The organism is Kitasatospora sp. NPDC003701 (assembly GCF_053587085.1).
The window spans coordinates 1-54,782 of sequence record NZ_JBSFNM010000041.1 but is presented as its reverse complement, the minus strand read 5'-3'; the positions used below and the strand labels follow the sequence as shown (position 1 = coordinate 54,782).

The 54,782-nt window shown below is 74.0% G+C and carries 54 protein-coding genes and 1 tRNA gene (1 of these 55 running past the window's edge); 34 read left to right on the top strand and 21 right to left on the bottom strand.

The window, feature by feature from the left end:
• A protein-coding gene (locus ACWDRR_RS30225) for a TetR family transcriptional regulator (RefSeq protein ID WP_449775417.1) crosses the window boundary here: on the bottom strand, window positions 1-378 show its 5' portion. Its footprint begins 459 nt before the window's first position; 378 of the gene's 837 nt are visible here — the first part of the coding sequence; the start codon lies at window positions 376-378; the stop codon falls past the left edge of the window.
• A 183-nt stretch (window positions 379-561) separates the two neighbouring features.
• Here ACWDRR_RS30225 and ACWDRR_RS30220 point away from each other — a divergent pair, with 183 nt between their 5' ends.
• Entirely contained in the window at window positions 562-1,104 is a 543-nt protein-coding gene (locus ACWDRR_RS30220; protein WP_449775416.1) for an N-acetyltransferase family protein, read from the top strand.
• Between the two features lie 28 nt (window positions 1,105-1,132).
• On the opposite strand, the gene ACWDRR_RS30215 is transcribed toward ACWDRR_RS30220, so the two are convergent.
• Together ACWDRR_RS30215 and ACWDRR_RS30210 are read right to left on the bottom strand one after the other, a co-directional pair.
• A complete protein-coding gene (locus ACWDRR_RS30215; protein WP_449775415.1) occupies window positions 1,133-1,618 on the bottom strand; it encodes an Appr-1-p processing protein in 486 nt (161 codons plus the stop codon).
• Between the two features lie 10 nt (window positions 1,619-1,628).
• The gene (locus ACWDRR_RS30210; protein ID WP_449775414.1) at window positions 1,629-2,924 is read right to left on the bottom strand and encodes an MFS transporter; all 1,296 of its coding nucleotides are present in this window, start codon (window positions 2,922-2,924) and stop codon (window positions 1,629-1,631) included.
• A gap of 113 nt (window positions 2,925-3,037) precedes the next feature.
• Here ACWDRR_RS30210 and ACWDRR_RS30205 point away from each other — a divergent pair, with 113 nt between their 5' ends.
• Complete coding sequence (locus ACWDRR_RS30205; RefSeq protein ID WP_449775413.1) at window positions 3,038-4,003, top strand: LysR family transcriptional regulator; 966 nt, start codon at window positions 3,038-3,040, stop codon at window positions 4,001-4,003.
• Between the two features lie 88 nt (window positions 4,004-4,091).
• On the opposite strand, the gene ACWDRR_RS30200 is transcribed toward ACWDRR_RS30205, so the two are convergent.
• Complete coding sequence (locus tag ACWDRR_RS30200) at window positions 4,092-4,709, bottom strand: YceI family protein (RefSeq protein WP_449775412.1); 618 nt, start codon at window positions 4,707-4,709, stop codon at window positions 4,092-4,094.
• Between the two features lie 341 nt (window positions 4,710-5,050).
• On the opposite strand from ACWDRR_RS30200, the gene ACWDRR_RS30195 reads away from it, so the two are divergent.
• From ACWDRR_RS30195 to ACWDRR_RS30185, 3 genes are all read left to right on the top strand, one after another.
• Window positions 5,051-6,175, top strand: coding sequence for a DNA polymerase III subunit beta family protein (locus ACWDRR_RS30195; RefSeq protein ID WP_449775411.1), 1,125 nt, complete (start codon window positions 5,051-5,053; stop codon window positions 6,173-6,175).
• A 44-nt stretch (window positions 6,176-6,219) separates the two neighbouring features.
• Complete coding sequence (locus ACWDRR_RS30190) at window positions 6,220-6,879, top strand: nucleoside deaminase (RefSeq protein WP_449775410.1); 660 nt, start codon at window positions 6,220-6,222, stop codon at window positions 6,877-6,879.
• 119 nt (window positions 6,880-6,998) lie between these two features.
• Window positions 6,999-7,190, top strand: coding sequence for a hypothetical protein (locus tag ACWDRR_RS30185; RefSeq protein WP_449775409.1), 192 nt, complete (start codon window positions 6,999-7,001; stop codon window positions 7,188-7,190).
• Between the two features lie 167 nt (window positions 7,191-7,357).
• Here ACWDRR_RS30185 and ACWDRR_RS30180 read toward each other — a convergent pair whose 3' ends face one another.
• The 4 genes from ACWDRR_RS30180 to ACWDRR_RS30165 all read right to left on the bottom strand — a co-directional run bounded on the left by ACWDRR_RS30180 (window position 7,358) and on the right by ACWDRR_RS30165 (window position 10,658).
• A complete protein-coding gene (locus tag ACWDRR_RS30180; RefSeq protein ID WP_449775408.1) occupies window positions 7,358-8,149 on the bottom strand; it encodes an ABC transporter permease in 792 nt (263 codons plus the stop codon).
• Complete coding sequence (locus ACWDRR_RS30175) at window positions 8,146-9,132, bottom strand: ATP-binding cassette domain-containing protein (RefSeq protein ID WP_449775407.1); 987 nt, start codon at window positions 9,130-9,132, stop codon at window positions 8,146-8,148. Before ACWDRR_RS30175 ends, ACWDRR_RS30180 begins: the two co-directional genes overlap by 4 nt.
• A gap of 77 nt (window positions 9,133-9,209) precedes the next feature.
• Window positions 9,210-10,055 (bottom strand): DUF4097 family beta strand repeat-containing protein, encoded by an 846-nt coding sequence (locus ACWDRR_RS30170; protein ID WP_449775406.1) that lies wholly within the window; start codon window positions 10,053-10,055, stop codon window positions 9,210-9,212.
• An 84-nt stretch (window positions 10,056-10,139) separates the two neighbouring features.
• Entirely contained in the window at window positions 10,140-10,658 is a 519-nt protein-coding gene (locus ACWDRR_RS30165; RefSeq protein ID WP_449775405.1) for a hypothetical protein, read from the bottom strand.
• 304 nt (window positions 10,659-10,962) lie between these two features.
• Here ACWDRR_RS30165 and ACWDRR_RS30160 point away from each other — a divergent pair, with 304 nt between their 5' ends.
• The 3 genes from ACWDRR_RS30160 to ACWDRR_RS30150 all read left to right on the top strand — a co-directional run bounded on the left by ACWDRR_RS30160 (window position 10,963) and on the right by ACWDRR_RS30150 (window position 12,426).
• Window positions 10,963-11,379, top strand: coding sequence for a helix-turn-helix domain-containing protein (locus ACWDRR_RS30160; RefSeq protein WP_360634307.1), 417 nt, complete (start codon window positions 10,963-10,965; stop codon window positions 11,377-11,379).
• Between the two features lie 17 nt (window positions 11,380-11,396).
• Entirely contained in the window at window positions 11,397-11,927 is a 531-nt protein-coding gene (locus ACWDRR_RS30155; RefSeq protein WP_449775404.1) for a hypothetical protein, read from the top strand.
• A 145-nt stretch (window positions 11,928-12,072) separates the two neighbouring features.
• On the top strand, window positions 12,073-12,426 hold the full coding sequence (locus ACWDRR_RS30150; RefSeq protein ID WP_449775403.1) for a DUF2516 family protein: 354 nt from the start codon (window positions 12,073-12,075) through the stop codon (window positions 12,424-12,426).
• Window positions 12,427-12,547: 121 nt separating this feature from the next.
• Here the strand turns inward: ACWDRR_RS30150 and ACWDRR_RS30145 are convergent, their stop codons facing one another.
• Entirely contained in the window at window positions 12,548-14,023 is a 1,476-nt protein-coding gene (locus ACWDRR_RS30145; RefSeq protein ID WP_449775402.1) for a PP2C family protein-serine/threonine phosphatase, read from the bottom strand.
• Window positions 14,024-14,266: 243 nt separating this feature from the next.
• On the opposite strand from ACWDRR_RS30145, the gene ACWDRR_RS30140 reads away from it, so the two are divergent.
• Complete coding sequence (locus tag ACWDRR_RS30140; protein WP_449775401.1) at window positions 14,267-14,839, top strand: O-acetyl-ADP-ribose deacetylase; 573 nt, start codon at window positions 14,267-14,269, stop codon at window positions 14,837-14,839.
• A 276-nt stretch (window positions 14,840-15,115) separates the two neighbouring features.
• Here the strand turns inward: ACWDRR_RS30140 and ACWDRR_RS30135 are convergent, their stop codons facing one another.
• Window positions 15,116-15,946 carry a class I SAM-dependent methyltransferase gene (locus ACWDRR_RS30135; RefSeq protein WP_449775400.1) on the bottom strand — a complete coding sequence of 277 codons (831 nt, stop codon included), beginning with the start codon at window positions 15,944-15,946 and terminating at the stop codon, window positions 15,116-15,118.
• A 466-nt stretch (window positions 15,947-16,412) separates the two neighbouring features.
• On the opposite strand from ACWDRR_RS30135, the gene mshA reads away from it, so the two are divergent.
• Both mshA and ACWDRR_RS30125 read left to right on the top strand, forming a co-directional pair.
• Window positions 16,413-17,789 (top strand): D-inositol-3-phosphate glycosyltransferase, encoded by a 1,377-nt coding sequence (gene mshA / locus ACWDRR_RS30130; RefSeq protein WP_449775399.1) that lies wholly within the window; start codon window positions 16,413-16,415, stop codon window positions 17,787-17,789.
• Between the two features lie 74 nt (window positions 17,790-17,863).
• Entirely contained in the window at window positions 17,864-18,391 is a 528-nt protein-coding gene (locus ACWDRR_RS30125) for a YbjN domain-containing protein (RefSeq protein ID WP_449775398.1), read from the top strand.
• 42 nt (window positions 18,392-18,433) lie between these two features.
• Here ACWDRR_RS30125 and ACWDRR_RS30120 read toward each other — a convergent pair whose 3' ends face one another.
• The gene (locus tag ACWDRR_RS30120) at window positions 18,434-19,843 is read right to left on the bottom strand and encodes an MDR family MFS transporter (RefSeq protein WP_449775397.1); all 1,410 of its coding nucleotides are present in this window, start codon (window positions 19,841-19,843) and stop codon (window positions 18,434-18,436) included.
• Between the two features lie 147 nt (window positions 19,844-19,990).
• Here ACWDRR_RS30120 and ACWDRR_RS30115 point away from each other — a divergent pair, with 147 nt between their 5' ends.
• Window positions 19,991-20,749: a phosphoglyceromutase gene (locus tag ACWDRR_RS30115; protein WP_449775396.1), complete on the top strand. Its 759-nt coding sequence runs from the start codon at window positions 19,991-19,993 to the stop codon at window positions 20,747-20,749.
• Between the two features lie 266 nt (window positions 20,750-21,015).
• Window positions 21,016-21,603 carry a lytic polysaccharide monooxygenase gene (locus tag ACWDRR_RS30110; RefSeq protein WP_449775395.1) on the top strand — a complete coding sequence of 196 codons (588 nt, stop codon included), beginning with the start codon at window positions 21,016-21,018 and terminating at the stop codon, window positions 21,601-21,603.
• A gap of 117 nt (window positions 21,604-21,720) precedes the next feature.
• On the opposite strand, the gene ACWDRR_RS30105 is transcribed toward ACWDRR_RS30110, so the two are convergent.
• Together ACWDRR_RS30105 and phoU are read right to left on the bottom strand one after the other, a co-directional pair.
• A complete protein-coding gene (locus ACWDRR_RS30105; protein WP_449775394.1) occupies window positions 21,721-21,897 on the bottom strand; it encodes a hypothetical protein in 177 nt (58 codons plus the stop codon).
• Between the two features lie 335 nt (window positions 21,898-22,232).
• Window positions 22,233-22,913, bottom strand: coding sequence for a phosphate signaling complex protein PhoU (gene phoU / locus ACWDRR_RS30100; RefSeq protein WP_449775393.1), 681 nt, complete (start codon window positions 22,911-22,913; stop codon window positions 22,233-22,235).
• A gap of 307 nt (window positions 22,914-23,220) precedes the next feature.
• Between phoU and ACWDRR_RS30095 the strand changes: the two genes are divergently transcribed.
• On the top strand, window positions 23,221-24,507 hold the full coding sequence (locus tag ACWDRR_RS30095) for a sensor histidine kinase (protein ID WP_449775392.1): 1,287 nt from the start codon (window positions 23,221-23,223) through the stop codon (window positions 24,505-24,507).
• 2 nt (window positions 24,508-24,509) lie between these two features.
• Window positions 24,510-25,202, top strand: coding sequence for a response regulator transcription factor (locus ACWDRR_RS30090; protein ID WP_360634367.1), 693 nt, complete (start codon window positions 24,510-24,512; stop codon window positions 25,200-25,202).
• 196 nt (window positions 25,203-25,398) lie between these two features.
• Here the strand turns inward: ACWDRR_RS30090 and ACWDRR_RS30085 are convergent, their stop codons facing one another.
• A complete protein-coding gene (locus ACWDRR_RS30085; RefSeq protein ID WP_449775391.1) occupies window positions 25,399-26,064 on the bottom strand; it encodes a DUF461 domain-containing protein in 666 nt (221 codons plus the stop codon).
• Between the two features lie 438 nt (window positions 26,065-26,502).
• Here ACWDRR_RS30085 and ACWDRR_RS30080 point away from each other — a divergent pair, with 438 nt between their 5' ends.
• From ACWDRR_RS30080 to ACWDRR_RS30050, 7 genes are all read left to right on the top strand, one after another.
• On the top strand, window positions 26,503-26,985 hold the full coding sequence (locus ACWDRR_RS30080) for a CarD family transcriptional regulator (protein WP_030244332.1): 483 nt from the start codon (window positions 26,503-26,505) through the stop codon (window positions 26,983-26,985).
• A gap of 306 nt (window positions 26,986-27,291) precedes the next feature.
• Entirely contained in the window at window positions 27,292-28,050 is a 759-nt protein-coding gene (gene ispD, locus ACWDRR_RS30075; protein ID WP_449775445.1) for a 2-C-methyl-D-erythritol 4-phosphate cytidylyltransferase, read from the top strand.
• Window positions 28,040-28,609 carry a 2-C-methyl-D-erythritol 2,4-cyclodiphosphate synthase gene (gene ispF, locus ACWDRR_RS30070; protein WP_449775390.1) on the top strand — a complete coding sequence of 190 codons (570 nt, stop codon included), beginning with the start codon at window positions 28,040-28,042 and terminating at the stop codon, window positions 28,607-28,609. Before ispD ends, ispF begins: the two co-directional genes overlap by 11 nt.
• A 218-nt stretch (window positions 28,610-28,827) precedes the next feature.
• Window positions 28,828-29,223 (top strand): PPOX class F420-dependent oxidoreductase, encoded by a 396-nt coding sequence (locus ACWDRR_RS30065; RefSeq protein ID WP_449775389.1) that lies wholly within the window; start codon window positions 28,828-28,830, stop codon window positions 29,221-29,223.
• Window positions 29,224-29,339: 116 nt separating this feature from the next.
• The gene (gene cysS / locus ACWDRR_RS30060) at window positions 29,340-30,734 is read left to right on the top strand and encodes a cysteine--tRNA ligase (RefSeq protein WP_449775388.1); all 1,395 of its coding nucleotides are present in this window, start codon (window positions 29,340-29,342) and stop codon (window positions 30,732-30,734) included.
• A 135-nt stretch (window positions 30,735-30,869) separates the two neighbouring features.
• Entirely contained in the window at window positions 30,870-31,865 is a 996-nt protein-coding gene (rlmB, locus tag ACWDRR_RS30055) for a 23S rRNA (guanosine(2251)-2'-O)-methyltransferase RlmB (protein ID WP_449775387.1), read from the top strand.
• A gap of 412 nt (window positions 31,866-32,277) precedes the next feature.
• The gene (locus tag ACWDRR_RS30050) at window positions 32,278-33,912 is read left to right on the top strand and encodes a DoxX family membrane protein (protein WP_449775386.1); all 1,635 of its coding nucleotides are present in this window, start codon (window positions 32,278-32,280) and stop codon (window positions 33,910-33,912) included.
• Between the two features lie 175 nt (window positions 33,913-34,087).
• Here ACWDRR_RS30050 and ACWDRR_RS30045 read toward each other — a convergent pair whose 3' ends face one another.
• The 3 genes from ACWDRR_RS30045 to ACWDRR_RS30035 form a co-directional block, all read right to left on the bottom strand.
• Entirely contained in the window at window positions 34,088-34,891 is an 804-nt protein-coding gene (locus ACWDRR_RS30045; protein ID WP_449775385.1) for a nucleotidyltransferase family protein, read from the bottom strand.
• Window positions 34,892-34,926: 35 nt separating this feature from the next.
• Entirely contained in the window at window positions 34,927-35,367 is a 441-nt protein-coding gene (locus tag ACWDRR_RS30040) for a hypothetical protein (protein ID WP_449775384.1), read from the bottom strand.
• A gap of 184 nt (window positions 35,368-35,551) precedes the next feature.
• The gene (locus ACWDRR_RS30035) at window positions 35,552-36,643 is read right to left on the bottom strand and encodes an ABC transporter ATP-binding protein (RefSeq protein ID WP_449775383.1); all 1,092 of its coding nucleotides are present in this window, start codon (window positions 36,641-36,643) and stop codon (window positions 35,552-35,554) included.
• 280 nt (window positions 36,644-36,923) lie between these two features.
• Here ACWDRR_RS30035 and ACWDRR_RS30030 point away from each other — a divergent pair.
• Window positions 36,924-36,997: transfer RNA gene (locus ACWDRR_RS30030), tRNA-Thr, on the top strand.
• On the opposite strand, the gene ACWDRR_RS30025 is transcribed toward ACWDRR_RS30030, so the two are convergent.
• Window positions 36,997-37,848 (bottom strand): hypothetical protein, encoded by an 852-nt coding sequence (locus tag ACWDRR_RS30025; protein ID WP_449775382.1) that lies wholly within the window; start codon window positions 37,846-37,848, stop codon window positions 36,997-36,999. The genes ACWDRR_RS30030 and ACWDRR_RS30025 overlap by 1 nt on opposite strands.
• A gap of 203 nt (window positions 37,849-38,051) precedes the next feature.
• Here ACWDRR_RS30025 and ACWDRR_RS30020 point away from each other — a divergent pair, with 203 nt between their 5' ends.
• From ACWDRR_RS30020 to ACWDRR_RS30010, 3 genes are all read left to right on the top strand, one after another.
• Window positions 38,052-39,314, top strand: a complete 1,263-nt coding sequence (locus tag ACWDRR_RS30020) for an MFS transporter (protein WP_449775381.1) — start codon at window positions 38,052-38,054, stop codon at window positions 39,312-39,314.
• Window positions 39,315-39,508: 194 nt separating this feature from the next.
• Window positions 39,509-39,742: a hypothetical protein gene (locus tag ACWDRR_RS30015; protein WP_449775380.1), complete on the top strand. Its 234-nt coding sequence runs from the start codon at window positions 39,509-39,511 to the stop codon at window positions 39,740-39,742.
• A 141-nt stretch (window positions 39,743-39,883) separates the two neighbouring features.
• On the top strand, window positions 39,884-40,441 hold the full coding sequence (locus tag ACWDRR_RS30010; RefSeq protein WP_449775379.1) for a methylated-DNA--[protein]-cysteine S-methyltransferase: 558 nt from the start codon (window positions 39,884-39,886) through the stop codon (window positions 40,439-40,441).
• A 96-nt stretch (window positions 40,442-40,537) separates the two neighbouring features.
• On the opposite strand, the gene ACWDRR_RS30005 is transcribed toward ACWDRR_RS30010, so the two are convergent.
• Window positions 40,538-41,602, bottom strand: coding sequence for an ATP-grasp domain-containing protein (locus ACWDRR_RS30005; RefSeq protein ID WP_449775378.1), 1,065 nt, complete (start codon window positions 41,600-41,602; stop codon window positions 40,538-40,540).
• Window positions 41,603-41,963: 361 nt separating this feature from the next.
• Between ACWDRR_RS30005 and ACWDRR_RS30000 the strand changes: the two genes are divergently transcribed.
• Window positions 41,964-43,391, top strand: coding sequence for a family 2B encapsulin nanocompartment shell protein (locus ACWDRR_RS30000; protein ID WP_449775377.1), 1,428 nt, complete (start codon window positions 41,964-41,966; stop codon window positions 43,389-43,391).
• 82 nt (window positions 43,392-43,473) lie between these two features.
• Window positions 43,474-44,523 (top strand): family 2 encapsulin nanocompartment cargo protein polyprenyl transferase, encoded by a 1,050-nt coding sequence (locus ACWDRR_RS29995; RefSeq protein WP_449775376.1) that lies wholly within the window; start codon window positions 43,474-43,476, stop codon window positions 44,521-44,523.
• Window positions 44,524-44,723: 200 nt separating this feature from the next.
• Here the strand turns inward: ACWDRR_RS29995 and ACWDRR_RS29990 are convergent, their stop codons facing one another.
• Window positions 44,724-45,500 (bottom strand): NAD-dependent epimerase, encoded by a 777-nt coding sequence (locus ACWDRR_RS29990; RefSeq protein WP_449775375.1) that lies wholly within the window; start codon window positions 45,498-45,500, stop codon window positions 44,724-44,726.
• Between the two features lie 18 nt (window positions 45,501-45,518).
• On the opposite strand from ACWDRR_RS29990, the gene ACWDRR_RS29985 reads away from it, so the two are divergent.
• The 4 genes from ACWDRR_RS29985 (at window position 45,519) to ACWDRR_RS29970 (ending at window position 49,579) form a co-directional block, all read left to right on the top strand.
• A complete protein-coding gene (locus ACWDRR_RS29985; protein WP_449775374.1) occupies window positions 45,519-45,701 on the top strand; it encodes a hypothetical protein in 183 nt (60 codons plus the stop codon).
• A gap of 337 nt (window positions 45,702-46,038) precedes the next feature.
• Window positions 46,039-47,364 (top strand): DUF1254 domain-containing protein, encoded by a 1,326-nt coding sequence (locus ACWDRR_RS29980; protein ID WP_449775373.1) that lies wholly within the window; start codon window positions 46,039-46,041, stop codon window positions 47,362-47,364.
• 171 nt (window positions 47,365-47,535) lie between these two features.
• Complete coding sequence (locus ACWDRR_RS29975; RefSeq protein WP_449775372.1) at window positions 47,536-48,870, top strand: DUF1254 domain-containing protein; 1,335 nt, start codon at window positions 47,536-47,538, stop codon at window positions 48,868-48,870.
• 37 nt (window positions 48,871-48,907) lie between these two features.
• Window positions 48,908-49,579 carry a GAP family protein gene (locus ACWDRR_RS29970; protein WP_449775371.1) on the top strand — a complete coding sequence of 224 codons (672 nt, stop codon included), beginning with the start codon at window positions 48,908-48,910 and terminating at the stop codon, window positions 49,577-49,579.
• Between the two features lie 42 nt (window positions 49,580-49,621).
• Here the strand turns inward: ACWDRR_RS29970 and ACWDRR_RS29965 are convergent, their stop codons facing one another.
• Entirely contained in the window at window positions 49,622-51,613 is a 1,992-nt protein-coding gene (locus ACWDRR_RS29965; RefSeq protein ID WP_449775370.1) for a BACON domain-containing protein, read from the bottom strand.
• Window positions 51,614-51,850: 237 nt separating this feature from the next.
• Here ACWDRR_RS29965 and radA point away from each other — a divergent pair, with 237 nt between their 5' ends.
• Entirely contained in the window at window positions 51,851-53,362 is a 1,512-nt protein-coding gene (gene radA, locus ACWDRR_RS29960) for a DNA repair protein RadA (RefSeq protein ID WP_449775369.1), read from the top strand.
• A gap of 188 nt (window positions 53,363-53,550) precedes the next feature.
• Window positions 53,551-54,609, top strand: a complete 1,059-nt coding sequence (disA, locus tag ACWDRR_RS29955) for a DNA integrity scanning diadenylate cyclase DisA (protein WP_148644934.1) — start codon at window positions 53,551-53,553, stop codon at window positions 54,607-54,609.
• Window positions 54,610-54,782 lie beyond the last annotated feature (173 nt).

Here is a 54,782-nt window from a genome sequence, read left to right as displayed (position 1 = left end):
GGTGCCGGCCAGTCGGCGGCGGGCGTCGGCGGCGTGCTCGTACGTCATCCGGTCGTAGAACCCCTGGATGAGGAATTCCTTCGACGAGAAGTAGTAGTAGGCGTTGCCGACCGAGACCCCGGCCTCGGCGGCGATGGCGCGCATGGTGGTCTTGTCGTAGCCGCGTTCCTGGAAGAGCCGCATGGCGGTCTCCAGGATCAGTGCCCGGGTCTGCTCGCTCTTGTCCGTCTTCGGCTGGGCGCGGCTGCCGCGCACCTCGGCGGGCGGCGCCGCCGGAGCACCCTTGGTTTCCGCGGGGCCGTTCGCGCCGTTCGCGCTGTCCGTGCCGTTCACGCTGCCCGTACCGCTCGTGCCGTTCGTCGCTGCCAGGTCGTCCACGGCCCCGAGCCTAGCCGGATCGGTCAGCTCCAGCCGGTGTCGGTGCGTGCGGCACCGGATGCCCCCTCCGCATCCGGTACCGCCGCTCCGCCCCCCTGCATTTCGAACGCGTTCAAAAGCATGGGATGACTGTAGGGGTAAGGCTTGAACATGTTCAAGTTCAGGGTGTGGGAGGCTCGTCCCATGGACGTCACCATCCGCCGCGGCACCGCGGCCGACAGCGAGACCGTTGCCGAGCTGCACGCCCTCAGCTGGCGGACCGCCTACACCGGTATCGTGCCGGAGCGGGCGCTCGGTGACGGACTGGCCGGCGAGCGGCGCGAGGTGTGGGAGCTGCGGCTGGCCGCCGACTACGGCGAACCGGCCAACACCCCCGAGCTGCTGATCGCCGAACAGGCCGGGAGCGCCGTCGGATTCGCCTACGCGGTGCCGCAGCCCGACGGCCGGGTGCTGCTCGACAACCTGCACGTCCGGCCCGGCCGCACCGGCGGCGGCATCGGCCGCGCGCTGCTCGACGCGGTACGCGACCACGCCGCGACACATCACCCCGGCGCCGACCTCTACCTGGAGGTGCTGCGGGACAACACCCGGGCGGTCGCCTTCTACGAGCGCGAGGGCGGCCACCGGACGGCGGAGCAGGAGGGCGTCTTCCCGGGCGGCTACGTGCTGCCCGAGTACGAGTACACCTGGCCCTCCGCCGACCCCCGGGAGGGATCGCCGAGCTAGGGCCCGTCCGACCTGGGCCTGCTCGGACCTAGTCGTGGTCGTAGACCGTCACCGGCACCCCCCGATCCACCAGGCGGGCCGTCACCAGCGGCTCGACCAGCTCCCAGCGCCCGCCCGCCAGCCCGCAGCCGATCCGGGGCATGTGGACGGAGGCGCCGAGCGCCAGCGCCTGCTCGGCGAGTGCCGCCAGGGCGGTGTCGATCGCCTCGTACCGCACCGGGGCGCCCGTCGAACGGCCCGTCCGGATGCCGCGCTGGCCGATCATGTTGGCCACCCGGACGTACGGCTCGACCTGGACCACCTGGACGGCGCCCAGGCCGAAGTCGTTCCGCGCGCGCTCCCGGTGCCACCGCCGGAACGCGGCCTCCGGCTCCGGCCAGCGCCGCGAGAGCGCCAGGACGAAGCCCTTGCCCCAGCCGCCGAGGTCGTTGCAGACATGGGCGATCACCTTCACGCCCTTGCCCCGGGGCGCGGTGGCATCGCCACGGACGTATCGGATGGTCGCCGCTTCCATGTCGGACAAGCTAGCGGGCGGCACTGACAACCCGTCCGGAATTCCGGGGTGCCGGGGGAGCCCCCGGCACCCGCAGGTGGCGGCGGCCGGCCAGGGCGATCAGCAGGGCGAGCGAGGCGGCGCCGGCCGGCAGCCAGTAGCCGGTCCCGGGGGCGGTGTGCTCGGCGACCGCGCCGGCGAGCGCCGCCCCGGTCGAGATGCCGACCACGATGCCGGAGACCGCCACCGCCATGCCCTCGTTCAACTGTCGCTGCGGCAGCAGCTCCTGGACGAGCGTCATGCCGGTGACCATGGTCGGCGCGGTGCCCGTCCCGGCCGCGAACAGCACCACCCCGAGCAGGGCGAGCCCGGCGCCGCCCAGTCCGGCGGCCAGCGGCAGGAGCAGCAGCACGGCCATCGCCGCGACGCCGAACAGGAACCGGACGCCCGGCGCCCGGCGCGGCCGGAGCAGCCCGAAGACCAGCCCGGCCGCACAGGATCCGGCCGCGACCAGCGCCAACAGCCCGCCCGCCAGCGGCTTGTGGCCGAGCGCATCGGCGTACGCGACGGTGGTGAGCTCCATCGAGCCGAAGACCACGCCGGTGGCGAGGAAGGTCAGCAGCAGCACCCGCAGTCCGGGCACCCGCAGCGGCGAGCCGTGCTCGCGGGGGTGCTCGCCCTGCCCCGGTCGGCCGCCCGTCGAGCCGGGGTGCCCGCCCGGTGCCCGGTCCGCGAGCGGGGGTTCGGTCCGGCGCTGGGCGGCGAACAGCAGGGCGCCGGCGCCGCCGAACGCCCCGGCGGCGAGCAGACCGGCCTCCGGCGCCACCGCCGTGCAGAGCACCATCGCGAGGACCGGCCCGGCCATGAAGCAGAGCTCGTCCAGCGACTGTTCGAAGGAGTTGGCCAGGTGGCGGGAGGCCGCGTCGTCCCGGTACAGGTGTGCCCAGCGGGCCCGCGCCATGCCGCCCAGGTTCGGCGCCGCCGCGCAGGCCGCCCAGCAGGCGTACAGCGTCCAGTCGGGCGCGCCGAGCCGGACGCAGAGCAGCAGGCCGGCCAGCGGGACGGCGTTGTACAGGGTCGCCGGGACGGTGACGCGGGCCTGCCCGTACCGGTCGACCAGCCGGCCGATCAGCGGCATGCCGATCGCCCCGGTGACCAGACCGGCCGCCGAGACGGTGCCCGCCAGCGCGTACGAGCCGCGCCGCTCCGAGAGCAGCACCACCAGGGCGACACCGGTCATCGACATCGTGACCCGGCCGAGCAGCCCGGCCAGGGTGAAGGCGACGGTGCCGGGCAGCGCGAACAGCCGTCGGTAGGAGACGAGCACGGAACTCCTCAGGGAGGGGGAGGGGGGGAGGGCTCCAGCCTCGGTCAGCCGTCCGTCCCCGGTCCAACACCTGTTTCGCCGTACTCACATCATGGTGTTGTTAATCTTCCGCCATGCCCCGTGACCTGCACCCCCGGCTGCTCCGCGGCTTCGTCGCCACCGCCGAGACCTTGCACTTCGGCCGGGCCGCCCAGCGGCTGCACGTCGCCCAGCAGGCGCTCAGCCGGGACATCCGCTCGCTGGAGAAGCTGCTCGGCGACGCGCTCTTCACCCGGACCACGCGCAGCGTCGACCTCACCCCGGCCGGGCAGCAGCTGCTGCCGCAGGCCCGCCGGCTGCTGGCCCTGCACGACGAGATCGTCGCCGGCGCCGGGCGGCGCCCGCTGCTGCTGGACCTCAACAGCGATGTCACCGGGCCCGACCTGACCACCGATCGGGTGCTCGAACGGGCCCGGGCCGCCTGGCCGGAGGGCGAGATCCTGGCCCGCTTCCTCGGCGGACTCGCGGCGGCCGCCGAGGAGTTGGCGGCGCACCGGCTGGACGCCGCGTTCGGCCGCTTCGCCGGCCTGCCGGCCGGGCTGCGGGCCCAACTGTCCCAGACGCCGGTCCGGTTGGAGCGCGTCTCGGTGATGATGGCGGCCGGTCACCCGCTCGCCGACCGGCCGGCGCTGCGGCTCGCCGACCTGGCCGGGCACCCGGTGGACGTCTGTGCGGGCAATCCGGCCACCACCGAGTGGGCCGACCTCGGCACCCGCCTGCTGCGCGCGCACGGTCTCACGCCCGCCGCGCCGTACGTCCCGCCGGTCGGGGTGGACGAGACCGCCCGCTACCTCACCCGGCACGGGGATCCGATGCTGACCACCACCGGGGGGCCGCTGATCCCCGGTGTGGTCAACGTGCCGCTGGTCGACCCGGTGCCGCTGACCCTGGTCAGCCTGGTGCACCGCCCGGACCTGCGGCACCCGGGCCTGACCGCGCTGAGCGCGGCGGCAGCCGAACTCGGCGCGCGCGAGGGGTGGTTGAGCCGCCCGGCGGGCAGCTGGCTGGCGGCGGCCGACGCCGCGCTGCTCGCGGCGTAGCGGCCTCCGCGGGGGCGACGCGGTCGGCCCCTGCCGCTCGGGGGTCGGCAGGGGCCGGCGCGGGGCCGTGGGTGATGTCGCGGCCCGGTCAGGCCGCCTTGACGGCCGAGATGTCGAAGCTGAGCTTGACCTTCTCGCCGATCAGCACGCCACCGGTCTCCAGTGCGGCGTTGTAGCTGAGGCCCCAGTCGGTGCGGTCCAGCACGGCCGCGCCCTCGAAGCCGACCCGCTCGGCGCCGTAGGCGTCGGTGGCGCTGCCGGTGTAGTCGAGGTCCAGCACGATCGGCCGGGTGGTGTCCTTGATGGTGAGCTCGCCCGTCAGCCGGTAGGAGTCGCCGCGCAGGCGCTCGGCGGAGGTGCTGCGGAAGCGGATCTCCGGGTAGGTCTCGGCGGCGAAGAAGTCGCCGGTGCGCAGGTGCTCGTCGCGCTGGGCCTGGTTGGTGTCGATGCTCGACACCTGGATCACCAGCTCGGCGCTGGAGTTGTGCGGGGCGGTGCCGTCCAGGTGCAGCTTGCCGACGTACTCGGTGAAGCGGCCCTTGACGTTGGTGACCATGGCGTGGCGCACCGAGAAGCCGACCTCGCTGTGGGTGGTGTCGATGGCCCAGTCGCCGGTGAGGTGGCCCAGGTCCGGGCCGGCCGGGGCCTCGGCGACGGCGGTGGTGGTCGCGGCGGTGGTGGTCTTGGTGCGGTTGAAAAGGCCCATGGCTCCTCCTCGGGTCCGAAGCCATTTGTTTAGGCTTCAACTTGTTGGCTCCACCATAGGGCGGTTTCGTTCAAAGTTCAACCATGGCGGTGGGGCGGCTCGCAGAACCACCCGGACGGCGTAGTGCCGCCGCCCTCCCGCAGGCGTCCTCCCGCCGGCGCCTTCCGCCGCCGCCCTCCCGCCGGCGCCTTCCGCCGCCGCCCTCCCGCCGGCGCCTTCCGCCGCCGCCCTCCCGCCGGCGTCCGCATGCCGTGGGGGTGTCGGCCACGGTGGGTATCGTCGCCCCCGGTCCGGCCGTGCGGCTTGACCCTCGACCTGGTCGAGGCCCCAGAGTCCCGGACATGGAGAGCGACCTGCGCAGCATCGGCGAACTGGCCCGCGACAGCGGCCTCGGCGTCAGCGCGCTGCGGTTCTACGACGGCGCCGACGTGCTCACCCCCGCCTGGGTCGACCCGCTGACCGGCTACCGCTGGTACGCACCCGGCCAGCTCGCCGACGCCCGGCTGCTCTGCCGCCTCCGGCGGGTGGGCCTGCCGCTGGCCGACATCCGGGCCGTACTCGGCGCGGAGCCCGGCTCCGGCGCGGCCCGGCGGGTGGTCGACGCGCACCTGCGCCGGCTGGAGGCCGGCCTCGCCGACGCGCGCCGGGAGCTCTCCCTGATCCGCACGCTGATCGACCAGAGGGAGAACCCCGTGACCGCCGCCCCCGTCTCGCGCACCTTCACCGTCCCCGCCCGCGAGCTGGCCGAGGCCCTCGGCGCGGTTCGCTTCGCGGTCGGCATCGACCCCGAACTGCCGGTGCTGTCCGGCGTGTTGTTCGATCTGGACGGCGGGCTGCTGCGGCTGGTCGCCACCGACCGGTACCGGATGGCGCTCGCCGAGGTCCCGCTGGTCGACGTACCCGCGCCGGAGGGGCCGTCGGCGGACGCGCCGGACGCGATCGCCGCCATCGTCCCGACCGCCCTGGTCGACGGCATGCGCGCACTGCTGGGCTCCGGCGCCGCACGGGCCGAACTGACCCTCGGCGCCGGACCGGTCCGGGTCGAGACCGGCGGCCACCGCATCGAGGGCGCCGCCCTCGACCACGACTACCCCGACTACCGGTCGCTGGTCCGGCTGGACCCGGTCCACCGGGTCGGTCTGCCCGCCGCCGAGCTGCGCGGCGCCGTCGAGTCCGGCGCCACCCGCAGCCTGCCCTCGGGCCCGCAGGGCGAGGCCTGCGAGGTCACCGTGCTCACCCTCGGCGGGGACGGGCGGCTCACCGTCGCCGCCGACGGCGATCCGGCCCCCGGGGACATCCGGGTGGCCGTCAACCGCGACTTCCTCCTCGACGCCCTTCCGGCCGCCGGCCCCGAGCAACTCGTCCTCGAACTCACCGGCCCCATCGGCCCCCTGGCCATCCGCACCGCCGGTCGTGACGGCACTTTCTCCATCCTGATGCCGATCCGGGTGCCGGACGCCGTCTGATCCGACGGTGCCGGCCAGGGTTGCCGGTCGCCAGCCTCGGCCGGATGGGGAGCACCGGCGGTTTCGACGCATCCTGGGCAGCCCTCGCACCCGCCGCACGGCGCTGCCTGGAACCGGCCCACCGCTCCTGGCTCGACGGAGGGCTGCCGGTGGGCGCGGTGCTCGCCGACGCCGACGGGGTGATCGTCACCGAGGGCCGCAATCGCGCCCACGACCCACCGGGCGGCGCGGACCCCCTCCAGGGCGCCCCGCTCGCGCACGCCGAGCTGAACGCGCTCGCCCGGGCCCGCACGCCTTGGGACCTCGCCGTCCACACCCTGTGGAGCAGCCACCAGCCGTGCGGGATGTGCGCGGCGGCCCTCGCCTTCACCGGTGTCGGCACCGTCCGGTACCTCGCCCCGGATCCGTGGGCCGTGGGCGCCGGGCGGGGTGCCGAGGTCGCCACCGCCGGTCCGGGCTGGGCGGAGGTGGTGGCCAACCTGCTCTTCCTCGCCGACGCCGTCCGTGTCGGCGGCCCGGACCACCGCACCGTTCGCACCGCCCTGACCGGCGATCCCCGGACGGCCCGCACCGCCCGCCTCGCCGTCGAGGTCGCGGCGCGGTCGGGCGGCGACCCTGCCGACTCGCGCGCCGACTCGCCCGAAGACTCCCTGGCGGGCTTCCTCGCCCCGCTCTGGCTCCGCATCACCCGAGCCGCCGCCTGAACCGGTGCCAGGTGCCCGGCGCCCGGCGCCCGGTGCCGGGCCACCGTCGGGCCTGACGTCCCGCCCGCCGGCCTGAGAGGATGACCGGAGCCCGTACGAACGACTACAGGGGTGGGATCATGACCGTTCTGCTGCTCGGGGCACTGGTGCTCGCCGTCGGCGGGTGCGTCTGCGTGGTGTGGGCGGAGCGCGGTGGCCCCCACTGGGTCCGCGTGGTGGCGACCGTGACGCTCGCCGCGGGTGAGCTGCTGCACCTCGCGCGAAGGAGCCGCCGCCGGAGCATCAACCGGTCCAGCGGGGGCGGCGACTAGGAAGCACGTCGGCAGGCCCCCGCCGGCGGCGGCTTGCCCGACCGCCTCGCACGGCCGCCGCGCCCGACCGCCTCGCACGGCCGACGGGGCGGCGCACGCCGACGCGGTGTCGGTGTGCGCCGCCCCGGAGCGGGACGACCTGCGGGTGGCGCCCGGGTCCTGCTCCGCTACTTCGGGTCGCGGGTGAAGAGCGACTTGGACCAGAAGTAGCCGAGGACGGCGAGGCCGAGGCACCAGCCGACGGCGAGCCAGCCGTTGTGGCCGATCCCGGTGCCGAGCAGCAGGCCGCGCAGCGTCTCGATGGCCGGGGTGAACGGCTGGTACTCGGCGACCGGCTGGAACCAGCCCGGCATGGCGTCGACCGGCACGAAGGCGCTGGAGAGCAGCGGCAGGATCATCAGCGGCATCGCGTTGTTGCTGGCCGCCTCGGCGTTCGGGCTGGACAGGCCCATCCCGACCGCGATCCAGGTGAGCGCCAGGGCGACGAGCGTCAGCAGTCCGAACGCCGCCAGCCACTCCAGGGCGCTGGCGTCCGTCGACCGGAACCCGATGGCCACCGCGACGGCCCCGACCAGGGCCACGCTCATCATGCACTGCAGCACGCTGCCGACGACGTGCCCGATGAGCACCGACCCGCGGTGGATCGCCATGGTGCGGAAGCGGGCGATGATGCCCTCGGTCATGTCGTTGGAGACGGACACCGCGCTGCCGATCGTGGTGCCGCCGATGGTCAGCAGCAGGATCCCCGGGACGAGGTACGCGAGGTACTCGGACCGGTCCGCCCCGCCGGCCCCGATGCCGGCGCTCATCACATCGCCGAAGATGTAGACGAAGAGCAGCAGCAGCATCACCGGCGTGAGCAGCAGGTTCAGGGTGAGGGAGGGGTAGCGGCGGGCGTGCAGCAGATTGCGCCGCAGCATCGTGGACGAGTCGCGCACGGCGAGGCTGATTGCGCTCATCGGACTGCCTCCTTGGTCTGGCCGGGGATGGTGCCGGCGTCGGTGAGGGCGAAGAACACGTCGTCGAGGTCGGGGGTGTGGACGGTGAGTTCGTCGGCCTCGATGCCGGCGGCGTCGAGCCGGTCGAGGACGGTGCGCAGGTCGCGCTGGCTGCCGTCGCTGGGGATCTGCAGGGCCAGGGCCTCGTCGTCGCGGGTGGCGTCGTGCAGCGCGGCGCCGGCCGACCGGTAGGCGGCCGGGTCGGTGAAGCGCAGGCGTACGTGTCCGCCGGGGACGAGGCGCTTCAGTTCCTCGGCGGTGCCCTGGGCGGCGATCCGGCCGTTGTTGAGTACGGCGATGCGGTCGGCGAGTTCGTCGGCCTCGTCCAGGTACTGGGTGGTGAGGAAGACGGTGACGCCGTCGGCGACCAGTTCGCGGATGATTCCCCACATGTTGTGGCGGGAGCGGGGGTCGAGGCCGGTGGTCGGCTCGTCGAGGAAGATGATCCGCGGGCTGCCGACCAGGGTCATGGCGATGTCGAGTCGGCGCTTCATGCCGCCGGAGTAGGTGGAGGCGGGCTTCTTCGCGGCCTCGACGAGGTCGAAGCGCTCCAGCAGCTCGGCGGTGACCCGCCGCCCCTCGCGCCGGGACAGGTGGTGCAGGTCCGCCATGAGGAGCATGTTCTCCTCGCCGGTGATCAGCCCGTCGACGGCGGAGAACTGGCCGGTGACGCCGATCGCGGCGCGCACCCCGTCCGGTGACGTGGCGACGTTGTGGCCCGCGACCTGGGCCTGCCCGCCGTCGGCGGTGATCAGGGTGGAGAGGATCTTCACGGCGGTGGTCTTGCCGGCGCCGTTCGGCCCGAGCAGCGCGAACACGGACCCGGCCGGGATGTGCAGATCGATGCCGTCGAGGACGGTCTTGTCGCCGTAGGACTTGCGCAGACCGATCGCGGAGACGGCGGCGGGAGCCTGCGGACCGCCGCTCCGCCTGGACGTGGGCATGACAGACGAAGGCATGGAGCCCTCCCGTTCGAAGGCTGACGTGGGTGGAGGAGTCGGTGGGTTCTGGAGTCCGCGGCTCAGGACTTGGCGCGGAGGATGTCGATGTTGCCGTGCTTGGTCCGGGCGCGGACCTCGACGGTGTCCTCGGCGTTCTCCGGGGCCTCGGCGGCGGAGAGCGTGTTGCGCACCTGCCCGGAGCCCGAGGTGACGTCGAGCCAGGCGGCCGTGCCCTCGCGGATGCCGACCTCGATGGCCCCGTAGGAGGTCTCCAACTGGACCTTGCCGCGCGCCACGTCGCCGACCCGCAGGGTGCCGTGGGCGGTGGTCGCGGTGACCGAGCCCTCGGCGCGCCGGATCTCGATGTCCCCGTTGGCGCCACTCACCCGCAGGTCGCCGATCGCCGCGCCGACGGTCGTCGTGCCGTGCGAGTTCTTCAGGACGGCGGCGCCGTCGACGACACCGACCCGCATGCTGCCGGAGCTGGTGGTGATCTCGGTGGCGCCCTCGATCCGGTCCACGGTGATCGAGCCGTGCGACGCGATCAGGTGGAGCGGCCCGGTCGTGTCGAGGCGGACGTCGCCGGAGGTGGTCTTCACCCGGACCTCGCCGAGCCGGCCCTCGCCGAGCACCTGGGTCCAGGCGCCGGTCATGTCGATGCGCGAGCCCGTGGGCAGCTCGACCGTCACGTCGACGATGCCGGGGCGGCGGAGCGAGTTGCGCTGCTTGGGCGTCCTGACGGTCAGGGTGCCGTTCGCGCAGGTGACCTCGGTCTGCTCGGAGGCCCGCACGTCCTGGTCCTTCTTCGGGTCGCGCGGCCGCACCTCGACGACGGTGTCGAGGCGGTCCGCCGCGGCGAAGCGGATGGAACCGGCCTCCACGTGGGCGGTGACGGAGATCGGCTCGGGAGTGTCGAAAGAAGGCATGGCTGTACCGTCCTCTTGGGTCTCAAAGGCGTCCCCGCTGGTGGGACGTGGTGGGTGAGTGACGTGGTGCCGGTGGGGGCGTGGTCAGCGCACCCAGCCCGTGATGCTCTGTCCGATGGTCTGGGTCCTGCCCGCCGGCCGCGGACGCGCGCCGCCCTCGACCGCGGCCGACACGGCCCGCACCAGCCACGCGTTGACCGACAGGCCCTCGCGGCTCGCGGCCTCCTCGGCACGCGCCTTGAGGTGGGCCGGCAGTCGCAGATTGACGCGGGCGGTGCCACCCTCGTCGCCGTCGGCGGGCCCCTGTGCCTGGAGGGGTTCGACGGGCGCGGCCGGCTCCGTGAGGGCGCCGCCGCTGGAAGGCGGCAGTGTCACCACGAAGTCGGGGTCGAGCCCTCGCAGCCGTACGTCGACCGAGCCGGGGGCGAGTTCACGGGTGATCTCGTCCATCGCGGCGGAGAGCACGTTGAGCATGGTCAGCCGGGTCGCCGACTCCAGGGGGGCGGTGAGCCTCTCGGCCAGCTCGCGGGCTTCGTCGCCGCCGGCCTCGGCGGCCACCGCGAGTTCGCGGCGGAGGGTGTCGATATACGGCGTGAGGTCCATGGCGCCATGATGGCACCACAATGGCTCCACTTGCAAGTACTGGGGTGGCATTGCGGTGTCGCCGTTCGTAGATAACGTGCTGACCTGCGCAAACGCGTCGGTGCCTACGCGGATGGCTGTGGTGCCAGATGCGCCAGTGCGCCTTCGGGGGCAGTGAATGGCACCAAGTGGCGCCAGCTGGCACCGGGTGGCGCCAAGGCGTGGCACCCGGCGTCGCAAGGCGGTGGGGGCTCCCGTCGACGCCGCGTTTGCTGCTGTTAGCACCGTGCTTGCATTTGCAAGCACGGTGGGGCAGGGTGGGCGCATGGCCTCACTGAACGTCGGCTCGCTGGGCGAGTACATCCGCGAGCAGCGGCGGAACGCGCAGTACTCGCTGCGGCAACTGGCGGAGGCCGCCGGCGTGTCCAATCCCTACCTCAGTCAGATCGAGCGAGGGTTGCGCAAGCCGAGCGCGGAGATCCTGCAGCAGATCGCCAAGGCGCTGCGGATCTCGGCGGAGACGCTGTACGTCCAGGCCGGGATCCTGGAGGAGCGGCGGGGTGAGGGCCTGGAGCTGCGGGCCTCGATCCTGGCCGATCCGCTGATCAACGAGCAGCAGAAGCAGGCGCTGCTCGCGGTCTACGACGCCTTCCTCAAGGAGAACGCCGCCCGTAAGGACACGGACGCGGCGCCCGACGACCCCGAAGCCGACGGCCCGACGGCCGCCGGCCCGGCAACCTAGACACGGGAGGACCGGTCATGCCGATCACGGACGAGATCAAGAAGACCCTGAGCGACCCGACCCCGCTCTACGCCCTGGCCGGCGCGGGCGACCTCGCCTACGAGAAGCTGCGCGAGGTGCCCGGAAAGGTCGAGGCCCTGGCGGCGGACCGCAAGGGCGCGCAGGACAAGGCGAGCGCCAAGCTCCAGGAGGCGCAGGCCAGGCTGGTCGAGGCGCAGGCGAAGGTCGCGGGCACCGTCACCACCCTGCCCACCGACCTCAAGGTGCTCCAGGAGAGGGCGCAGAGCTTCGCCCTCCAGCAGGTCGGCCGCGCGGTCGAGCTGGCGGTGAAGGCCAAGGAGGCCTACGACGAGCTGGCCGAGCGCGGCAAGGGTGTCGTCGAGCGGGGCGGTCCGGCCGACGCGGTCGAGCCCGGGGCGGCGCGGTCCGCGTCGGAGCCCGAGCCGGTCGAGCCCGAGCTCGTCGAGGCCGAGCTGATCGAGGACGAGGAGCCGGCCGCCGAGCCCGCGCCGAAGAAGGCCGCCCGCGCCAAGAAGACCGCCGAATAGCACCGTCACCGCCGCAGTCCGGTGGGGAGCGGGCTGCCCGGGGCACATCCGGTGACCTCGGGACGTTGACACCGTGGCGGACGGTTCGCCGTGCCAGGATGGGCGGCGGCCGAGACGCCGGAGCCGAGACGCAGAGGAGACCGCGATGGGCGGAGTGGCTCAGATCCTGGGCTTGGACTACCTGAACCCGTTCTGGTGGCTGGCCGTCGCCATCCTGGGCTTCAAGCTGTTCGCACTGGTCGACGCGGCCACCCGTCCGGAGGACGGCTACCGGGCGACGGACAAGAAGACCAAGGGCTTCTGGCTGGCCGTCCTGGGCATCGCGTTCGGGCTCGATCTGCTGTTCGGGGCGAACTTCCTGACCAGCTTCCTGACCCTGGGGGGCCTGGTGGCCGCGATCGTCTACATGGTCGACGTGCGGCCGGCGATCCGGGAGCTGACCAACCGGGGCGGCGGTCGGGGCGACCAGCGCAACATGGGCCCGTACGGCCCCTGGTAGGGCGTTCGACGTGGCAGGGCCGGGCCCCGGTGCTCGCGGTACGGATCCGCGAGCACCGGGGCCCGCCGTTGTTCCCCCCGGTGCTCCTCCCGGTGCTCCTCCCGGTGACCGGCCGGGCGCCTCAGCCCAGGATCAGCTGCACCGGATTGCGTTCCAGTAGCAGTACCGCGACGTCGTCCGTCAGCGCGCCGCCGTTCAGCTCCTCGACCTCGGCGATCGCGCTGTCGATCAGGCGGCCCCTGGTCAGCCCGGCGGACTGGTGGTCGCCGACGAGGTCGGCCAGTCCGTCCTGGCCGAGGCGGCGGGAGCCGGCACCGACCCGGCCCTCGATCAGCCCGTCGGTGTAGAGCAGCAACCGCCAGCCGGGGCGGAGTTCGAGCCGGTGCGCCGGCCAGACGGCCTGGCCGTCGTCGCAGGGCAGCAGGCCGAGCGCGGGGCCGGCCGGGTCGGCCGGCAGTGTCACCGGCTTGTGGTCCGCGCCGAGCAGCAGGGGAGCGGGATGCCCGGCGAGGTAGAGCCGGGCCTGTTCGACGGCGCCGAGCGAGTCGAGCTCGCCGGTCGCGGTGCCGGGTTCGATGACCAGCATGCAGAGCGTCGCGAAGATCTCGTCACTGCGCCGCTCGTGCTCCAGGACGTGCTGAAGGGTGGTCAGCAGCGCCTCGCCGGTGAGGCCGGCGAAGACCAGGGTGCGCCACGCTATCCGGAGCGCGACCCCGAGGGCCGCCTCGTCCGGACCGTGGCCGCAGACGTCCCCGATCACCACGTGGACGGTGCCGTCGTCGGTGCGGACGGCGTCGTAGAAGTCGCCGCCGAGCAGGGCGCGGCGCCGGCCGGGGCGGTAGCGCCGGGTGAAGGAGAGCCCGGCGCCGTCCAGCAGGGGCGTGGGCAGCAGGTGGCGCTGGAGGCGGGCGTTCTCCTGGCCGCGCAGCTCGGCCTCGACCAGCCGGCGCTGCGACTCGTCGGCGCGCTTGCGCTCGACGGCGTACCGCAGGGCGCGGGCCAGCAGCGGACCGTCCGTCTCGTGCTTGATCAGGAAGTCCTGGGCCCCGGCGGCCACCGCGGCGGCTCCCAGCTCGGCGCCGGCGGCGTCGGTGAGCACCACGACCGCGGTGTGCGGGGCCCGTCGGAGCAGCTCGTGCAGGCCCTCCAGGCCGTCGGAGGCGTCCGAGGGGTGCGGCAGGTCGGCGGGGGCGGCCAGGTCGAGCAGGACGCAGCTGAAACTGCCGGCCCTGGGGCGTCCGCGTCTGCCCCCCGAGGTACCGGCGGCCAGCAGCTCGGAGGCCTGCTCCAGGCCGCGGGCCCAGTGGATCTCGATCGGGGCGCCGCTGTCGGCGACGGCGGCCTTGAGCAACTGGGCGTCGGAGGCGTCGTCCTCGATCACCAGCAGCTTGAGCGGGGCGGCGGACGGTACGGCGGGCGAGCTGCCGCCCGTGGAGGCGTCCGACCGGGGGTGGGGTATCGGCGGAGTCGCGGTGGCGGGACCGGCCGACTGCTCGGTGGAGGCGGGCCGGGTGCGGGCGCGGTCGGAGAGGGCGCCGCCGAGGGCGCCCAACAGGTCCGCGGCACCAGGTGCCCGCCCGTCTCCCGTTGCGGGCATCGACTGATCCTCCTTTTCCCCGAGTGCGTAACGGTCGGCGCCCGTCCGCAGTGCCCGCCTGGCACTCTGCGCCGGGGAACTTCTCGCGACCATAACGTGACTCCGGGGATTTCTTCGGCCGCCCGGCGCCGTTGTGGCTCTTGCCACGCCGGTGACGGTGCGGTGAGTGATGGGGTGACGGGGACAGGGGCGACGGCCGGAGCACGCACCGGCGAGCTCCGGGACGGACGACGGAGGGCGGACATGACGGTGACACGGATCACCCTGGTCGAGGGTGACATCACGGAACAGCAGGTGGACGCGGTGGTGAACGCCGCCAACTCCTCCCTGCTGGGCGGCGGTGGCGTGGACGGTGCGATCCACCGCAAGGGCGGGCCGCAGATTCTGGAGGAGTGCCGAAGGCTTCGGGCCTCGCACTACGGCAAGGGGCTGCCCACCGGGCGCGCGGTGGCGACCGCGGCGGGGCGGCTGCCGGCCCGCTGGGTGATCCACACGGTGGGGCCGGTCCATCTGGCGGAGGAGTACGACAAGAGGGCCGAGCAATTGGCCTCGTGCTACCGCGAGTCGCTCCGGGTGGCGGTGGAGCTCGGCGCACGCACGGTGGCCTTCCCGGCGGTGTCGGCCGGGGTGTACGGGTGGCCGCTGGATGACGCGGCCCGGATCGCGCTCGGTACCGTCGCGGCCGCGAGGTCGGGGCCGGCGCGAGAGCTGGAGGAGGTGCGGTTCGTGCTGTTCGGGGCGGAGGCGTACCGGACGTTCGAGCGGGAGTGGCGGGCGTCGGGGCTCGACGGGGAGCGGTCGCCGGGGCAGGAGTAGGAGGAATCCGAGGGGCAGGAGCAGGAGGGCCGGCCGCGAGTGCCGGGGCGGTGGCGAGTCGGCGGAGAGGGGCTGGAGAGAGGAGGTGGGGGAGGGGCTGGAGAGAGGGGCTGGAGCGGGGCGAAACGCGGGGTCGGAGGGGTGGGACGGGAGGCGCCGGCCGAGTGCCCCCATCGTGGCGTGACGAGGCGTCAACACGCCAGAGGTATTCGATAACTCGTTCGAGTGAATCCCTGGGCTCGCTCACCCGATCCTGCCCGGGCCCGGCAGGGCCGCCTACGGGGCGAGCGCCGTCCAGGGGACGGTGACCTCGCCCTGCCGCCACCGCCCGCGCGCGTCCACCAGCGGCCAGCTGCCCGCCAGCGCCGTGCACGCGGCCACCCAGCGCTGCCGGGCGCCGAACGCCCCGTACGGCGCCGCCGCCGCCCAGGCGCGGTCGAAGTCGGCGAGGAAGGAGTGCACCGGCCGGCCCGGCACGTTGTGGTGGATCAGCGCCTTGGGCAGCCGTTCGGCGAGGTCGGAGGGGAGCCCGAGGCCGCCCAGCCGGGCCGCGAAGGTCACCGTCCGGGGGCCCTCCGGCCCGAGCGCGACCCAGACGTGCCGCCGACCGATCTCGTCGCACGTCCCCTCGACCAGCAGGCCGTCCGGTGCCAGCCGGGCCCGGAGCCGGTCCCAGACCCCGGCCACCGCCGACTCGTCGTACTGCCGCAGCACATTGGCGGCCCGGATCAGCTGGGCCGGCGCACCACCGTCCAGCGGCACCTCGAAGCCGCCGCGCCGGAAGGTGAGCAGCGGCGGTTCGGCGTACGGCAGCGCCGCCGCGACCCGCTCCGGCTCGATCTCGATCCCCACCACCCGGACGTCCGGCCGCACCGTCCGCAGCCGCCCGGAGAGCTCGACGGCCGTCCAGGGCGCGGCGCCGTAGCCGAGGTCGACGGCGACCGGAGGGCGGTCGGCGGACCGCAGCGCGGGCCCGAGGGTGTGGGCGATCCAGCGGTCCATCCGGCGCAGCCGGTTGGTGTTGGTGGTCCCCCGCGTGACGGTCCCCACCGGACGCCCGGCCCGCCCGCGGGCGGGCGCGGTCGCGGAGTCGAAGAAGGCGGCCATGCCCAAAAGCGTACGGGGAACCCCCGGCCGCCCACCTCGCCCCCCGCACCGTCCTCGCCGGCCCACCGCGACCCGCGCCCCGCGACCCGCGCCCCAGCGCCACCCGCAACGGCCGCTGCGCCGCACGCCCCCGCCGCACCTCCCACCACCTCCCGACACCACCCGCGCCCCGGTCCGCCCCGGCGCACCGGCCCGCCCCTCCACCCCTGCCCACCTCTGCCCGCCCCTCCCCACCACCGCCCACCTCCCGTTCCCCCCACCCGTGGGCCATCTCATGGGTCGGGACGGGAATGCCGGTCGATGACCCCGTGGTTGGCACACTGGTGGTGGTGCACGCCCGGACGGGGCAGCACGCCGCCGCATCGCGACCGCGACGCGGCGGTGCGGCGTGGGCGGCAGCGCACACCGAACAGCACGCAGGCAAGCAGGCTGCAGAGACGGGCAGCACAGAGGAGGCTTCAGCCAGGTGATCCAGCATCCCGTCCGTCCGGTACGCCGTGCCCAGCCGACTCCGCCCGTGCGGAGCCGGCTCCAGTCGCTCGTCCCGGGCCGCCAGCGCCGTCCGCGCCGGATAGCCATGCTCAGCGTCCACACCTCCCCGCTGCACCAGCCCGGCACCGGTGACGCGGGCGGGATGAACGTCTACATCGTGGAGCTGGCCAAGCGCCTCGCCGAGCTCGACATCGAGGTCGAGGTCTTCACCCGGGCGATCTGCTCGGACGACGCGCCCACCGTGGAGCTGGCCCCCGGCGTCCTGGTGCGCCACGTCACCGCCGGTCCGTACGAGGGCCTGGTGAAGGAGGACCTGCCGGCCCAGCTCTGCGCCTTCACCCACGGCGTGCTGCGCACCGAGGCCGGCCACCGCCCCGGCCACTACGACCTGGTGCACTCGCACTACTGGCTCTCCGGCCAGGTCGGCTGGCTGGCCGCCCAGCGCTGGGGCGTGCCGCTGGTGCACACCATGCACACCATGGCGAAGGTCAAGAACGCCGCGCTGGCGGAGGGTGACACCCCCGAGCCGGCCGCCCGGGTGATCGGCGAGACGCAGGTGGTGGAGGCCGCCGACCGGCTGATCGCCAACACCACCGAGGAGGCCGCCGAGCTGGCCCTGCACTACGCGGCCCGCCCCGACCAGCTCGCCGTCGTCCACCCGGGCGTCAACCTGGACGTCTTCCGCCCCGGCGCCCCGGGCACGCACGCCGCCGCGCGGGCCCGGCTCGGCCTGCCGCAGGACGCCGCCGTGCTGCTGTTCGCCGGCCGGATACAGCCGCTGAAGGCGCCGGACGTGCTGCTCCGGGCGGTCGCGGCGCTGCTGGAGAGGCGGCCGCAGCTGCGCGAGCGGCTGGTGGTCCCGGTGGTCGGCGGTCCGTCCGGCACCGGCCTGGCCAAGCCGGAGAGCCTGCACAAGCTCGCCGCCCAGCTGGGCATCGGCGACGTCGTCCGGTTCCACCGGCCGGTCGGCCAGGCCCTGCTCGCCGATTGGTACCGCGCGGCGACGGCGCTGGTGATGCCCTCGTACAGCGAGTCCTTCGGGCTGGTGGCGCTGGAGGCGCAGGCCTGCGGCACCCCGGTGGTGGCCGCCGCGGTCGGCGGCCTGCCGGTCGCCGTCCGGGACGGCGTGACCGGCGCGCTGGTCCGCGGCCACGATCCGCAGGACTGGGCGCACGCGCTGGAGCCCTACGTCACCCAGCCGGCGCTGGTCGCCCGGCAGGGTGAGGCGGCGGCCCGGCACGCCGCCGGATTCGGCTGGGACACGGCGGCGGCGACCACCGCCGAGGTGTACGCCGGCAGCCTGGCCCGCCCGGCGGGCCGGCTCAGCGGATCGCGGCTCCGACTGGCCTGAGCACCCCGGCCGACGCGGATCTGCTGCAGATCTGCTGCTGCGCGCCACCGGTACCGCCGAGTAACGTCACTCCCATGGCAATCCGCACCAAGGACGAGGCCCTCACCCTCCTGCGCACCGCCCTGGACGACGCCGGGGTGGCCTGGGAGCCGGCCACCACCGACCCGTACACCCTGGTGGCGACCCTCCCGGGCACCCGCAAGCTGAACACCACCTGCGCCCTGCGGGTCGGCGACCACACCCTCTCGGTGAACGCCTTCGTGATCCGCCGCCCGGACGAGAACCACGAGGCCGTCTACCGCTGGCTGCTGGAGCGCAACACCCGGCTGTACGGCGTCGCCTACGCGATCGACCCGCTCGGCGACGTCTACCTGGCCGGCCGGCTGCCGCTGGAGGCGCTCACCGCGGACTCCGTCGACCGGCTGCTCGGCACGGTGCTGGAGAGCGCCGACGAGCCGTTCAACACGCTGCTGGAGCTGGGTTTCGCCTCGGCGATCCGGCGGGAGTGGGAGTGGCGCACCAAGCGCGGCGAGTCCACCCGCAACCTGGCCGCCTTCGCGCACCTCGCTGCGCCGACGTCGGCGCAGCCGCAGCAGCCGTAGCGGCCCGGGCCCGGCGTACCGGGCACCGGACCGCGCTCCGCCTCAGGAGCCGGCCGGGGCCTTCGCCGCCGTCCCGACCGCGGTCCGTGCTTCCGCCGTCCCGACCGCCGTCCCCGCCGCCGCCTCGACCAGCGGCGACGCCTCGGCCACCGGCGACGCCGCGGGCTTCACCTGTGCCTCGACCGCGACCTCGACCACCGCGTCCACCGGTGTCCGCGGCGCCGGTACGGCGGCCGTCGCCGCCCCCGGGCGCCGTCCGAGCAGCACGTGCCCGGCCGCCGCGACGGTGCCGCAGACCGCGCAGGCGCCCCACATCACCGTGCTGCCGGCCCGCTCCAGCAACACCCCGCCGACGGCCGGGCCGAGGAACGAGGCGAGCGACCAGGAGAGCGAGTAGACGCCCTGGTAGCGGCCGCGGGCGTGGGTCGGCGACAGCTCCGCGACCAGGCCCATCATGGTCGGCGTGTTCAGGATCTCGCCGATCGTCCAGACCGCCACCGTGAACGCGTAGAACCACGCCGAGGACCCGGCGAGCGCGGTCAGCCCGAAGCCCCAGCCGATGAACAGCCCGCTGGCGACCAGCAGGGCGGTCCGGTTGCGGCCCTCCATCCACCGGGTGAGCGGGATCTGCAGCACCACGATCAGCAGGCCGTTGAGGCCGATGACCAGGCCGTACTGGGTCGAGGTGATGCCGGCGCGGCCCATGTCCACGGCGAGGGTGGTGCTGCCCTGCTGGGCGACCAGGGCGAGCAGCAGGTTGAGCGCCACGACCGCCATGAAGCGGCTGTCCCGGAAGACCGTGCCCAGGCCGATCGCGGGCTGGTCGACCCGGGTGGCCGGGGCGTCCGGCTTGGTCTCGGGGATCCGGACGAAGATCACCACCGCGCAGACCAGCGTGGAGAGCGCGTCCAGCAGGAAGAGCGTGAGGTAGCCGTGGGTGGCGATCAGGCCGGCGGCGGCCGCCGAGAGGCCGAAGCCGATGTTGATCGCCCAGTAGTTCAGCGAGTAGGCGCGGACCCGGTCCTCGGCGGGCACGATGTCGGCGATGATCGCCGAGGTGGCCGGGCGGGTGGCGTTGTTGCAGAAGCCGACCAGGAAGGCGACCGCGGCGATCGCCACCTGGCCGTCGGCGAAGCCGAGCACCGCCGTGAACAGCGCGGTACCGAGCTGGGCGGCGACCAGGGTCGGCCGCCGCCCGATCCGGTCGGTCAGCACACCGGCGACGAGCGCCGCGATCGCCGAGCCGAGGCCGAACAGCGAGGCGACCAGGCCCGCGTACGAGGCCGAGTAGCCCCGGTCGGTCGTGAGGTAGAGGGCCAGGAAGGTGACGACGAACGCGCCGAGCTTGTTGATCAGGGTCGACGTCCAGAGCCACCAGAACTGCCGGGGCAGGCCGCCCACCGTCTCGCTCGCTGCGCTTCGGATACGGGCGGGAAGGCGTGAATGGGGCATGTGGGGGCTCCCGGGCGGCAGGCATCCCGCTGAGCGGACCGGCATGTCCGCGCTGCGGTGAGGTAAGTGTCACTAAGGCGATGCACACATTACACAGGGCTGCGGGTCCCGACCAGGGGTTTACTGGGCTCCATTAAGCTGGGGGCCATGGCTGACACGACGTACCGACTCATTCTCCTTCGCCACGGCGAGAGCCAGTGGAACCAGAAGAACCTGTTCACCGGTTGGGTCGACGTCGACCTCAACGAGAAGGGCGAGAAGGAGGCCGCACGTGGTGGCGAGCTCCTCGCCGCCGAGGGCCTCTTCCCCGATGTGCTGCACACCTCGCTGCTGCGCCGGGCGATCCGCACCTCGCAGATCGCCCTGGACAAGGCCGACCGCCACTGGATCCCGGTCAGCCGCAGCTGGCGTCTGAACGAGCGCCACTACGGCGCCCTCCAGGGCAAGGACAAGGCCCAGACCCTGGCTGAGTTCGGCGAGGAGCAGTTCCAGCTCTGGCGCCGCTCGTACGACACCCCGCCGCCGGCGCTCGCCGACGACGCCGAGTACTCGCAGGCCGGTGACGCCCGCTACGCCGACATCCCGAGCGAGCTGCGCCCGAACACCGAGTGCCTCAAGGACGTCGTCGACCGGATGCTGCCGTACTGGTACGACGCCATCGTCCCGGACCTCGCCGCCGGCAAGACCGTCCTGGTCACCGCCCACGGCAACAGCCTGCGCGCGCTGGTCAAGCACCTCGACGGCATCTCCGACGAGGACATCGCCGGGCTGAACATCCCGACCGGCATCCCGCTGGTCTACGAGCTGGACGCCGACTTCAAGCCGGTCGCCAAGGGCGGCCGCTACCTCGACGCGGACGCCGCCGCGGCGGCCATCGAGGCCGTCAAGAACCAGGGCAAGAAGTAATCCGCTTGCCGCGACGGCCCCGCCCCCCCGATCCGGGGGAGGCGGGGCCGTCGCCGTTCTGCTCGACGGCCCAACCCGCTTGTGCCGCAAGGGGGTTCGGCGATTCGCCAAGGTGGTTCAGACCATTGACGGTCGGCCCGGGGGCTCCTACCGTGTGAGCACTGACCTGGCACAGGCATGCCAACGGATCTTCCGCGGCCGCCGCGCCCCCACGCGCGCGCGTCTGTGTCCGGCGCACTCTCCATCCACCCCCACGGAGGAGCACCATGCGCACACGTCATCTCGTCGGAGCGGCCGTCGCCGCGCTGGCCGTCCCGCTCACCGTCGCCCTGCCGGCGCAGTCGCACGGCTACATCTCGACCCCGCCCAGCCGGGCCGCGCTCTGCGGGGCGGGGACGGTCACCAACTGCGGTGCGATCCAATGGGAGCCGCAGAGCGTCGAGGGGCCGAAGGGCTTCCCGGGCAGAGGGCCGGCCGACGGCACCATCTGCGCCGGCGGCAACAGTCGGTTCGCCGAGCTGGACGACCCGCGCGGCGGCAACTGGCCCACCACCAAGGTGACGGCGGGGCAGCAGCTCACCTTCACCTGGAAGTTCACCGCCCGGCATGCGACCACGAACTTCAAGTACTACCTGACCAAGGCCGGCTACAACGCGGCCCAGCCGATCACCCGGGCCGCTCTGGAACTGACGCCGTTCCTGACCGTCCCGTACAACGGCACCCAGGTGCCGAGCACCGTCAGCCACTCCGCGACCATCCCGAGCGGCCGGACGGGCCACCAGGTGGTCGTCGCGGTCTGGGAGATCGCCGACACCGGCAACGCCTTCTACTCCTGCACCGACGTCCGGTTCTGACCGGCGCTCCACGGGTGAGGAGGCCGGCGGCCGGAGCACGCCGGCCGGGAAACCGGGGTGCACGACCGTCTCCCACGGCGGCCGTGCACCACGGAGCTCCGTGGGGTGCGCCGGTCCTCAGTGGCCGCAGCAGCCGCCGCTGACACCGCCGCACTGGCAGGGTGCACCGGACTGGCAGCCGCAGCCGCAGCCCGGGCCGCAGCCGCAGCCGGCCGCGAGGACGGGCAGCAGCTTCGGGGCGGGCGGCTCGACGATGTCGTGGGCCGGTGCCGGTCGGGTCGGGTTTGCCTTCATCGCGCTGGAACCCTCCTTGTGACGGGCACACTTCGGTGCCTACGGCATCGAGTGAAACCGCCGTTCGGACGGAGCGTCAATGGGCGCGCAGTGGTGGGAAGCCCCTCGGGTCGTGCGCCCCCACCACCCCTGCCCGAGGTTTACTCACCCCACGGGGTGAGCGCAGGCGGTCCGGGACGGTACGGGCCCGCTGAACCGGACCCTCGGCCGGGCCGGCACCGGAGCGGTCGGTCCGCCCGGAGCGGGCGCGGGGCGGCCTGCCCGGATCGGGAGACGGCGACGCCTCCGGAGGCGGGACCGACCCTGCCTCCGGAGGCGCCGTGCCGCACCCGGGATCACTCCCCGGCAGCGGCCTCCGAGGCGGCCACGAAGTCGTCCACGTGCTCGCCGGTCACCAGGTACACCACGCGCTTGGCCACCGAGACCGCGTGGTCCGCGAAGCGCTCGTAGTAGCGGCCGACCAGCGTGACGTCCACCGCGGTCTCGATCCCGTGCTGCCAGCGGTCGTCGATCAGGTGCGCGAACAGGTCGCGGTGCAGCGCGTCGATCGCGTCGTCGTCCTGCTCCAGCTCCAGCGCCTTGTCGACGTCCTTGGTGGCGATCACCAGGCCCGCCTTGGCCACCAGCCGCTGGGCGAGCTGGCCCATCTCCAGGACGGTCGCGTGCAGGTCGCTCGGCACCGCCGACTCGGGGTAGCGCAGCCGCGCGACCTTGGCCACGTGCCGGGCGAGGTCGCCACAGCGCTCCAGGTCGGCGCTCATCCGCAGCGAGGTGACGACGATGCGCAGGTCGGTGGCGACCGGCTGCTGGCGGGCGAGCAGGTCGATCGCCCGGTTCTCCAGCTCGTGGTGCAGGTTGTTGATCTTCTCGTCGGCGGCGATCACGCTCTCCGCCAGCGCCAGGTCCGCGTCGAGGAGCGCGGTGGTGGCCCGGCCCAGGGCGGAGCCGACCAGCCGGGCCATCTCGATCAGGCTGTCGCCGATCGAGTCGAGTTCCTCGTGGTACGCGTCGCGCATGCTCTCTCCTCAGTAGCTGTGTCGGTGGCGGTGCCGACCGGTCGTTCCGTACGACCGTCGGTACGGCGTGCGGATGACCGCTGCTGGTGGCGCGCATCGTACGCGCGCACCGGGGACGACGGACAGGCGTTCGATCCGCCGGCCCCTCCCACACGGGCTGCGTGGCCAACTTTGGGCCGTCCGGGCGACCACGCACGACCCGTGCGATGAATCGGCAGCTACGTGGAGGTGAATTCTCGGCAACGGGCGGCCGATCCCTTGATCCGACCCTGGAGGAGTGACCACGTCGTGCGCTTAGGCTGGCGGTATGGACGTGAACGTGGCCGCCGCCGCTGCCTGCGCCATAGCCGGGCTCGGCGTCGGCCTCACGGCCTCCATCGCCTTCCGTTGGAGCGAGCGCGAACAGGCCAAGGGCAGATACGGCGGCACCAACGGCAGAACCCGGCAACAGGGGCTCACCAGCCCTGCCCACGAACCCCCGCTCCCCCCGGGGGTCGACACCGTCCTCTCCGTGCTGCGCTCCTGCGCGATCGTGCTCGGCGAGGGCGACGAGGTGGTCAAGGCCAGCTCGGCGGCGTACGCGATGGGTCTGGTGCGCGGCGGCGCGGTCGCCGTCGACCAGATGCTCGCGCTGGCCCGGGCCACCCGCCGCGACGGCGAGATCCGCCAGGTCGAGCTGGAGGTGCCCCGCCCGGGTGCGGCGAGGGCCGCCGAACCGCTCGCGGTGTCGGTCCGGGTCGCCCCGCTGGGCTCCCGGCTGGTCCTGGTCCTGGTCGAGGACCAGACCGACCGCCGCCGGGTCGAGGCGGTCCGCCGCGACTTCGTCGCCAACGTCAGCCACGAGCTCAAGACCCCGGTCGGCGCGCTCTCGCTGCTCTCCGAGGCGGTCGCCGACGCGTCCGACGACCCCGAGGCGGTCCAGCGCTTCGCGGGCCGGATGCAGATCGAGGCGACCAGGCTGGCCAGCCTGGTCCAGGAGATCATCGACCTCTCCCGGGTCCAGGACGACCGGCTGATGGTCGACCCGGAGCCGGTCGCGGTGGACGAGCTGATCGCCGAGGCGATCGACCGCTGCCGCCAGCAGGCCGCCGCCAAGCAGATCCTGATCGCGGCCGGCGGCATCGCCGGTCTCTACCTGCACGGCAACCGCGGCCAGCTCGCCGCGGCCCTCGGCAACCTGGTCGAGAACGCCGTCAACTACAGTCCGCCGCGGACCAGGGTCGCGATCGCCACCCGCCGGATCTCCAGCGCCGCCGCCCTCGGCGAGGCCGACGGCGAGCTGATCGAGATCTCGGTGACCGACCAGGGCATCGGCATCTCCGAGAAGGACCGCGAGCGGGTCTTCGAACGCTTCTACCGGGTCGACCCGGCGCGCTCACGGGCGACCGGCGGCACCGGCCTCGGCCTCTCCATCGTCAAGCACGTGGCCGCCTCGCACGGCGGCACCGTCTCGGTGTGGAGCGTCGAGGGCCAGGGCTCCACCTTCACCGTGCGCCTGCCCGCCGGGCAGGCCCCCGAGGACCACACGCTCCCCGCCGGGGAGTCCGCACAACCCCTGTCAGACACAACCCCCCAGCTTGCCCCGGAGGCCTGATCGTGACCCGAGTACTGGTGGTCGAGGACGAGGAGTCGTTCAGCGACGCTCTCTCGTACATGCTCCGCAAGGAGGGCTTCGAGGTGGCCATCGCCGCCACCGGCCCCGACGCGCTGGAGCAGTTCGAACGGAACGGCGCCGACCTCGTCCTGCTCGACCTGATGCTGCCGGGTCTGCCCGGCACCGAGGTCTGCCGCCAGCTCCGCGTGCGCTCGAACGTCCCGGTGATCATGGTCACCGCCAAGGACAGCGAGATCGACAAGGTGGTCGGTCTGGAAATAGGTGCGGACGACTACGTCACCAAGCCGTACTCCACCCGCGAGCTGGTGGCCCGGATCCGTGCGGTGCTGCGCCGGCGCGGCGAGACCGAGGGCCCTGGCGACGGCGGCGGCCCCGGTGCCCTGGAGGCGGGCCCGGTCCGGATGGACGTCGACCGCCACGTGGTCACCGTCGACGGTGCCAAGGTCGACCTGCCGCTCAAGGAGTTCGACCTGCTGGAGATGCTGCTGCGCAACGCGGGCCGGGTGCTCACCCGGATGCAGCTGATCGACCGGGTCTGGGGCGCCGACTACGTCGGTGACACCAAGACCCTCGACGTCCACGTGAAGCGCCTGCGGGCGAAGATCGAGCCGGACCCGGGCGCGCCGCGCTACCTGGTCACGGTCCGTGGCCTCGGCTACAAGTTCGAGCCGTAGCCGGACCGGGCCCCGCGGCACCGGGGGCGGGGTGGGCGGCGCGAGCCGGCCACCCGGCCCCTGGGCCCCGCCCCCGTTCGCGGAGACCGACGAAGGACCCCTCCGGGCAACCGCCCGGAGGGGTCCTTCGCGTGGGCCCGAAGGCGCCGTACCCCGGGGCCGTGCGCCCGCGGGCGCCGTACCCCGGGGCCGTGCGTCAGTGGGTGCCGGCGGTCGGCGAGGCGGTGCCGGCCGTCGTGGCCGCACCGGTGGTGGCCGGCGCGCCGGCGGGGGCGGTGGCCGCGCCGGACGTGGAGGCGGAGGCGGACGGCGAGCCGGCGGCCTTGGACGGCACGGCCGCCGGGGAGGCGGTCGGGCCCCAGCCCTTGTACAGCCCCTTGTTCGGGCTGACCGCGGCCTCGGTCGCGACCTTCTCGCCGTTCTTGAAGGCGAAGGCGGTGGGCACGAAGCCGCCGACGTGCACGCTGGCGGAGGCGACCCGGGCGGACGGGTTGCCGTCGCCGCCGAGCAGCACCGCGCCGCCGGCCGGGACGACGATGGTGCTCAGCGGAGCACCCTTCTCGTCGGCGAAGACGGCGGTGGCGCCGTCGCCCACCACGATGGACTGGAGCTCGACGGGCTCCGCCCCGGTGTTGCTGATGTTCACCGACACGTTGGCGGGGCCGGTGTGCTCGCCGGAGGACTCGTCCCCGGTGACGACGACGATGTTGTTCAGCAGGAGGTCCGTGCCGAGCGTCGCCGAGGCGTTGTCGGGCTTGATCTCCAGGGTCTCCGCGTTGTTGCCGGCGGAGCAGGACGACAGCGAGGCGATGGCGAGGGCGGCGATGGCGGCGATGCTGCCGACTCGAATGCTGCGGCTCACGGCGGCGGCTTCTCCTAGGTCACGTGTCGGGTGGTCAGGTCTCAGATTATCGACCCCGTTTATGCGCAGCTCACGGGGTGGTCCCCGTGTCGCGCCTCCGGAGTCCGCCCGGCGCCCGTACGGCGGCACGGCGCCGCGCCCGGAGGCCGTGCATCGCCGTGTCCCGGTCAAGTGATGACCAAGATCGGATCACGATCGGGAAACGGCCCGATAAACGGTGAAATCTCAAGATCCAATCACGGTTTCGGGAGTGTTGCCGCAGGTTTCGGTGGGCGCCGGAACCGCCTCCGACCTGCGGGAAGCCCGCGCCGAACGTCGCCCGCAGCACGTCATGGGGGTCCTTGTCAAGCCCCGAGACCGGCCCTGACCTGCGAAAACGCCCTTCGGGTGCGCCGAAAAGCGTGTTATTCTGGAAAGCCACGGAAGGGGTCCTGTCACATGACGTTCAAGGTTGGCGACACGGTGGTCTACCCCCATCACGGGGCCGCGCTGATCGAGGCCATCGAAATTCGCCAGATCAAAGGTGTGGACAAGACCTACCTGGTGCTCAAGGTGCAGCAGGGAGACCTGACGCTCCGCGTGCCCGCCGAGAACGCGGAGTTCGTCGGCGTGCGCGATGTAGTCGGCCAGGAGGGTCTGGACCGGGTCTTCGAGGTGCTTCGCGCACCGTACACCGAAGAGCCGACCAACTGGTCCCGTCGCTACAAGGCGAACCTGGAGAAGCTCGCTTCGGGTGACGTTATCAAGGTCGCCGAGGTTGTGCGCGACCTCTGGCGCCGCGAGCGCGAGCGCGGTCTGTCCGCCGGCGAGAAGCGCATGCTCGCCAAGGCGCGCCAGATCCTCGTCAGCGAGCTCGCGCTGGCCGAGAACACCAACGAGGACAAGGCGGAGACGCTGCTCGACGAGGTGCTCGCCTCGTAGTGCAGCCGGGCCAGTGCCCACCGCTCACACGCTCACAGCGCCCGATGCCGGCGCGCCGCCCACCGGACGAATCGCCCGGTGGTGGTGCAGTGGCACTTCGGGCGCTGAGGCGTGTCCGGACGACGCCCCGCACCCGACGCACCCGAACCGGCCTCGCACCCGAACCGGCCGGCCCCGGGCGCGCATGACCGTTTCTGCGTGTTCTGCGTGCTTCTGTGGGCGGGAGACCGTGGAGCTTTTCGGAAGGGGTCCCGCGCGCCCGTCGTGCACGCCATGGCCATACCCACTTCGCCGAAGGAGTGAAACCTGAACGCCACAGGAGCAGTTGCAGCAGCGGTGGTGCCCGCCGCCGGACGCGGTGAGCGGCTGGGGCCCGGAGCCCCCAAGGCCCTGCGGGAGCTGGGCGGGGTGCCGCTCCTGGTGCACGCCGTCAGGGCGCTGACCCGCAGCCGCGCGGTCGGCCTGGTCGTGGTCGCCGCACCGGCCGACGGGGTGGCCGAGGTGGTCGGACTGCTCGACACCCACGGCCTGGACGGCAAGGACATCCGGGTGGTGCCGGGCGGGGCGACCCGCCAGGAGTCGGTCCGGCTCGGCCTCGCCGCGATCCCGGCCGAGGTGGAGATCGTCCTGGTGCACGACGCCGCCCGCCCGCTCGTCCCGGTCGAGGTGGTGGACGCGGTCGCGGCCGCCGTCCGCGCCGGCGCCGAGGCGGTGGTGCCGGCGGTGCCGCTCGCCGACACGGTCAAGCGGGTCGAGCCGAACCCGGGCGGACCGGAACCGGTGCTCGACACGCCCGACCGGTCCACCCTGCGGGCCGTCCAGACGCCGCAGGGCTTCCGCCGGGAGACGCTGGCCGAGGTGCACGCCAAGGCGCTGGCCGAGGAGGACGCCGCAGGTGCCGACGCGCTGCCGCCCGTCACCGACGACGCCGGCCTGGTGGAGCGCTTCGGCGGCCGGGTGGTGGTGGTGCCCGGCCACGAGGAGGCGTTCAAGGTGACCCGCCCGCTGGACCTCGTGCTCGCCGAGGCCGTTCTCGCCCGCCGGAGGGCCTCCGATGCCTACTGACCCGACCCGGGCCGCCGACCCGCAGGCCGCCGACCCGACGCAGGCCGCTGCTCCGGCGCGGGCCGCCGACCCGCAGGTGCCGCTGATCCCCCGGGTCGGCATCGGCACCGATGTGCACGCCTTCGAGGCCGGACGCCCGCTGTGGGTGGCCGGCCTGGAGTGGCCGGGCGCCGAGTACGGCCTGGCCGGGCACTCGGACGCCGACGTGGCCGCGCACGCCTCCTGCGACGCGCTCTTCTCGGCCGCCGGGATCGGCGACCTGGGCGCGCACTTCGGCACCGACCGGCCGGAGTGGTCCGGCGCGTCCGGGGTCCGGCTGCTCGGCGAGGCGGCCCGGCTGGTGCGCGAGGCCGGCTTCGAGATCGGCAACGTCTCGGTGCAGGTGATCGGGGTCCGCCCGAAGATCGGCAAGCGCCGGGCCGAGGCGCAGGCCGCGCTCTCGGCGGCGGTCGGCGCGCCGGTCTCGGTGTCCGGCACCACGACGGACGGTCTCGGCCTCACCGGCCGGGCCGAGGGGCTGGCGGCGATCGCCACCGCGCTGGTGTACGAGCGCCGTTGAGCCGGGGCGGGCGCTTGCGGGGGCCGGGGCGGGCAACCGAGGGGCCGGGCCGGCCCGGTGGGCCCGGACGGGTGATCCGTACCGGGAATACCCGTCCGGTGACGAGTGTTCAGGAGCCTTGGCCGGGGCGGGAGTCGCTACCGTTCGGTGCGGGCCCCGCCGGGCCCCTCCCGCCCACCGCAGGCAGTCCGACGCCGCTTGACGAGAAGAGGTCCCCGATGGCCGCACAGCTCTCCGACCAGGCCAAGGCCCTGATCGACGGCAAGAGTTTCGCCGTGGTCTCCACCATCCAGCCCGACGGCAGCCCCCAGTCCTCGGTGGTCTGGGTGAAGCGGGACGGCGACGACGTCCTCTTCTCCACGGTGGAGGGCCGCCGCAAGCACCTCAACCTGGTGAAGGACCCGCGGATCTCCCTGGTGGTCAACCCGCCGGAGAGCCCGTACTCCTACCTGGAGGTGCGCGGCGAGGCCACCCTCAGCCGGGAGGGCGGCAAGGAGCTGATCGACGAGCTGGCGCGCAAGTACCGCGGCGAGGCGTCCTACGGCTTCGACGACCCGGACGACGTCCGCGTGGTGGTCCGGCTCACCCCGCGCAAGGTGGTCGGCAACCTCTGAGGGGGCCCGGCGGAGGGGGCGGCTCCGGTAGGCAATGAAGAAGAAACGGCGTAGCCGCGGTATTGACATTCGAGAATGTCGCGGGGCACCCCCTCATGCCCACTACGCTTGACGCTGTGAGCATTCGCCTGTACGACACCAGCACCCGCCAGGTACGCGACTTCGTCCCGCTTGTACCGGGTTGTGTCTCGATCTACCTGTGCGGCGCTACCGTCCAGTCGGCGCCACACATCGGGCACATCCGGTCCGGGCTCAACTTCGACATCATGCAGCGGTGGTTCGCCTACCGCGGCTACCAGGTGACGTTCGCGCGCAACGTCACCGACATCGACGACAAGGTCATCGCCAAGGAGCGCCAGCTCGGCACGCCGTGGTGGCAGATCGCCTACGCCAACGAGCGGGCCTTCAACGACGGCTACTCGGCGCTCGGCTGCCTGCCGCCGACCGTCGAGCCGCGGGCGACCGGGCACATCCCCGAGATGATCGAGATGATGCAGACGCTCATCGCGAAGGGGCACGCCTACGCGTCGGACGGCAACGTCTACTTCGACGTGAAGTCCTTCCCCGGCTACCTCGAACTCTCCAACCAGAAGCTGGAGAACCTGCGCCAGCCCGAGGGCGAGGGCGAGACCGGCAAGCGCGACCAGCGGGACTTCGCGATGTGGAAGTCGGTCAAGCCGGGCGAGCCGAGCTGGAACACCCCGTGGGGCCCCGGCCGTCCCGGCTGGCACCTGGAGTGCTCCGCGATGGCGCACAAGTACCTGGGCCGGGCCTTCGACATCCACGGCGGCGGGATCGACCTGATCTTCCCGCACCACGAGAACGAGATCGCCCAGTCCAAGGCGTACGGCGACGATTTCGCCAACTTCTGGGTGCACAACGCCTGGGTCACCATGAGCGGCGAGAAGATGAGCAAGTCGCTCGGCAACTCGGTGCTGGTCTCCGAGATGGTCGAGCGCTGGCGTCCGATCGTGCTCCGGTACTACCTGGCGGCCCCGCACTACCGCTCGACCATCGAGTACAGCGAGGAGTCGCTGCGCGAGGCGGAGGCCGGCTTCGGCCGGATCGAGGGCTTCGTCCAGCGCGTGGTCGAGCGCTGCGGCACGGTCGAGGCGGCGCCCGAGGTGCCGCCGGCCTTCGCCGAGGCGATGGACGACGACCTGGGCGTGCCGCAGGCGCTGGCCATCGTGCACACCGCCGTCCGCCAGGGCAACAGCGCCCTCACCGCGGACGACAAGGAGAACGCGGTGGCGCGTCTGGCCGAGGTCCGTGCGATGCTCGGAGTACTGGGTCTCGACCCGCTGGACCCGCAGTGGGCCGGGACCGAGCGCGGCGAGGACCTCCACGGGGTCGTCGACTCGCTGGTCCGCATGGTCCTGGAGCAGCGGCAGGCGGCCCGGGCCCGCAAGGACTTCGCCACCGCGGACGCCATCCGCGACCAGCTCGGCGTGGCCGGGCTGGCGATCGAGGACACCCCGTCCGGCCCGCGCTGGACGATCAACAGCCAGTAACTCCATCTGACGATGGGGTGAGGGTGGGCCGTACCGGACCGGTGCGGCCCTCCCGCATGACGTAGCGCATGCCGTCGGCCGACGCCGGGTTTCACCGGTGCGGCCGGGCATGCCGGACAGACAGGAAGTACAGCCATGGCCGGCAACAGTGCACGCAGGAACCGCCGCAACCCCGGGTCGAAGAAGGGCGCGAGTGTCGGTACCGGCGGCCACAGCCGGAAGGCGCTCCAGGGCAAGGGCCCGACCCCGCGCGGGGAGGAGCGCAAGGGTCACCCGAAGCAGCGCGCGGCCAACGCCGCGATCAAGCGCGAGCGGGACGCCAAGGCCCGGGCCGGCATGCGCCGGGCCGGTGCCGGCGGCCGCGGCGGCCGGGGCGGCGCCGGTGCCGCCGAGCTGGTCGTCGGCCGCAACTCGGTGGTCGAGGCCCTGCAGGGCGGCGTACCGGCCACCGCGCTGTACGTCATGCAGTTCATCGACACCGACGACCGGGTCCGCGACGCCTTCCAGGCCGCCAACGACCGCGGCATCCCGCTGATGGAGGCCCCGCGCCCGCAGCTGGACCAGATGACCGGCGGCCTGAACCACCAGGGCCTGGTGCTGCAGGTCCCGCCGTACGAGTACGCGCACCCGGACGACCTGCTGGTCGAGGCCTCGGACGCCGGCCAGGACGCGCTGATCATGGCGCTGGACGGGGTCACCGACTCGCGCAACCTGGGCGCCGTGGTCCGCTCCGCCGCCGCCTTCGGCGCGCACGGCGTGGTCATCCCCGAGCGCCGGGCGGCCGGTATGACCGCCGGCGCCTGGAAGACCTCCTCCGGCGCCGCGGCCCGGCTGGCCGTGGCCCGGGCCACCAACCTGACCCGCGCGCTGGAGGCCTACCAGAAGGCCGGCCTGCTGGTGGTCGGTCTGGCCGCCGACGGCGAGGCCGAGATCGGCGACCTCGAGGCGCTGGCCGGCCCGGTCGTGATCGTCGCGGGCAGCGAGGGCAAGGGCCTGTCCCGGCTGGTCGCGGAGACCTGTGACATCCGGGTGCGGATCCCGATGCCGGGCGCCACCGAGTCGCTGAACGCCGGCGTGGCCGCGGGCATCGTGCTGTACGAGGCCGCGCGCCTGCGCAGCAAGGTCGGCTGAGCCCTTCCGACGCAACCGGGCCGAGCCGTCGCACGACGGCTCGGCCCGGCTCGTTCCGGCGGGGCGGGCGGGTTCCGGCGGAGCATGACCGGGCTTGCCGGGCTCGTTCCGGCGGGGCGAAGACGGGCTCGCCGGGCTCCTCCCGAGGGAGCACAGCCGGGTCGGACGGCGCAGGAGATCTTCCGGATTCTCCGCAGTCCGTCCGCAATTCGGGTGAAAGCGATCGGGCCCGATCGGGCCCGATCGCTTTTCTCATGATCACTTCAAGTGGGCGCCGGACATCCACTCGGGAGAGTGTCCTAACCGGGTGTCACCCGGTTAGACGGGTGTGGACACCAGAACACCTCGGCGCCCCCTCCTGGGCAGCGGCAGCACCGGGATAGACGCGGGCCCCGGCCTCAATACCGTCAAGGTGCCGTCCGACCCTGCGCGCCTCAGCATCACCCAGGCGAGCTTCCGGCTCCGGCTCGGCACCCCGGTGGCGCCGCTGATCGACCCCCCGGCGGGACTGCTCTCCACCGGCGCCGCGTTCGGCGATCCGTACGCCGGCCAGGGCCTGATCCGCCGTCCGCTGGTCACCCCGCAGGTCGTCGTGCCCGCCTCGGCCGTACCGGCGCTCGCCGGGGCCGGTGCGCCGCGGCGCAAGGGCCGGGTCACCGCCGTCACCTGGACCGGCCAGGCGCCCCCCGGGGACCAGGCGGCCACCCAGCTGCTGGAGGCCGTCCGGCTGACCGGCGTGCCCGCGCCGGCCGGGATCGGCGGGCGCGCCGCGGTCGGCGGCTCCACGGCCGACGACGACACCCGGGTGATCCCGCCGTACGCGGGCGCCCGGACCGTCCCGCGCCAGCCGCGCGAGGGCGCCGGCAGCGCCACCGAGGCGGGCGTCGGCCCGGTCGGTGCGCCCCAGGGCTGGACGCCCAGCGGTGAGCTGCCCGAGGTCTCCGCCACCGCGGGCGAGGGCAGGCCGCCGTGGTACCCCGGCCGCCGGGTGGACCTCGGCCTGGTGCTGCTGCCGCTGCGCGCGGTGCTGGGCTCGCTCTCGGTCTACGCCGGGTTCAGCAAGCTCTGCGACCCGGTGTACTTCGACGGCGGCGAGCGCGGCTCGATGATGCGCTGGCTCTCCTCGCTGCACCCCTGGAAGGTCGCCGAACCGCTGCTGGCCTTCGCGATGGCGCACCCGGTGGGCTCGGGCCTGGTGGTGTCGTTCACCGAGATCGTGGTGGGCGTGCTGACCGTCCTGGGCCTCTGGCAGCGGCTCGCGGCCGGAGCGGCGATGCTGCTCTCCGCCGCCCTGCTGTTCACCGTCAGCTGGCGGGCCGTGCCGGTCTACGACACGCCCGACCTGATCTTCCTGGCGGCCTGGAGCCCGCTGCTGATCGCCGGAGCGCCGTTCGCCTCGTTGGACGGGCGACTCAACCTGGAGGCCTGGCGACGCCACGGCGCGGGTGCGCCGGCGGCGCTGCGCCGGCGGGTGCTGCGGCGCGGCGCGGTGGTCACCGCGGTGGTGGTCGGCCTGACCCTGCTGCTCGGGTCGATGCTGGGCGCGGCGGTCCGCACCGGCGGCCGACCGCACCCCGCGCCGTCCCGTCCGGCGACGGACTACGGCACGCCGGTCTGGCCGAGCGGCGGGCCGTCCGTGGCCCCCGGCGGGCAGGGCCCGGCCACCTCGCCCTCGCCCGCGGCCTCGCGTCCGGCCTCGCCCGCGGCCGGTGCGTCCGCGCCGCCGACCTCGGCTCCGGCGCCGGCCTCGGCCTCGCCGAAGGCCGGGACGGCCACCCCGAGCGGCAAGGCGCGGTCCACCAAGCCGGAGAGCGGTGCGAGCTCGGCCCCGGCGGCGGCGCCGCCGACCGCGGCCCCGGCCGCCTCGGCGCCCGCGCAGCGCGGCACCCCGGCGGCGGGCAGCGGTTCGGGGGCGGCGCCCAAGCCGAGCCCGAGCAGCAGCTCCGGCTCGGGGCTGCTCGGCGGCGTGCTGGGCAGCGGGCCGCTGGCGGAGCTGTCCGGCGGCGGTGCCCGGAACTCCCGGCCGGGGTCGCCGACGGCGACCTGACGGGCCTTCGGGCCCTCCGGGGAACGCAGGTGGCCGGGTGCTCCGTGGGGGAGCACCCGGCCACCTCGCCGTGTCCGGGGCCGTCCGCGGGCCTCCGGGGGCCGTGCCGGCCGCCTACGGGCCCGCCGGGCGGCTCGCCGGGTCATCGGGCCGGGCGGGCGGCCGGAGGGCCGGGCTACCGGGGCGTGTGACCGGCTCCGGCGGCGAGCTCCTTGGCCGCCTCGGTGAGGTCCTTCGCGGTGTCGATGGCGCGCCAGTAGACGCCCTGCGGCAGCTGGTACCCCGCCAGGCGCTTGCCGCGCGCGAGTTGGGGGAAGGTGGTCCGCTCGTGGTCCCCGACGTCCGGCAGCAGCTCGGCGAACTCCGGGCTGAAGACGTACAGGCCGGCGTTGATCAGGAAGGGCGAGGGCGGGGCCTCGATGAAGTCCAGCACATTGCCGAACTGGTCCGTCTCCACCGCGCCCCACGGGATGCGCGGCCGGGCCAGCGCGAGCGTCGCGACGGCGTCCCGCTCGTGGTGGAAGGCGGCCATGTCGCGCAGGCTGAAGCGGGTCCAGATGTCGCCGTTGGTGGCGTACCAGGGCTCGTCCGGCCGGGGCAGCGCCTTGGCGGCGTACTTCAGACCGCCGCCGCGGCCCAGCGGTTCGGCCTCGACGACGGTGCGGACCTTCAGCGGCAGGTCGGTCCGGTCGAGCCACTCCTCCAGCACGGCCGCCAGGTGCCCGCAGGAGATGACCACGTCGGTGACGCCCTCGGAGGCGAGCCAGGACAGCTGGTGCCCGAGGATCGGCGTGCCCGTGCCGGGGATCTCGACCAGGGGCTTCGGCCGGTCGTCCGTGTAGGGCCGCAGCCGGGAGCCCTGGCCGCCGGCCAGGATGACTGCCTGGGTGACGGCCGTCGTCCCGGGCGGGGACGGCTGCGGTGCCTGCGGTGCCTGCTGGGACGTGAGGTCGGCGGTGGGGCCGGAGTCAGCGGTCATGCCTGCACAATAGGCCGCCGCCGGGGTGCGGGGCCCTAGCCGGTGACACCCGAGGCGAAGGAGCCGTCACAGACCGGGCGGGCGAAGGAGCGGGCCCGCTGGACGTCCCCCTGGTACTTGCGGACGGCCGCCTTGCCCAGCTCGCCGGCGAGCGTGGTGCAGTACGGCGTCAGCGCCGGCTGCTCGCGCATCGAGCGCTCCAGCAGGTCGAGCGCGCTGCCCGGGTTGTGGGCGCGCAGCTCCTCCAGGAGCGCGACGCGCAGGGCGTCCTGCGGGGCGAGGCCCTCCGGGGCCTTGGCGGCGGGCGCCCGCCCGATGCCGGCGCCGTCCTCGCTGGACGCCGCCACGACCTGCTGGTCCAGCCCGGTCGGCGGAGCCCACGGCACCCTGGTCACGGCGAGGGTGCCGGTGGTCACCAGGACCACGGGCAGGGTCAGGGCGATGGTCTGGCCGATTCGGCGAACAAGCTGCTTCACGCTCAGGAGAGTAGCGCTGGGTGGGGGCCGGATCGCCCTCCGTTACACCATCGAGTGACGTGCTGTCCGGGTTCGTCCCTTCACCGTGTTGACGGCGGTGCCGCGGACGGCCGAACGACGGCGGAGCCCCGCCGGACCGGGTGGTCCGGCGGGGCTCCGCCTGTTCGTTCCTGGCCCGCGACGGTCAGTTGCTCAGGCGGGCACCGGTGCTGGTGTTGAACACGTGGGTCTCGTTGGCGATCGGCACGACGTGGATGGTCTCGCCGCGCTGCGGGATCTGCCGGCCGTGCACGCGCACGACCAGGTCCTTGTCCTCGCCACCGATCTTGGTGGTGCCGTAGACGAAGCCGTCCGAGCCGAGCTCCTCGACCACGTTGACGGTCACGGCGACGCCCTCGAGGCCGCCGGCCGGGACGATCTCGAAGTGCTCCGGGCGGATGCCGACGGTCACGGACTTGTCGGTGCCGGCGCCGGAGAGGTCCTCGCGGGAGATGTTGACGACCGAGCCGCCGAACTTCACGCCGCCGTCCACCAGCGGCACGTCGATCAGGTTCATCGCCGGCGAGCCGATGAAGCCGGCCACGAAGAGGTTGGCGGGCCGGTCGTACATGTTGCGCGGGGTGTCGACCTGCTGCAGCACGCCGCCCTTGAGCACCGCGACGCGGTCGCCCATGGTGAGCGCCTCGGTCTGGTCGTGGGTGACGTACACGGTGGTGATGCCCAGGCGGCGCTGCAGGCCCGCGATCTGGGTACGGGTCGAGACGCGGAGCTTGGCGTCGAGGTTCGACAGCGGCTCGTCCATCAGGAAGACCTGCGGCTCACGGACGATCGCGCGGCCCATCGCGACACGCTGGCGCTGACCGCCGGAGAGCGCCTTCGGCTTGCGGTCCAGGTAGTCGGTGAGGTCGAGGATCTTCGCGGCCTCTTCGACCTTGGTGCGGATCTCCGTCTTGTTGACGCCCGCGATCTTGAGCGCGAAGCCCATGTTCTCGGCGACGGTCATGTGCGGGTAGAGCGCGTAGTTCTGGAACACCATGGCGATGTCCCGGTCCTTCGGCGGCAGGTGCGTGACGTCGCGGTCGCCGATGCGGATGGCGCCGGCGTTCACGTCCTCCAGGCCGGCCAGCATCCGGAGGCTGGTCGACTTGCCACACCCCGAGGGACCGACCAGGACGAGGAACTCACCGTCCGCGATCTCCAGCTCCAGCGCGTCCACCGAGGGCTTGTCGGCCCCGGGGTAGACACGGGTCGCCTTGTCGTACGTCACAGAAGCCATGGCTGTGCTCTCCTTCACCGGCAGGAACGTGCCGGACGATCCGAGTAAAGGTGGATGTCGTGCGCGGTCCGCCCGGTGGTCTGAACCACTGCACGAACCGACTCCCGGCGACGCTACCTGCGCCTCGGCCGGTTGTCAGCCCCCGGCCCACTGGAATTCGGCATCGGTTCCATCACGCCCGGCCCGCTCCCGCCAACCCCCGGATATGCCACCACCGCCCCACCACTGCCCGGTAGACTGCCCCCGGTGCCGCCGTGACCTCGTCGCGGACGGTCACCATGCCTCCTTAGCTCAGCTGGCCAGAGCACCGCTCTTGTAAAGCGGGGGTCGTCGGTTCGAACCCGACAGGGGGCTCAGTTCTCTTCGGTGGCCCCGGGCTTCGTGCCCGGGGCCACCGGCGTTTTCCGGGGGTGGCCGGGGCGGAGCCGGCGCAGGGTCCAGTCGGGGGCGAGGGGCCGGGTGAGGGTGGTGAACAGCTCGGCGGCGCGGCGGTAGGAGAGGCGGGCGCGGCCGGTGTGGGGGCAGCGGTCGGCGGCCGGGGTGGCGGCGGGGGCGCGGCGGTCGGTGAGGAAGAGCGGGCCGGCGGTGCGGCCGGCGACGAGGAGCGGGAGCAGCCGGGCGGCGCCGGCCCGCCAGTGGACGGGGGCGGCCGAGGGGTGGCTGCGGCGGTGGCGGAGGTCGAGGTCGTCGACGTCGAGGGCGAGGACGGTCTCGACGGGGGCGCCGCTCTCGTGGAGCAGGTGCCAGAGGGCCTGTTCGCGCAGCGGGGCCCGGAGGGCGAAGAGGGCGCGCAGTTGGTCGGGGTCGAGCGGGGCGGGACCGGCGGAGGCCTCCGGTAGGGCCTGCGGGCGGAGGCCGGCGGCGGGGTCGGCGTGGATCCAGCCCTGAGCGCGCCACCAGGTGAGGGCGGCGCGCAGGGTGGAGAGTTCGCGGTTGAAGGTGCGCGGGTCGGTCGTGGTGGCGCGGTGGGCGGCGGCCGTCCGGAGGCGGGCGGCGGCGTCCGGGTGGTCGAGCAGCGCGAGCGGCAGGACGGGCGGCCGGGCGCGGCGCCGGTCGGGGCCGCCGGGGGCGGGGCGGTCCGCCAGTGCCCAGGCCCAGGTGTCCAGGGCGATCCGGTAGATCCGGCGGGAGGCCGTGCCGAGCTCGGCGGCGGCCAGGTAGCGCTCGACGGCGACCGCGTACTCGACGGGCTGAACGCTCGGCACGGGTGGCTTCCTTCCGCAGTAAATGAAGCGAGGACGAGAGGTCGAGTGTAGCGAGGATCCGCAGTAAAAGGCATGGTGGAGACGATTCTTGGGCACTTTTACTGCGGTAGTGGCGAGCGTCGGAAGAATTGATGGTCTCAGGCTCAACTTTGCCGCCGGAAACCCTTGTCCGCAGCCGTCGGGCGGCGGCAGACTTGCCGCCCATGGCAGTGGACGCGCAGCGCGCACCGCAGCCCGGAACGGCGGCCCCGCGCACGTGGGCGGACCGTCTGGCCGTGCTGGGTGAACGCGACTTCAGATGGTTCTTCGTCGGCTACACCACCTCGCTCCTGGGCTCCTCGATGGCGCCGGTGGCGGTGGCCTTCGCCGTTCTCGGGGCCGGGGGCGGCGGCAGTGACCTCGGCCGGGTGATGGCGGCCCGGATCCTGCCGATCGTGCTGGTCATGCTGGTCGGCGGGGTGGTCGCCGACCGGCTGGGCAGCCGGCGGGTGATGCTGGCCGCCGACGTCCTGCGCTGCGGCGTGCAGGCGGTGTTCGCCGCGGTGCTGGTGTCGGGCCGGGCGCCGCTCTGGGCGATGGTGGCGCTGGTCGCCGTCTGGGGCCTCGGGGAGGGGGTGTTCCTGCCGGCGTTCGGGGCGCTGGCGCCGGGCCTGGTGCGGGACGGGAGCCTTCTCCCGGATGCCAACACCCTGCTGGGGCTGGCCCGTTCGGTGGCCGCGGTGGCCGGCCCGGCCACCGCGGGTCTGGTCACGGCGGGGTGCGGCCCGGCGGCGGTCCTGCTGATCGACGCCGTCACCTACGCGATCGGGGCGGTGGCGCTCGCCCGGCTCCGGCTGCCGGCGCGGGAGCGGCAGGGCGAGGGCGGTTCGATGATCGCCGACCTGCGCGAGGGCTGGTCGGCCTTCCGGTCGCGGCCCTGGCTCTGGATCACCACGGTCCACATGGGGGCGTTCAACCTGCTGGTCTGGGCGCCGTTCCTGGTGCTCGGCCCGCTGACCGCGCAGCACGGGCTCGGCGGCGCGCGCGGCTGGGGGCTGGTGATGGGCGTCTACGGGGCGGGCGCGGTGCTGGGCGGGCTGCTGATGCTGGGGCGGCGCCCCGGCCGGCCGCTGGCGGTGGCGACGGTGGCGACGTTCGGCTGGGCGCTGCCCTCGGCGGCGCTGGCGGCGGGGGCGCCGCTGCTGCCGGTGGCGGGGGCGGCGCTGCTCGCGGGTGTCGGGGCGGCGGTCTGCGGTGCGCTGTACAGCACGACCATGCAGAGCTGGGTGCCGGCCGAAGTCCTGGCCAGGGTCGGTGCGTTCGGCGGTCTGGGGGCGTTCGTGCTCGGGCCCGTCGGGCTGGCCGCGGCGGGGCCGCTGGCGGACCGGGTCGGCGCCGGGGCCGTGCTGGCCTTCGGTGCGCTGTGGCAACTGGGCGCCGGGGTCGTGGTGTTGGCGGTGCCGGCGGTGCGCCGGCGGCGGTGGTAGCGGCGGGGGCGGCCGGCCGTGCCGGGGGCCGGGGCCGCCGGCCCGGGGTCCCGCTGTCCGTGCCCGGTCGGTCGCCGTCGGTCGCCCTCGGCGGGGCCGCCCGGGCCGTGCCCGCCCCGGCGGTCGCGCGGCGGGCACGGCGACCGGAGCGGTCGTACCGTGGAGGGAGTACGGGGGCGAACGAGGAGGTTGCCATGCCCGGTTCTCTCACCATCAGCCACCACGAGGCGTCGGTCGCGATGGACCACGCGGACGCCAAGCGGCTCGCCACGGTGCTGGAGGAGATCGCCTACCTGCTGGAGATCCCGGGGCCGAACCGGATCAACGAGGCGCAGCTCGACGCCCTGTGCGAGGGCCGGGCGCCCGACCGGGCCGAGCTGTCGCGCTGGTCCCGCGGGCTCGCCGCCGAGCTGAAGGGGCGGCTCTAGGCCGGACGGGAGACGACGGCGGCCGCGCCGCAGCGGCCCGGGCCGCCGTACGATGGCGCGCGGGGCGGGTGGTCCTCGCGCGCCCCGCGGGTGCCGGCGTGGCCGGCGGCCGGTCCGGCGGAGGAGGGCGGGGGCCCGAGCGTGCCGCAGTCCGTGTCACGGCCCGGCGCGATGGCCTGGCTGACGGTGGAGACGCCGCTGCCGAGCGGCCCGATGCACATCGCGGTGACGCCGCAGGGTGTGGCGGCGGCCGGGTACCTGGGGCGCCCGGGCGAGCTGCCGCAGTGCACCGACCGGTCGAAGATCGACGCGGTCACCGGCCGGATAGGCGAGTACCTGGCGGGCCGGCGGCAGGAGGTGGGGCTGCCGATCGACTGGAGCCTGAGCACCGGACCGCACCGTGCCGTGCTGCAGACGCTCTGGCACGAGGTGCCGTTCGGGCGGACCATCACCTACGGCGAACTGGCTTCCCGCAGCGGGGTGTTCGAGGGAGTCTCGGAGCCCGGGCTGGCGGCCAGGACGGTCGGGCAGATGATGGCCGCCAACCCCGTCGCGCTGCTCGTTCCGTGCCACCGGGTGGTGGCGGCGGACGGCATCGGCGGATTCGGCGGCGGCCGGGTCGGGATCGACGTCAAGCGCTGGCTGCTCACCCTGGAGGGGGCGCTGGAACCGACGCTGGACTGGGACGGCCCGCTGTAGCGGGGCCGGGGCCGGGTGGGTGCCCGGTGGCGGGGCGGACGGGTGGACGGGGACGGGTGCCGCCGACGGGGTGGCGCCGGCGGCCGCTCGCACGGGTCAGTGCACGAGTTCCACCGCGGCGAGGTCGCGGGCGAACGGGGTCTGGCGCGGCAGGACCGGCTGGATCCCGGAGACCAGGGTGTAGTCGATCCCGGCCGGATCCCCGGTCGCCGCGGTGTCCGGGCGCTCGCCGAGGGCCAGCTGCACCGCGTTCCAGGGCAGGTTGAGGCCGCACAGCCGCAGCTGGTGCAGGCCGCCGGAGGGCCGGGTGTTGACGTCGATGACCACCGGCTCCCCGGCCAGGTGGCGGAACTGCACGTTGGAGAGGTAGGACATCCCGACGGACTCGACCAGCCGGCGGGTGGGCTCCAGGTACCGCGGTGCGGTGGTGAAGCTGCGCCGGCGCCGGTGCTTGCTGCGGCCGACGGCGGCGAGCAGGGTGCCGTCGCGGTCGCCGAGGCAGTCGACCGAGATCTCGGGCCCCTCCAGGTAGGGCATCACCAGCAGGTCGGCCGGTTCGTCGGCGGCCGCCAGCGCGGCGGCCACCTGGTCGACCTGGACGCGGCTGTCCCAGCCGGCCAGCCGGTGCAGGCCGAAGGGCTCGCGGGTGAGCATCCGGAAGCCCTCGCCGCCCGCGCCGGAGGCGGGCTTGAGGCAGGCGGTGAGCCCGGCGGCCTCGATCCGGTCGACGGCGGCGAGCAGGTCGTCGGCGTTGCGGACCTGCCACCAGGGCGGGGTGGGCAGCCCGGCGGCGGCGATCGCGGCGTAGCCGTCGGCCTTGCTGTCGAAGGCCGCGATCGCGGTGGCGGGCGGGCAGACGAGGGCGGTGCCGATCGCCTCGAACTCCTGGTGGTGCAGGGAGATCGCGAGCTGGTTGAGCCGGGGCAGGAAGACGTCTATCGCGTGGCGGGCGCAGTAGTCGAGCGCGTAGGCGACGTAGGCGTCCGGGGTGAGGTCGCCCGGTTCCAGGGTGGCGTGGTCGGCGGCGGCGAGCACGGGGGAGTCGGCGTCGACGTGGGTGGCGTGGATCCGGACCGGGCGCGGAGCGGCGCGCAGCTGTTCGATGAAGAAGACGTTCTCGGCGTAGGTGCGGTTGAGCCAGACACGTACGGGGGCACTCATGAAGGCCTCCCAGGGCAGGGGTGAACGAGGGGAGGGCATCCGGTGCGGCCACACTCTCTCAACTGGCCCCGTGGCCCTTTGAGGTCGCACCTTAGCGGCCCCCCGCGGCGGGGTGGACGGCGGGTGGGTCCGCAGTCGGGGCGGGGCCCGGCCCGGGGTGGCGGCGGGGCGCGGGCGGTGTCCGGCGGGAGGAAGTCCGGGCGCGTTCGAATAGGCATCGAACTGGAATAGATCAGGTGATCTAGTCGTCCTATTTGTTCGGTTATCCCGACCACTCGAATGAGTGATTGTGGAACCCCTCGAATGGGCCCATCATGATTCTTGCAAGGCGACACTTCATCGGGTATGCGAAAGGCTCCCTATGTCGACCGAAACCAACGTCGGTATTCCTGCGCCGGGCGGCCCGCCGCAATCCGGGCAGCAGCAGAGCCTCGGTACGGCCGGCGCGAGGAACCTCGCGACGACCACCAAGTCCGCGCCGCAGATGCAGGGCATCAGCCCGCGCTGGCTGCTCAGGATGCTGCCGTGGGTCCAGGTCTCCGGTGGCACCTACCGGGTCAACCGGCGCCTGCGGTACTCGGTCGGCCGCGGCCGGGTGAGCGTCGTCAAGACGGGCTCCGAGGTGCGGATCGTCCCGCCGAGCCTGCGCGAGGTGCCGGTGCTGCGCGGCTTCGAGGACGACGCCCTCCTGGAGGAGCTGGCCGGTCGCTTCGTCCAACGCGAGTTCTCCGCCGGTGAGGTCCTGGTCACGGCGGGAGCGCCGATCGACGAGGTCCTCATCATCGCGCACGGCAAGCTCGACCGGCTGGGAACGGGCAAGTACGGCGAGCAGACGGTGATCGGCTCCCTCGCCGACGGCGACCACCTGGGCGACGAGGTGCTCCAGCGCGAGGACGGCGCCTGGCCGTACGCGGTGAAGGCCGCCACCGCGGGCACCGTGCTGGCGCTCTCCTGGCCCGCCTTCCAGGAGCTCGCGGACCGCTCCGAGGCGCTGCAGCTGCAGGTCATGGAGTACCTGGCCGGCTTCCAGCAGGCGCAGAACAAGCACGGCGAGGCGGCGATCGGGCTCTCCGCCGGGCACCACGGCGAGTTCGAGCTGCCCGGCGCCTTCGTGGACTACGAGCTGAAGCCGCGCGAGTACGAGCTGAGCGTCGCCCAGACGGTGCTCAAGGTGCACAGCCGGGTCGCCGACCTCTACAACCAGCCGATGAACCAGACCGAGCACCAGCTCCGGCTGACCATCGAGGCGCTGCGCGAGCGCCAGGAGGGCGAGCTGATCAACAACCCGGAGTTCGGGCTGTTGCAGAACGCCGCGTACGACCAGCGGATCCAGACCCACTCCGGCCCGCCCACCCCGGACGACATGGACGAGCTGCTGAGCCGGCGCCGCAGCACCAAGATGTTCCTCGCCCACCCCAGGGCGATCGCCGCCATCGGCCGGGAGTGCAACCGCCGCGGCCTCTACCCGGACACCGTCGAGGTCCACGGCAAGTCGGTCTTCGCCTGGCGCGGAGTGCCGGTCTTCCCGTGCAACAAGATCCCGATCACCAAGGAGAACACCAGCTCGATTCTCGCGCTGCGCACCGGGGAGGACAACCAGGGCGTCATCGGGCTGCATCAGACCGGAATTCCCGATGAATACCAGCCGAGCCTCTCGGTGCGGTTCATGGGGATCAGCGAGAAGGCCATCATTTCCTATCTCGTCAGCGCCTACTACTCCGCCGCCATTCTCGTGCCCGACGCGGTCGGCGTCCTGGAAAACGTCGACGTCGCACACCGTCACGACTGACCGGGGTCGGCCGGAATCGCGCCGCCCGGCCGGGAAAGCCCACGCCCGGCCGGGCGGCGCCCACCATCAGGGGGAGGAACCCATGGGAAGTTTCACGTTGGAGCGGGAGCACCGGGAGGGCCACGAGGCGGAGGACGTGCTCGCCCGCACCCGCAGCCTGGTCGATCCGGTCCTGCGCGCCGCGGTCGACTCGCTGCCCGGTTCGATGCGCAAGGTGGCCGGCTACCACTTCGGCTGGTGGGAGGCGGACGGCTCACCGGCCGCCGCGTCCTCCGGCAAGGCGATCAGGCCGGCCATGGTCCTGGCCGCCACCCAGGCGCTCGGCGGCAGCACGGCCACGGCCACCGCCGCGGCGGCGGCCGTCGAGCTCGTCCACAACTTCACCCTGCTCCACGACGACGTCATCGACCGCGACGAGACCAGACGCCACCGCGCCACCGCCTGGCGGGTGTTCGGCACCACCGAGGCCATCCTGGCGGGCGACGCCCTGCACTCGCTGGCGCTGCGCCTCCTCGCGGAGGACGCCCACCCGGCGGCGCAGGGGGCGATCCGCCGGCTCACCGACTGCGTGGTCGAGCTCTGCGAGGGCCAGCAGATCGACTGCGCCTTCGAGCAGCGCAGTGACGTTTCGCTCGCCGAGTGCCTGGCGATGGCGGAGGCGAAGACGGGCGCCCTGCTCGGCGCCGCCTGTGCGATGGGGGCGCAGTACGCGGGCGCCCCGGAGGAGGCGGCGCAGGCGATGGACGGCTTCGGCCGGGAGATCGGCCTGGCGTTCCAGCTCATCGACGACCTGATCGGGATCTGGGGTGATCCCGCCGTCACCGGCAAGCCGGTCGGAGCGGACTTGGTGGCGCGCAAGAAGTCCCTGCCGGTGGTGGCGGCGCTCGGCTCCGGCACCCCGGACGGCCGGGTGCTGGCCGAGCTCTATGCGCTCGAACGCCAGCTGACCCCGGAGGAGTTGAGCCGTTGCGCGGCCGCGGTGGAGGGCGCGGGCGGGCGAGGCTGGGCGCAGGGGGAGTCCTGCGAGCGGATGGCCGCCGCACTCGCCCAGTTGGCGACGGCGGTTCCCGAGCCGTCCGCGGCCGACGAACTGCTCGCCCTCGCCGAGCTGGTCACCCGGCGGACCCACTGACCCGGCGGACCCACTGACCGGGCGGACCGACTGACCGGGTGCACTTGTGGACCCGACACGCCTACCGGCCGGGTGAGTTCACCGGGCCGGCACGCCCCACCGGGGCTGACGGCCGCCGCCTCGGGAGGGCGGCGGCCGTCAGACCCGGCACCGGCACTGGCACCGCCCGGTGACCGGCGGGCCGCGTGGGCGTCACCGTGCTACGCGAGGGCGGCGAGCAGGCGCTGTTCCTTCGCGGGGACGATGCCGGTCTTCTGGGCGGCGCCCTTGCGGCCCTTGAGACCGTCGGCGTCGGTGTCCTCGGCCGGACCGCGCTGCCGCAGCCAGGCCCAGGTGTCGCGCGCGGTCTCGGCGAACGGCCGGCAGCGCAGCCCGGCGGCCCGCGCCCGAGCGGTGTCGGCGAGCCAGACGCCCGCCAGTTCCGGTACATCGGGTGCCCAGAGCGGGAGCTCACTCCACGGCTGGACGCTGTCCGGGCCCTCGGCGAGCAGCGGGCCGTCCTCGACCCAGACGAGTTCGGCGGGCGGCCGGGCGGCGTCGCCCTCACCGGTGGCCGCGCCGACGACCTCCACGCAGGTCGTCAGGAACTCCCCGAAGGTGACGTTCCCGGCCGGGGCGGTGGTGACGAAGCGCCCGGTGCGGCCCGCCACCAGGACGTCCACGCCGAACGCCGCGAAGTCGCGGACATCGATGACCTGCATCGCCCGGTCCGGGTCGCCCGGCGCCAGGACCCGGCCGCCGCGGGCCATCCGTTCCAGCCACCACGGCAGGCGGCCCCCGTTCTCGTGCGGGCCGATCAGCAGGCCGCTGTTGAGGATCAGGGTGCGGTCGGCGCCGAACCCCTCCAGCACCGCGCGTTCGCAACCGGCCTTGAGCGGGTTGCCGGGCGGCTGGTCGGGCGGGGTGTCGGCGGGGCAGGGGTGCAGGGGGGCGGTCTCGTCCACCGCCAGGGCCGGCCAGTCGGCGAAGGCGTGCACGGAGGAGACGAAGGTGTAGTGACCGGCGTGCTCGCGCAGCAGCCGGGCGGAGAGGGCGGCCTGGGAGGGCTGCTGCGCCGAGGTGTCGACGACGGCGTCCCACTGCCGCCCCTCGACCAGTCGGGCCAGGTCGTCGGCCGAGTCGCGCTCGCCCCGGACGGTTTCGACGCCGGGGAGGTCTCCCGGAGCGGCCGCGGTTGAAGGTGGTGATCTCGTGGCCCCGGGTGAGGGCTTCCGAAGCGAAGGCCCGTCCCAGGAAGGACGAACCGCCGAGCAAGAGGATCTTCATGCCGACAGCTTTTCCCGGCCGAGCGCTCTCCAGGCCCGAATTCGCGCTGGGCAGAGGCGCGCCGGCCGTGCCCCGGTGGCGGCGACACGGCGCAGTCCCGGCCCGGTTCGGCCCGGGGCAGGGCTCGGCGCAGTCGCCCGACCCCCGGCGCGACCGCCGACATGCTGATCGCCGGGGCGCCCCCTAGGATCCGTTTGAACCTATTTGTCCCTCTATGGGGCACGTGCCGAACCAGGGGAGATCGTCAGCATGGGCAACCCGGCACTCGTGGACCCGGCCACCGTCCGCGCGACCGCGGCCGAGGCGTGGATCTGGGGCTTCCCCCTCCTGGAGAACTACCGGGCGCTCTACCCCCAGGCGGTCGACGACGCGGACCCGCGCCACGTCGGCGGCTTCGGCGTCTTCCGGCACTATCCCCAGCCCTTCACCCCGGCCAACACCGACGTCGTCACGCCCAACAACGACACCCCGTACTCCTGGGCCTGGCTCGACCTCCGGGCCGAGCCGTGGGTGGTCTCGGTGCCCGCCGAGGACCGCTACTACGTCCTTCCGCTGCACGAGCTCGACACGCTGTACGCCGGGTTCATCGGTGCCCGGACCACCGGTCAGGAGGCCGGCGACTACCTGGTGGCGGGCCCCGGCTGGCAGGGCACGGTGCCCGACGGCACGGCCGGCGTGATCCGCACCGCCACCGAGCTGATCGGCATCGTCGGGCGCACCTACCTCGGCGCCACGTCGCCCGGGGTGGTCGAGGAGCTGAAGGGCATCCAGCGGCAGTACCGGCTGCGCCCGCTGCACGAGTACACGGGCACGGCGGCGCCGCAGCCCGCGCCCAACCCGGTCTGGCCGGTCTGGCGGGAGGAGGTGCTGGGCACCGTCGAGTTCTTCAGCTTCCTCGACTTCCTGCTCGGCTTCTTCCCCGTGCTGCCCGCCGACGCCGATCTGCGCGGCCGGCTCACCGATCTGGGCATCGACGGCCGGGGTGAGTTCGAGCCCGCCGCGCTGCCGCTGGAGGTCCGCGCCGAGCTCGAGCACGGTATCGCCGACGGCCGGGCCGAACTCGTCCGGGCGGCCGAACGGACCGTCGGCTCGACCGGCCTCTTCGGCACGCGCGAGCAGCTCGGCACCGACCACCTCAAGCGGGCCGTCGCCGCGCTGAAGGGCCTGTACGGGCTGCCCGCCGAGGAGGCCTGGTACGGCGGTTGGGCCGCCGACAGCGACGGCAACAGTCCGCCGAACACCGGCGAGCACGACTACGTCCTGCGCTTCGGGCCGGACCTGCTCCCGCCCGCGCGGTTCTTCTGGTCGGCCACCATGTACGCGCTCCCGGACCGCCTGCTGGTCGACAACCCCCTGGACCGCTACTCGATCGGCGACCGCACCCCCGGGCTGGTCCGCGACCCCGACGGCGGCCTCACCCTGTACATCCAGCACAAGCGGCCGGCCGACGCCCAGCACTCGGCCAACTGGCTGCCCGCGCCCGACGGCCCGTTCACGGTGGTCGTCCGGCTCTACGGCCCGGACGAACGGGCCCTCGACGGCCGCTGGACGCTCCCGCCGCTGACGCCGCGCTGATCCGGCCCCGCCACCCGCCGCACCGCCGCCCGCCGCCCCCGCCGCACCGCCACCCGCCGCACCGCCGCCCGCCGCCCCCGGCGACCCGCCCCCAGCGCCCCCCGACCCACCCTCACCGACCCACCCTCACCGACCCGCCCACCGCACACCCGGACCCGAGAAGGACTGCCGATGACCCAGCCCGAGCTGGAGGCCCTGGCCGCCGACGCCTACGTCTACGGCTACCCGCTGGTCTCCGACCTCACCATGGTCGAGCGCTTCACCGAGGGCGGGATGGGGACGCTGCCGGCGGCACCGTTCAACGCCTTCAGCCACGCCACCCGGCTGGCCGGTCCGGACGACCCCTTCGTCTCCGTCAACAACGACACCGTCTACTCGATCGCCCAGCTCGACCTCTCCGAGGGCCCGCAGGTGGTGCGGGTGCCGGACACCGCCGGGGCCTACTACGTGCTGCAGTTCGTCGGCGCGTGGACGGACAACTTCGCCTACCTCGGCCGGCGGGCCACCGGTACCGGCGCGCAGACCTGGCTGGTCGTCCCGCCCGGCTGGCACGGGACCCCGCCGGATCCGGAGCGCGTGATCGTCTCGCCGACCACCGTGGCCACCGTCGTCGGCCGATTCGCCTGCACCGGCCCGGAGGACCTGCCGCGCGTCCGGGCCCTCCAGGAGGGGCTGACGCTCGAACCGCTGGAGCCGGGCGGCCTGGTCGCCGGACTGCCCGCGCCGGACCCCGGGGTGCCCGAGCGGCTGGCCTTCTTCGAACGGCTCCGGATCTGGATGGCGGCCTTCCCGCCCGCCGGGCCCGACATCGAGTACCAGCAGCGCTTCGCCCCGCTCGGCCTGCTCGACACCGGACCGTCGCCCTATCGCGCCGCCGAGCCCGAGTGGACCCTCGCCCTGCTCAAGGGCCTGGCGGCGGGCCGCGAACGGGTCGAGGCCGCCACCCGGCCGCCGGAGAACCACCCGGCCGGCGAGTGGCGCTCGGGGCTGCACCTGTTCGACTACAACGTCGACTTCCTCGGCCCCGGCACCCTCGACGACCCCGAGTGGCGCATCCCCGACCGCCGTGCCGCCTACCTCAGCCGCGCCGCCGCCGCCCGCGCCGGCCTCTGGGGCAACCACGCGTACGAGGCGATGTACGCGATGACGTACGACGACGCCGACGGCCGCCCGCTCAGCGGCGCCCACGCGTACACGCTGCGACTGGACCAGCCGCCGCCGGTCGAGGCCTTCTGGTCCGTCACCATGTACGGCCTGCCGGACTACTACCTGGTCGCGAACCCGATCGCGCGCTACTCGATCGGCGACCGCACACCCGGTCTGGTCCACGGCGAGGACGGCTCGCTGACGCTCCGACTGCAGCACGACGCTCCCGCCGACCCGGCGGAGGCGGCGAACTGGCTGCCGACCCCGGAGGGGGAGTTCCGGCCGATCATCCGGCTCTACCAGCCGAAGCCGGCCGCACTCGACGGCACCTACCGGGTGCCGTCGATCCGGCGCGGCTGAGCGGTGTCCGCGGGCCGGTGACAGGGAGGAGGCGGGGATGGGCGACGCCGTCGGCCAGATGCTGGCCTCGGCCGTGGGCATCGCGATCAGCCCGATGCCGCTGATCGCGGTGATCCTGATGCTGGCCACCCCGAAGGGCAGGGCCAACGGGCCGGCGTTCACCGCCGGGTGGGTGGTGGCGCTGGCGGCGGTGGTCACCGTGGTGGTGCTGGTCGGCTCGGGGATCGGTGCCGACACCGCCAAACCGGCCTGGGCGTGGTGGCTGAAGCTGGCGCTGGGCGTGCTGTTCCTGCTGCTGGGGCTCAGACAGTGGCGGGCCCGTCCGCGCGAGGGGCACGTGCAGGGGCCGCCGAAGTGGATGCAGGCGCTCGACCGCTTCACCCCGGGCAAGGCGGCCGGGTTGGCGGCCGCCCTGGTGGCGGCCAACCCGAAGAACCTGGTGCTGGCGGTGGGCGGCGCGGTCTCGATCGCGACCAGTACGGCCACCGGCGCGGGCAAGGCGGTCGCGGCCGTGCTGATGGTGCTGATCGGCTCGCTCTGCACGCTGGTGCCGCTGGCGGTCTACCTGTTCGGCGGCGACCGGTCGGCCCGGGTGCTGGGCGAGTGGAAGGCGTGGATGGCCACCCACAACGCGGCGATCATGATCGTCGTCCTGGTCGTGCTCGGCGCGAAGTACGTCGGTGACGCCGTCGCCGGCCTGACCGGCTGAGGCGCGGACCGCTGCCCGGAGCCCCGCCCGCCCCCGCCCGGTTCAGCGCGCCGACGCGGGCGCGGACGCACCGCCCGTCGGGGCCGGGGAGGCGGGCGCACCCGTCGACGCCGTCCCGCTCGGCGTCCCCGACGGGCCCCCCGTCGGCCCTCCTGTCGGTCCCCCCGTGGGCGCTCCGGTCGGTGTCGTGGACGGAGCCGTCGTCGGCGTGGCGGTCGGCGAGCCCGTCGGGGCCGGGGCGGACGGCGACGCCGTGGGCCCGGGACCGGTCGGCGGGGCGGACGGCGTACCGCCGGTGGGCGCCGGGCCCGGGCCGGTCGGGGTGTCGGTCGGCTCGGCCGGGGCCGAGGTGCTGCCGCCCCGGTGCTGCGGACCGCCCTCCAGGGTGACCACCGCCTGCGAGGGCGGCAGTGCGATCCGGGCGGTCCAGTGCGCGTTCGGCGCGAGCTCCTCGTCGACGGTGACGATCACCGTGATCCGCTGGCCCGGTGCGAGCGTCCCGGCGTCCCGGCTGAGCCGGAGCCAGGTGGCCGCCACCTCGGCGTGCCAGCGGATCTCGGTGGTGCCGGAGTTGGTCAGGGTGAGGACGGTCCGGTTGCCGTACTCGCCGGCCTCGACCGTCAGCAGCCCGACCGGTGCGGGAGCGGGTGCCCCCGGCCCGCCGGCGGGGCCCGGGGCGCCCGGCGCGGTGCCGGCGACGGGTGCCGGTGCGGCGACCAGCGTCGGGCTGCCGAGCGGGCTCGCGCCCCGGCCGGGGACCGGAACGGCAGGGCCTTGGATCCCAGGGAGCAACGTTTCTGCAGCCCCCGGCCCGGCCCCGGCCAACTCCAGCCCGGCCACCGCCGGAACCGCCCCGACGGCCCCCACCACCCCGCCCGTCTGCCCGGGCTGTCCGGGCACCGGCCCCGGCACCGACCCGCTCGGCCGGTGCCCGGCGGCCCGCCCGTCGTCCTCGACCCGGACCGAGGAGACCGAGGCCGCCGCCCCCGTCCCGCTGCCGCCCCGGTGGCCGGCCCAGAGCGCGACCACCGGCGCGGCCAGCACGGCGGCCAGCACCCCGGTGGTCACCACCCGGCGGCGTACCGCCCGGGCCCGGCCGCTGTCCGGCACGCGGTGGCGCGGGAACCCGCCCTGGTCGAACCGCAGGCCCGGCTCGACCACCGGTGCCGGGGCCGACGGCCGGCGCCGCGCCGACTCTCCCGCCGCGCCCGGCAGGAACGCCGCCCCGCCGCCCGGCGCCGCCCCTTCGCCCGGCCGCGCCCCGTCGCCCCGCTGCGCCCCGGCGGTCGGGGGCGCCGACAGCACCGGCAGCCCCGACAGGCCCTCGGCGCCCTGCGCCACCTCGCCGGCCACCCGCTCCGCGGTACCCCGACAGGTCGGGCAGTCCGCCACGTGCTGCACCAGCTCCCGGCGCAGCGCGGGGCCGAGCACCCAGTCCCGCCAGCTCTCCGCCCCGGCCCCGCCGAGCCGGTCCAGCTCGGGACAGCTGCCGACGCCGAGCACCAGCAGCGCCGCCCTGGTCCGGCCGACCTCGGCCTCGGCCGAGGCGAGCAGTGCGCGGCAGCTCTCGAAGGGGACGCCCAGCACGGCCGCCACCTCGATCGGGCTCAGCCGGTGGCGCACCGACAGCTCCAGCGCCTCGCGCTGCCCGGGGTCGGTGCCGGCCGCCTCGGGCCAGGCGAGCGAGGCCAGCTCCCGCCGTCGCCGGCCGGCCTCCGCCGCCGGGAGCCCCGCCACTCCCGGGCCGGCCGCCGCAGCGGCGGCGCCGGCCGCGGCACCCGGACCGAAGCCGGCGCCGTCCTCCAGCCGCCGCAGGCAGCAGTACCGGGCCAGCGAGTAGAGCCAGGCCCGGACCAGTCCGGGCTCGGCCAGCCGGGCCCCGTGCCGCAGCGCCAGCTCGCGCACCTCGCACAGGGCGGCGGCGGCCGCGTCGTGCTCGCACAGCACCGAGAGGCAGTAGGTGAACAGGCCGTCCACCTGCCGGTCGTACGCCGCGAGCACGGGGTCGCGCGGCCCTTCAGTACGCGTTGTCACCCGTCCGACGGTAGAGAGGCCGGGGCCCGCGCCGAGGCCGTTCCCTGCTGTTGTACTTCTTTCGGGTAACAACATCGCCCATTCGTGGACCAGGACCGCCCCGGCCTCCCGCCCCACCGCCCCGCCCGCGCCGGACCACCAGCCCGCCCGCGCCGAACCACCGCCCCGCCCGCACGGCAGCACCCCCCGGCCCGCCGCCCCACCCGCGTTGTCGTACCCAGGCGCTACGGTGACCGCATGGCTGCCCGCACCAAGACCACCGCCAAGCCGCGCCCGGCGTACCGCTGCACCGAGTGCGGCAACCAGCTGCCCAAATGGGTCGGCCGCTGCCCGGAGTGCAACGCCTGGGGCACGGTCGAGGAGCACGGCGCGGTGCCGATCAGGACGACTGCCGCCGGGCCGGTGAGCGCGCCCGCCCGCCCGATCGGCCAGATCGACGGCCAGGTGGCCACGGCCCGCTCCACCGGCGTGCCCGAGCTGGACCGGGTGCTCGGCGGGGGCCTCGTCCCCGGTGCCGTGGTGCTGCTGGCCGGCGAGCCCGGCGTCGGCAAGTCCACCCTGCTGCTGGACGTCGCCTCCAAGGCGGCCAGTGCGCAGCACCGCACGCTCTACGTCACCGGCGAGGAGTCGGCCGGCCAGGTCCGGCTGCGGGCGGACCGGATCAACGCGCTCTCCGAGCACCTGTACCTCGCCGCCGAGTCCGATCTCGGCGCCGTCCTCGGCCACATCGAGGCGGTCAACCCGGGTCTGCTGATCCTGGACTCGGTGCAGACCATCGCCTCCGCCGAGCTGGACGGCGCACCCGGCGGGCCGGCCCAGGTCCGCGAGGTGGCCGGCGCGCTGATCCGGGCGTCCAAGGACCGCGGCATGGCCACCCTGCTGGTCGGCCACGTCACCAAGGACGGCCAGATCGCCGGCCCCCGCCTGCTGGAGCACCTGGTGGACGTGGTGCTGAGCTTCGAGGGGGACCGCCACGCCCGGCTGCGCATCATCCGCGGGATCAAGAACCGGTACGGCGCCACCGACGAGGTCGGCTGCTTCGAGCTGCACGATGAGGGCATCGTGGGCCTGGCCGATCCGTCCGGCCTCTTCCTGACCAGGCGTGACAAGCCCGTTCCCGGCACCTGCCTGACCGTCACCCTGGAGGGCCGCCGCCCGCTGGTGGCGGAGGTCCAGGCGCTGATGGTGGATTCGCAGATCCCGTCCCCGCGCCGGACGACCTCCGGTCTGGAGTCGCCCCGGATCGCGATGATCCTGGCCGTGGTCGAGCGGCACGGCGGGGTCAAGCTCGGCAAGCAGGACATCTACACCGCGACGGTCGGCGGGGTGAAGCTGAGCGAGCCGTCGGCGGACCTCGCGATCGCCCTCGCGGTGGCCAGTTCCTCCTCGGACACCCCGCTCCCGAGCAACCTGGTGGCGATCGGCGAGGTCGGTCTCGCGGGCGAGGTGCGGCGGGTGACGGGTGTCCAGCGGAGGCTGGCCGAGGCGCACCGGCTGGGCTTCACGCACGCGCTGGTCCCGCCGGACCCGGGCAAGGTGCCGGCGGGGATGAAGGTGGTCGAGGTGGCGGACATCGGCGAGGCGCTGCGGGCCATCCCGGGCCGCCGCCGGGCCGCCGCGAAGCCGCGCGGCGAGGCGGCGTCGGCGCCGCCCACCCCCCGCCGGGCCACCGCCGCGGCACCCGTCGCGGCCTACCCGGAGGAGCTCATGGAGGGGTGGGAGCCGGTCGACTCGGACGAACTGCGCTGACCCAAGCCCTGTTGATGCCGCACGCAGTTAGACTTTCCCCTGTCTAATTGGCAATAAGGCAGTAATAAGCGACAGAGCAACAGACCGTAGGCCGGCGCACGGCGCGAGGCGCGCGGTACGGGGTCGACCGGAGGAGTCACGTGGCAGCCAGCGACCGGGCGGACAAGTCCTCCCGCGAGGAGGCCCTGCTGCGGGCCTCCCTCACCGCCATCGCCCCCGGCACGGGGCTGCGTGACGGCCTGGAGCGGGTGCTGCGGGCCAATACCGGTGGTCTGATCGTGCTCGGCTTCGACAAGACCGTCGAGTCGATCTGTACCGGCGGGTTCGTCCTGGACGTCGAGTTCACCGCGACCCGGCTGCGCGAGCTGTGCAAGCTCGACGGCGCCGTGGTGCTGGACAAGGACATCACCAAGATCGTCCGGGCCGGGGTCCACCTGATGCCGGACTCCACGATCCCCACCGACGAGACCGGCACCCGCCACCGCACCGCGGAGCGGGTCAACCGGCAGACCGGGTTCCCGGTGGTCGCGGTCTCGCACTCGATGCGGCTGATCGCGATGTACGTCAACGGCACCCGCCGGGTGCTGGAGGACTCGACCACCGTCCTCTCCCGGGCGAACCAGGCGCTGGCCACCCTGGAGCGGTACAAGCTCCGGCTGGACGAGGTGGCCGGCACGCTCTCCGCCCTGGAGATCGAGGACCTGGTGACGGTCCGGGACGTCACCGCCGTGGCCCAGCGGCTGGAGATGGTCCGGCTGATCGCCACCGAGATCGCCGGCTACGTGCTGGAGCTCGGTATCGACGGCCGGCTGCTCTCGCTCCAGCTGGACGAGCTGATCGCGGGCGTGGAGCCGGAGCGCGAGCTGGTCGCCCGGGACTACTTCCCGGAGCGGGCCGCGAAGAAGGGCCGCACGGTCACCGAGGTGCTGGCCGACCTGGAGGCACTGACCCACGCCGAGCTGCTCGACCTGCAGACCGTGGCCAAGGCGCTCGGCTACTCGGGCTCGCCGGAGTCGCTGGACTCCGCGGTCTCGCCGCGCGGCTACCGGCTGCTGGCCAAGATCCCGCGCCTGCCCAACACGGTGATAGAGCGGCTGGTCGAGCATTTCGGCGGACTGCAGAAGCTGCTCGCGGCCAGCATCGACGATCTTCAGACGGTCGAGGGCGTCGGCGAGACCAGGGCGCGCTCGGTGCGCGAGGGCCTGTCCCGCCTTGCCGAATCGTCCATCCTGGAGCGCTACGTCTGAGGGTGACCCGGTACGCGCGGACGGCCCCCGGGGAGCGCTCCCCGGGGGCCGTCCCGTGCTCGGGCGCCGTGACCGCGCCACCGCTTCCGCGTCGCCGGTGCCGCGCCGCTTCCGCGTCGCCGGTGCCGCGCCGCTTCCGCGTCGCCGGTGCCGCGCCGCTTCCGCGTCGCCGG

Excerpts from the sequence above, each read along its gene's own strand:
- ACWDRR_RS30220 (WP_449775416.1), top strand. The coding sequence starts at position 562 with ATGGACGTCACCATCCGCCGCGGCACCGCGGCCGACAGCGAGACCGTT.
- ACWDRR_RS30215 (WP_449775415.1), bottom strand. The coding sequence starts at position 1,618 with ATGGAAGCGGCGACCATCCGATACGTCCGTGGCGATGCCACCGCGCCC.
- ACWDRR_RS30205 (WP_449775413.1), top strand. The coding sequence starts at position 3,038 with ATGCCCCGTGACCTGCACCCCCGGCTGCTCCGCGGCTTCGTCGCCACC.
- ACWDRR_RS30200 (WP_449775412.1), bottom strand. The coding sequence starts at position 4,709 with ATGGGCCTTTTCAACCGCACCAAGACCACCACCGCCGCGACCACCACC.
- ACWDRR_RS30195 (WP_449775411.1), top strand. The coding sequence starts at position 5,051 with ATGGAGAGCGACCTGCGCAGCATCGGCGAACTGGCCCGCGACAGCGGC.
- ACWDRR_RS30190 (WP_449775410.1), top strand. The coding sequence starts at position 6,220 with ATGGGGAGCACCGGCGGTTTCGACGCATCCTGGGCAGCCCTCGCACCC.
- ACWDRR_RS30185 (WP_449775409.1), top strand. The coding sequence starts at position 6,999 with ATGACCGTTCTGCTGCTCGGGGCACTGGTGCTCGCCGTCGGCGGGTGC.
- ACWDRR_RS30180 (WP_449775408.1), bottom strand. The coding sequence starts at position 8,149 with ATGAGCGCAATCAGCCTCGCCGTGCGCGACTCGTCCACGATGCTGCGG.
- ACWDRR_RS30175 (WP_449775407.1), bottom strand. The coding sequence starts at position 9,132 with ATGCCCACGTCCAGGCGGAGCGGCGGTCCGCAGGCTCCCGCCGCCGTC.
- ACWDRR_RS30170 (WP_449775406.1), bottom strand. The coding sequence starts at position 10,055 with ATGCCTTCTTTCGACACTCCCGAGCCGATCTCCGTCACCGCCCACGTG.
- ACWDRR_RS30165 (WP_449775405.1), bottom strand. The coding sequence starts at position 10,658 with ATGGACCTCACGCCGTATATCGACACCCTCCGCCGCGAACTCGCGGTG.
- ACWDRR_RS30160 (WP_360634307.1), top strand. The coding sequence starts at position 10,963 with ATGGCCTCACTGAACGTCGGCTCGCTGGGCGAGTACATCCGCGAGCAG.
- ACWDRR_RS30155 (WP_449775404.1), top strand. The coding sequence starts at position 11,397 with ATGCCGATCACGGACGAGATCAAGAAGACCCTGAGCGACCCGACCCCG.
- ACWDRR_RS30150 (WP_449775403.1), top strand. The coding sequence starts at position 12,073 with ATGGGCGGAGTGGCTCAGATCCTGGGCTTGGACTACCTGAACCCGTTC.
- ACWDRR_RS30145 (WP_449775402.1), bottom strand. The coding sequence starts at position 14,023 with ATGCCCGCAACGGGAGACGGGCGGGCACCTGGTGCCGCGGACCTGTTG.
- ACWDRR_RS30140 (WP_449775401.1), top strand. The coding sequence starts at position 14,267 with ATGACGGTGACACGGATCACCCTGGTCGAGGGTGACATCACGGAACAG.
- ACWDRR_RS30135 (WP_449775400.1), bottom strand. The coding sequence starts at position 15,946 with ATGGCCGCCTTCTTCGACTCCGCGACCGCGCCCGCCCGCGGGCGGGCC.
- ACWDRR_RS30125 (WP_449775398.1), top strand. The coding sequence starts at position 17,864 with ATGGCAATCCGCACCAAGGACGAGGCCCTCACCCTCCTGCGCACCGCC.
- ACWDRR_RS30120 (WP_449775397.1), bottom strand. The coding sequence starts at position 19,843 with ATGCCCCATTCACGCCTTCCCGCCCGTATCCGAAGCGCAGCGAGCGAG.
- ACWDRR_RS30115 (WP_449775396.1), top strand. The coding sequence starts at position 19,991 with ATGGCTGACACGACGTACCGACTCATTCTCCTTCGCCACGGCGAGAGC.
- ACWDRR_RS30110 (WP_449775395.1), top strand. The coding sequence starts at position 21,016 with ATGCGCACACGTCATCTCGTCGGAGCGGCCGTCGCCGCGCTGGCCGTC.
- ACWDRR_RS30105 (WP_449775394.1), bottom strand. The coding sequence starts at position 21,897 with ATGAAGGCAAACCCGACCCGACCGGCACCGGCCCACGACATCGTCGAG.
- phoU (WP_449775393.1), bottom strand. The coding sequence starts at position 22,913 with ATGCGCGACGCGTACCACGAGGAACTCGACTCGATCGGCGACAGCCTG.
- ACWDRR_RS30095 (WP_449775392.1), top strand. The coding sequence starts at position 23,221 with ATGGACGTGAACGTGGCCGCCGCCGCTGCCTGCGCCATAGCCGGGCTC.
- ACWDRR_RS30080 (WP_030244332.1), top strand. The coding sequence starts at position 26,503 with ATGACGTTCAAGGTTGGCGACACGGTGGTCTACCCCCATCACGGGGCC.
- ispF (WP_449775390.1), top strand. The coding sequence starts at position 28,040 with ATGCCTACTGACCCGACCCGGGCCGCCGACCCGCAGGCCGCCGACCCG.
- ACWDRR_RS30065 (WP_449775389.1), top strand. The coding sequence starts at position 28,828 with ATGGCCGCACAGCTCTCCGACCAGGCCAAGGCCCTGATCGACGGCAAG.
- rlmB (WP_449775387.1), top strand. The coding sequence starts at position 30,870 with ATGGCCGGCAACAGTGCACGCAGGAACCGCCGCAACCCCGGGTCGAAG.
- ACWDRR_RS30045 (WP_449775385.1), bottom strand. The coding sequence starts at position 34,891 with ATGACCGCTGACTCCGGCCCCACCGCCGACCTCACGTCCCAGCAGGCA.
- ACWDRR_RS30035 (WP_449775383.1), bottom strand. The coding sequence starts at position 36,643 with ATGGCTTCTGTGACGTACGACAAGGCGACCCGTGTCTACCCCGGGGCC.
- ACWDRR_RS30020 (WP_449775381.1), top strand. The coding sequence starts at position 38,052 with ATGGCAGTGGACGCGCAGCGCGCACCGCAGCCCGGAACGGCGGCCCCG.
- ACWDRR_RS30015 (WP_449775380.1), top strand. The coding sequence starts at position 39,509 with ATGCCCGGTTCTCTCACCATCAGCCACCACGAGGCGTCGGTCGCGATG.
- ACWDRR_RS30005 (WP_449775378.1), bottom strand. The coding sequence starts at position 41,602 with ATGAGTGCCCCCGTACGTGTCTGGCTCAACCGCACCTACGCCGAGAAC.
- ACWDRR_RS30000 (WP_449775377.1), top strand. The coding sequence starts at position 41,964 with ATGTCGACCGAAACCAACGTCGGTATTCCTGCGCCGGGCGGCCCGCCG.
- ACWDRR_RS29995 (WP_449775376.1), top strand. The coding sequence starts at position 43,474 with ATGGGAAGTTTCACGTTGGAGCGGGAGCACCGGGAGGGCCACGAGGCG.
- ACWDRR_RS29980 (WP_449775373.1), top strand. The coding sequence starts at position 46,039 with ATGGGCAACCCGGCACTCGTGGACCCGGCCACCGTCCGCGCGACCGCG.
- ACWDRR_RS29975 (WP_449775372.1), top strand. The coding sequence starts at position 47,536 with ATGACCCAGCCCGAGCTGGAGGCCCTGGCCGCCGACGCCTACGTCTAC.
- ACWDRR_RS29970 (WP_449775371.1), top strand. The coding sequence starts at position 48,908 with ATGGGCGACGCCGTCGGCCAGATGCTGGCCTCGGCCGTGGGCATCGCG.
- radA (WP_449775369.1), top strand. The coding sequence starts at position 51,851 with ATGGCTGCCCGCACCAAGACCACCGCCAAGCCGCGCCCGGCGTACCGC.